Here is a 46,831-nt window from a genome sequence, read left to right as displayed (position 1 = left end):
CGGCGGCGTGGTCGGAACGCAGGCGGCGCGCATGGCCGCGGGCCTCGGTGCCGAAGTCACCGTGATCGACCGCTCGATCCCGCGCTTGCGCCAATTGGACGATCTTTTTGCCGGACGCGTGCGTACCCGCTTCTCGACCATCGAATCGGTCGAGGACGAGGTGTTCGCCGCCGACGTGGTGATCGGCGCGGTGCTGGTGCCGGGCGCCAGCGCCCCCAAGCTGGTCACGCGCGCGATGCTGAAATCGATGCGGCCGGGCGCCGTGCTGGTCGACGTCGCGATCGACCAGGGCGGCTGCTTCGAGACTTCGCACGCAACCACGCACAGCGACCCGACCTACGAGGTCGACGGCGTCGTGCACTATTGCGTCGCCAATATGCCGGGCGCGGTACCGGTGACGTCGAGCCAGGCGCTGAACAATGCGACGCTGCCGTTCGGCCTGATGCTCGCGAACAAGGGCTTTGCCGCGGTGCTGGAAAACCCGCATTTGCGCAACGGGCTGAACGTCCATCGCGGCCGCATCACCAACAAGGCGGTGGCGGAGAGCCTCGGGCTGGAGTTTGCGCCGGTGGAGACTGGGCTCGCGGCCTGAATAGGCCGTCATTGCGAGCGCAAGCGAAGCAATCCAGAATCCCTCCGCGGAAAGGGTCTGGATTGCTTCGCTGCGCTGGCAATGACGATGTGGGACAAGCTTCAGCCTGAGTTCGTCCCGACGAATGACCTCAAGCTTTCGTCAGCCTGTACTGCCCCAGATCCGGATCATGCGTCATGCGCCAATAGTCGACGAACCGCCACGGCATCGCGGAAAACACGCGGCCACTCGAATTGCGGTAGTAGGTGCTCATGCCCGGATGGGTCCAGATCATTGTCTCGTGCTCGGTGTCGACCTTTCGGACGTAGTCGTCGAGCACATCAGGGCGGACGTCGATGGCAGCGACGTCGTGCTCGATCATTTCGGCTAGGCAGGCGGCGATGTAGCGGCTCTGGCATTCCGACTGGAAGATCACGCTGCCGCCATGCGCAGGGCCGGAGTTGGGGCCGAGCATGCAGAAGAAGTTGGGGAAATCGGGCACGGTGAGGCCGAGGAACGCCGTCGGATTGTCGTTGGCCCAGGCCTGGCGCAAATTCTTGCCGTCGCGGCCGCTGATGTTGAGGCGGGCCGCCATCTCCGTCACCTTGAACCCGGTCGCGACCACGATGACATCGGCCGGGCGGTGCCTGCCGTCGGCGGTGACGATGCCGCCCCGATCGAAATGGTCGATCGCGTCGGTGACGAGTTCCACGTTCGGCCGCGTCAACGTCTTGAACCAGTTGTTGTCGAGCAGGATGCGCTTGCCGTAGGGCGGATAGGTCGGCACGCATTTTTCGATCAGGTCCGGCCGCCCCTGCAATTCCGACAGGATGAAGTCGGTCAACTCCTGGCGGTGCCGGTCGTTGCCCTTGTTGACGGCGCGCTCCGGATGCGGCCAGGCCGGGTCCTTGCGCAGGAACGGCAAGAGGCCGTCGCCATAGCGCCAGAACATGTTGAAGCGGTACCACTGCACATAGAACGGCAGATGCGCGAGCAGCCAGCGCGCGCCCTCGCTGATCGGATCGGCATAACCCTTCACCGGCCGCGCCCATTGCGCGCTGCGCTGATAGACGGCGACCGAGGCGACGCGGCCGGCGATCGACGGCACCAGCTGCATCGAGGTTGCGCCGGTGCCGATCACGGCGACATGCTTGCCGTCGAGTTTGATATCGCTCGACCACAGCGCCGAATGCAGGATCGTTCCCTTGAAGTCCTCCTCGCCTTTGAAGCGGGCGCGGGAGGGATCGTTGAGCTGGCCGATGGCGGAGACCAGCGCGGTGGATTCGAAGGTCTCCTCGCCGGTCTCGGTCTTGAGCGTCGAGATCCAGCGCAGCTTGCCTTCGTCCCAGCGCGACGAGGTCAGCTCGGTGTTGACGCGCAGATGCTTGCGGATGCCGTATTCGTCGGCGACTTTCTGGAGATATCCGAGCAGCTCCTCGCGCTGGCAAAAATAGCGCGTCCATGCATTCCCCGAGCCGAAGGAATAAGAATAGGAGTGGTTCGGCGTGTCGACGCCGCAGCCGGGATAGCGGTTGATCCACCAGGTGCCGCCGAGCTCGGCGTTCTTCTCGACGATGGTGTAGGGAATGCCGAGATGGCCGAGCGCCACGCCGAGCGCAATAGCGCAGACGCCAGCGCCGACGATCAGCACGTGCTGGTCGGCAAGCTTGTCGTCGGCAGGACGCTTGGTCCAACGTGCCTCGCGCGATACGAAGCCCATTTCCTCGCGCATCAGAGGGGCATATTCCGGCGCGACATTCTCGCCGAGACAGGCGCGCATCATCTTCAGCAGTAGCTCGTCGCCAGGGTCGGCGATGACAGGCTTCGGCGTACCATCGGCGAAGAGCTTCACCACGGCGGCGCGGATTTCGTCCTGGATCTCCTTGGGCACGCCGGCCTCGGGATCGGGGATGAGGCGGATGTCGCGCTTGGGCAAGTACGGCGCCGCGAGCCATTTCTCGTCGCCGGTCATATGCACCAGCACCATCAGGAGGCAGCGGATGTCGCCTTCCGCGATGGTCGAGGCGAGGTCGAGCGGCCTGTGCGGAGATTCGATGTTCATAGCGTGTCCTGGTCTCCGGAGGCGGTGAAGAGGCCGCGCGTCATCAGCTTGCGATAGGCGGAGATGACGTGCTCGGGCACGGCGGTGACGCCGCCGGCCGAGTAGGAGTAGCGGCGGCTGAGATAGCCGCGCGCGCCCATCAGCATGTGGACGATCGCCTCGAACTCGTCGTCGCTGAAATCCTCGATGCCGCCGGCAAGGCGCGCACGGCGGAGGATGCGGACATAGGCGACCGAGATGTTGTCGAGATGTTTCTGGTATCCGATGGGTGCGAAGAATTCGGCCTCGTTGAGGATGCGCAAAAATTCCGGCACCTCGCGGATGAAGTCGAAGAAGGCGGCGAAGCGCTCGATCTCCTGCCGCGCCGCATCCGCCGTGCCGGTGCGAGCGCGGATGAACTCGACCATGTCGAGGCCGATCTTCGGCAGCAGCTGGTCGAGCAGCTCCTGGCGGTTCTCGAAATGATTGTAGAAGGTGCCCTGCGCGACGCCGGCCTGTTCGGTGATGCGGGCGACGGAGGCCTCGGCATAGCCATGCTTGCCGACGACCTTGGTGGCGGCCTCGAAGATCTTCTGCTTGGTCCAGGCGTTGCGCTCGACGCGGTTGAGCTTTGTGATCTTCGCGGTGGCGGGGCCTTGCGTCATGCCACGGTCTCCAGTTCGGCGCGCAGCACGCGCTTGAGAATCTTTCCAGAGGGGTTGCGCGGGAGGCTGTCGCGAATGATCAGCTCTTTCGGCACCTTGAAGCTCGCGAGCCGCGCGCGACAATGCTCGGTGAGGGCAGGGAGCTCGAGCCTGGCGCCCTCGGTCAGCACGACGATCGCGACCGGCCGTTCGCCCCAGCGCCCATCGCGCAGGCCGATCACCGCGACTTCGCGCACCTCGGGCAATTCATAGATGACGCGCTCGACCTCGGAAGAGGCGATGTTCTCGCCGCCGGAGATGATCATGTCCTTCTTGCGGTCGGTCAGAAACAGGAAGCCATCCTCATCGAGATAGCCGACGTCGCCGCTGCGGAACCAGTCGCCGAAGAAGGCGGACGCCGTCTTCTCAGGATCCTTCCAGTAGCCGCGCGTGATCTTCGGTCCGCGCAAGCAGATCTCGCCGTTGACGTTCGCCGGCACGACCTTGCCGTCCTCGTCGCGGATCTCGATTTCGACGTGGGCAATCGCACGCCCCGTCGAGCCGATCTTCTCGATCTCGCGGCCGGCCTCCATGAAGGTGTCGCCGCCGACGGTCTCGGTGAGGCCATAGGCATCGATGTAGCGCGCATTGCGGAAGAGTTGCGAGAAGGCGCGGATGCGCAGCTCCGGCGTCTTCTCGCCGCCGCCGATGGCCCATCGCAGGCTGGAGACGTCGTAGCGCTCACGCGTCGGGCAGGTGAGCATCGCGCTGGTCATGACGGGTGCGAACCATGCCGCGTTGAGCTTGTCCTCGGCGATCGCCGCGAGCGTTGTCTCCGGCTCGAAATTGCGTTCGATGCGGATGAAGCCGCCATGCCAGAGCACGGCGAGGCCGGGCAGGTCGAGCGCGCCGACGTGATAGAGCGGGCCGACGACGAGCAGTCGCGTCTCGGCGCTGAGCCCCAGCGCGATCGTCTGGTCCGCCGACTTCCAGTAGAAATTATCGTAAGAGAGCATCACGCCCTTGGGACGATCGGTCGTGCCCGAGGTATACATCAGCCGCATCAGGTCGGATGGCGCGCGACCATGGATCGGCGCGGGCGGCACATCGCCTGCGAGATGCGTCATGCTCTGCTGCGCGGCGTCGTCGAGCACGACAATCCCGGTGCCCGCGGCATTCGCAGCCAATTCCTCGTCGACGATCAGAAGCCGTGCGCCGGCATTGCCGGCGATGTAGCCGACCTCCTCGCGGGAGAGGCGGAAGTTGATCGGCAAGAACACCGCGCCGAGATGGCTGGTGGCGAAGACCAGCTCCAGGAACGCCGCGCTGTTCTTCATCAGCACCGCCACGATGTCGCCGGCGCTGATGCCCTGCGCGGCGAGCCAGCCTGCCACCGTTCGGACACGCGCATCGAGAGCCGCGTAGGAGATCTCCTCGCCGCGATATTTCAGCGCGGGCCGGTCCGGCGTGCGCCGGGCATGAAAGGCGATGAAGCTCGAAAGATTGATCATTTTGCGGATCTTGGGCCGGTCACCGGCCTCGCTTCCTCCCTCGATGAATTCTGACTCGTAATTCATCTTCGGCTTGACGTCACCCCCCACCCTCTGAAATCCTTGGGAGTACGGAGACGAGACGATCTCCGACAGGGATCAGGACACGCCGACCCGACAGAGGGAGGGAAAAATGACGAGGACCCGCACGCCGGGCATCAGCCGCCGTTCAACGCTGGCGCTGATGGGCGCCGGTGCGACGAGTGTTGCCGCGCCTTGGGTGGCGCGTGCGCAAGCCAAGACCATCAAGATCGGCATGCCGACGATCCTGTCGGGCCGCGTGGCGCAGCTCGGCACGTCCTCGCGCAATGCGGTGATGCTCGAGGTCGAGAAGGTCAACGCCGCCGGCGGCTTGGCCGGCCGGCAGATCGAAATGGTGATCCGCGATTCCAAGGGCCAGCCGCAGGAAGCCGCCCGCGTCGCGCGCGAGCTCGTCAACACCGACGGCTGCGAATTGCTGCTCGACGGCGAGGCGTCCTCCGGATCGTTCGCGGTGCATGAGGTCGCGCGCGATCTCGGCGTGCTCTGCGTCCATACCTGCTCGGAAGCCTCTTCGCTGACCGCTGATCCGAAGCAGCACATCCCGAACGCGTTCCGCTGCGTGCGCCAGGGCATCCACGATTCCATCGTCGGCGGCAGCTACGCCGCCGCGATCGCCAAGGCCAAGGGCCTGAAGAAATGGGCGACCTGTTCGCCCGACTATGCCTATGGCCGCGACACCACCGGCGAGTTCACGCTGTACCTGAAACGTTTCGCGCCTGATGTGGAGATCATCAGCGAGTCCTGGCCAAAGCTGTTCCAGCCCGACTACACCGAGGTGGTGACGAAGATCCTCCAAGCCAAGCCGCAGGCGCTTTATTCCTGCCTCTGGGGCGGCGATCTCACCTCCTACATCGACCAGGCCAACATCTACGCAATGTTCAGCCAGATGGAGGTGTTCGCGGTCAACATGGCCGACTACACCGCGCTCACCGTCGTGAAGAACCTGCCCAAGGGCATCCACTCCGGCAACCGCTACATCAAGACCTTTCCGACCACGCCGGAGAACGCGGCCTGGGGCGATGCCTACAAGGCGAAGTATAACGAGTATCCGACCAACTGGTCGTGGCAGAACGCGACCGCCGTGATGTTCCTGGCCGAGGCCGCCAAGAAGGCGAACTCCGCCGACGGCAAGAAGATCGCGGAGGCATTGAAGGGCCTCACCATCAAGTGCCCGTTCGGTGCCGACGGCACCGTGACGATGCGCGGCGACGACCACACGCTGGTCGGCTACGCCATCGGCTGGGGCACCACGATCCCGCAGGAGCCGTATGTGCCGGAGGTCAAGGCCGGCGACTGGAAGACGATCTTCGAGTTGGAGGCCGAGTGGAAGAAAAGCAAGGGTTACACCTGATCTGATGTGCGGCGGAGACGGGCGACCGTCTTCGCCGTTTTCGTTTGATTTTCGCGCCGTGTCAGGCGCGCCGCAATGAAAGTGCTCCCGTGGATCTCGACGCGCTTGCCGGCTGCCTCTCCAGCTCCGCCTGCCTGGTGACGCAGACCACCAGCGGCCTCATCATCGGCATGCTGCTGTTCCTGGTTGCGGTCGGGCTGACGCTGATTTTCGGCGTGCTCAAGGTGGTCAATTTCAGCCACGGCGCCTTCTACATGTTCGGCGCCTATTTCGCGATGACCGCCTATCAGCTCACCGGGAGCTTCGCGCTCGCGATGCTGGCGGGCGCAGCCGGCACCGCCATTCTCGGATTGATCTTCGAGCGCGTCTTCATGAGCCGCGTCTATGGCGCGGACGTCTTGATGCAGCTCCTCGTCTGCTACGCCTTCGTGCTGATCTTCGACGATGTCGTGCGCCTGATCTGGGGGCCGGAATTCAAGTCGATGGGCATGCCGTCCGCGTTCCAGGTGATGCCGCTGTTCATCGCCGGCGGCGTGGTGCCGCCTTATTATCTGCTGCTGATCGGCGTTGCGCTCGTTGCGGCTGGCGTGCTCGGCATCGGGTTGTCGCGCAGCCGCATCGGCAAGGTGATCCGCGCCGCCGCGCAAAATCCCGGCATGGTGTCCGCGCTCGGCATCAACACGGGCCTGATCTATGGCGGCGTGTTCGCGCTCGGCGGCATGCTGGCGGGCCTCGCGGGTGCGCTCGCCGCGCCGGTGCGCTCGCTCACGCCCGGGATGGGATTCTCGGTGCTGATCGAATCCTTCATCGTCACCGTGATCGGCGGCATGGGCTCGATCCTGGGCGCCCTGATCGGCGCGTTGCTGCTCGGCCTGATCCGCTCGTTCGGCTCGCTCGGCTTTCCGCTGTTCACGGAAGGCCTGATGTATCTGTTCATGGTGATCGTGCTGGTCTCGAAACCCACCGGCCTGTTCGGCAAGGAGGCGGCATGACCGAGCTGGAGGCCGGACACGCGCAAGGGCTGGCACCCGTGCGCGGTGGCTCGGTGCTGCAACGCTATCGCGACGTCCTGATCGCGCTGATCGCTTTTGCCGTGCTGGCGAGCCTGCCGCTGTTGACGGGCAGCAAGGCGCTGCTCGATTTCGTCATCCGCTGCTCCGCCTACGGACTGTTCGCGACCTCGCTCAACCTCCTGGTCGGCTACACCGGCCTGACCTCGTTCGGCCATGGCATGTTCTTCGGCCTTGGCGCCTACAGCTTCGGCCTGATCATGCAGAAGCTCGGCGTGCCCATTCCGGTCGCCTTCGTTGCGACGCTGGCGATCACGGCGCTCATCGCGGCCGTGATCGGCGCGATCTGCGTGCGGCTGAAGGAGATCTATTTCGCCTTCGTCACGCTCGCCTTCCAGATGCTGATCCACTCGACCATCCTGTCCTGGGCTTCGTTCACCGGCGGTGACCAGGGCCTGCGCGGCGGCATTCCGCGACCCGTCTTTCTCGGCATCGATCTTTCCAACCACGTCCATCTCTACATCGCGAGCTGCGCGCTGTTGATCCTCGGCCTGCTCGCGATGCGCCAGATCGCGCAATCGCCGTTCGGCTACACGTTGCGGATGATCCGCGACAATGCCGCGCGCGCGAGCTTTCTCGGTATCGACGTCTGGCGCGCCAAGCTGACCGTGTTCGTGCTGGCGGCGCTGTTCGCGGCGATGGGCGGCATGGTGATGGCGCTGTTCGTCTCCGGCGCCTATCCGGAATTCGCCTATTGGACCATCTCGGGCGAGGGCATCTTCATCAACATGCTTGGCGGTGTATCGACCTTTCTGGGACCGATGGTCGGCACCGTGTTGCTCTTGCTGCTCAACGACACCGTGACGCGGTTCACCGAGTACCATGGCATCGTGCTCGGGGTAGTCATCCTGTTCTTCGCGCTGGGCCTGCGCAAGGGCCTGCTGGATTTCGTCGCCGAGTGGTTTTCGCAGCGGCGTGACGCAGGCGAGGGCCGCTAGCGATGCTGGAGATCCGCAACCTCGCAAAATCCTTCGGCGGCGTGAAGGCAACCAACGACGTCTCGCTCGACTTCCCCGACGGTTCGCTCACCGCGGTGATCGGTCCGAACGGCGCCGGCAAGAGCACCTTCTTCAACCTGATCACCGGCGCGTTGAAGCCTGACACCGGCGAGGTGCTACTCGACGGCGTCGATCTCGCCGGCCGCTCGCCGCCGGAGATCGTTCGTCACGGCATCGGTCGCGCCTTCCAGGTGGCGAGCATCTTTAAATCGCTGACGGTGCAGGAGACCATGCTGGCTGCCGTCAGCGCCGACCAGCGTTCGTCCGCGGTGCTGCACAAGCGCTTTCCGTTGGCGGAGACGCGCGACCGCGCCGAACACGTGATGGAGCTGCTGGGCCTTGCCGGCAAGCGCCATCGCACGGCCGCGACGCTGTCACATGGCGATCAAAAGCTGCTCGACATTGCGCTGGCGCTGGTGCTCGAACCGAAGGTGCTGCTGCTGGACGAGCCCACCGCCGGCATGGGCCCCGAGGAGCGCTGGCGCATGATCGACAAGGTGCGCGAGCTCTGGGAGACGCAAAAAATCACGGTCGTCTTCATCGAGCACGACATGGACATCGTCTTCAAGATTGCGCCAAAAATCGTCGTGCTCTGCTACGGCCGCATCCTCGCCACCGGCACGCCCGAGGAGATCCGCAACGACAGCGCCGTGATCGAAGCCTATCTCGGCACCGAACATGCAGGAGCGGCCGGATGAGTTCCGTCGTCATCGAGGTCGCCGATCTCGACGTCTATTATGGCACCAGCCAGATCCTGTTCGGTGTCGGCCTCTCGGTGCGGCAAGGCGAGACCATGGCACTCCTGGGCCGCAACGGGGCGGGCAAATCGACGACCATGAAGGCGATCATGGGGCTGGCGCCGCCGCGACGGGGCAAAGTGAGCCTGCGCGGTGCTCTGATCTCGGGCCGGAAGCCGCATCATATTGCGCGCGCCGGTCTTGGCTTCGTGCCGGAGGACCGCCAGATCTTTCCGGAGCATACGGTCGAGGACAATCTCGTCATCGGGAAGAAGAGGGGGCCGGAGGGCCAGGACGAATGGCCGATCAAGCGCATCTATGAGGTCTTCCCGCTGCTGGAACCGCTGCGCCATCGCATTGCCGGGCGTCTCTCAGGCGGCGAGCAGCAGATGCTGGCGATCGCGCGCACGCTGATGGGCAATCCGGCGCTGTTGCTGCTGGACGAGCCGAGCGAGGGGCTCGCGCCGATCATCGTGCAGCGGATCGGCGAGCTGTTGCGGCAGCTTCGAAGCATCGGATCGACCGTGCTGATCGCCGAGCAGAACATGCATTTCTGCCTGGGGCTCGCAAGCCACGCCACGATCATCGACAAGGGCCAGATCGTCTACGCCGCAGGAATTGACGAGTTGAAAGCCAATGAGGCGATCCGCCGGCGTTATCTGGCCCTCTGAGCCGGGCGGGCGGTGTCCGAATAGGCCCGAAGAAGAAAGCGGTTGTCCGAGGTCATTCCGGCGGAAGGAGTTTCCCCGCGGGGGACCAAAAAAGCCAATCGCTTCCATTGCTGTTTGGGGTCGAAAAGACGACATTTCAGCCACGAATTGATGGATTGGCCTGCTATGGAACGCACTGGATTTGAGCCCTTTGGCGAGCAGTTGGTATCCGCGACGGATGCCCAGCCGAAGTCGCGCGCGTCAAAGCTCCTGTTGCGGGTCGGCACCGGGCTGTTCTGGTCGCTCGTGGCCGGAATCGTGCTCGCGCGTGCAGCGTTCTTCGAACCCGGCGTTTACGACGGGTTCAGCCGTGTGGCCTCGCTCGCCAAGAGCCTGATCTTCTGAGGCCGTTTATTCCGGGTTGAGGACAGAACTTCCCTCGGCCCTGATATGTCGAAAACTTATTCCCCATTGATCTGGCGCTGCGTATAAATCTTTCTCCTCTGGGAGAGATTTGTGTCGCAGAATCAAGCATCCAGCCCGGCCGATGCCAAGCCGGCCACCGCCGCGAGCCGTATTTTCGCGCTGATTCCAGGCATCCTCCTCTGTGTCGCCGTCGCCGGTGTCTCGGCCCTGCTCGAAAGGGCGGAGCTCGGCGTCTTCGAACATCCCTATGTCGAGGCGCTGGTGATGGCGATCCTCCTCGGGATGGCCCTGCGCAGCTTCTGGAAACCCGCGCCGCGCTGGCAGGCCGGCATCGCCTTCAGCGCCAAGCAGCTCCTCGAAGTCGCGGTCATGCTGCTGGGAGCCTCGATCAGCTTCGCCGCCATCGCGGCCTCCGGCGTCGCGCTGCTGGCGTCGATCGCTGCCGTCGTTGTGATTGCGCTCTGCGTCTCCTTTGGTCTCAGCCGGATGCTGGGCCTGTCGACGCGGCTGTCGATTCTGATCGCCTGCGGCAACTCGATCTGCGGCAATTCGGCCATTGCTGCCGTGGCGCCGATCATCGGTGCCAGCAATGACGAGATCGCGTCCTCGATCTCCTTCACCGCGATCCTTGGCGTGATGATGGTGCTCGGCCTGCCGCTGCTGATTCCGCTGTTGCAATTGTCTGCCACGCAATACGGCATCCTCGCGGGCCTCACGGTCTATGCGGTGCCGCAGGTGCTGGCCGCGACGGTCCCGGCCGGGCTCGTCTCGACACAGATCGGCACGCTCGTGAAGCTGATGCGTGTGCTGATGCTCGGGCCGGTCGTGGTCGGCCTGTCGCTCGCCGCCTCGCGCTGGCAGAGCGATGCCAAGAAGACCCATGTTGGCTTCTTCCGCCTGGTGCCCTGGTTCATCCTCGGCTTTCTGGCGCTGGCGACCTTGCGTTCCCTCGAAATCGTGCCGGGGACGGTGGTTGGTCCGGTGACCAAGATCACGAGCTTTCTCACCGTGGTGTCGATGGCGGCTCTCGGTCTCGGCGTCGACGTACGCGTGCTCGCCAATGTCGGCGGGCGGGTGACGGCCGCGGTAACGCTGTCGCTGATGCTGCTGCTCGGCATCAGCATCGCACTGGTGCATTGGTTCAAGTGAGCGGCGCGCTCTCTGGACTTCCCCCGCCAGACGTTTATTGGTTTTCGCCAATGTGATCGGCTGCGGCTGATCCGATAAACAACGAGGGCGCGGCCATGACGACATTGACGGTGAAAGACCTTCTCCCTGAGGACGGAACACGCGGCACACTCGCCGGCCGCGTCTGGCTGCCGCAGGCGAACGGTCCGGCCGTGGTCGCCGTCCGTGGCGACGGCGTGTTCGACGTCACCGCAAGATTTCCGACCATCAGCGCGCTCTGCGAAGAGGACAACCCGGCCAAGGCGCTGAGCTTGACCAAGGGCGAGCGCATCGGCGATCTCGACGCCATCGTGGCCAACACGGCGCCGGACCAGCGCGATCGCCAAAAACCTTGGCTGCTTGCGCCCGTGGACCTGCAGACGCTGAAGGCTGCCGGCGTCACTTTTGCCATCTCGATGCTGGAGCGCGTGATTGAGGAGCGCGCAAAGGGCAATCCGGCCTCGGCCGAAGCGATCCGCAAGGAAGTGACGCGGCTGATCGGCGATGATTTGTCGAAGCTCAAACCGGGCTCCGACCAGGCGATGCATCTGAAGCAGGTGCTGATCGACCAGAACGCCTGGAGCCAATATCTCGAGGTTGGCATCGGTCCCGATGCCGAAGTGTTCACCAAGGCGCCGACCATGTCCTCGGTCGGCACCGGCATGGATGCCGGCCTGCATCCGAAATCGACCTGGAACAACCCGGAGCCGGAGCTCGTGCTGTTCGTGTCGAGCCGCGGCAAGATCGTCGGCGGCGCGCTCGGTAACGACGTCAATCTGCGCGACTTCGAAGGACGCTCGGCGCTGCTGCTGTCGAAGGCCAAGGACAACAACGCCTCCTGCGCGATCGGACCGCTGCTGCGCCTGTTCGACGACAGTTTTACGCTCGACGATGCGCGCAAGCTCGACATCAGCCTGAACGTGAAGGGGGCGGACGGCTTCGTTCTCGACGGCCATTCCTCGATCAGCAAGATCAGCCGTGATCCGACCGATCTGGTCGAGCAGACCATCGGCAAGGTGCATCAATATCCTGATGGCTTCGTGCTGTTCCTCGGCACGATGTTCGCGCCGGTCAAGGATCGCGATGCGCCGGGGCAGGGGTTCACCCACAAGCGCGACGACATCGTCACGATCGCAGCGCCCCAGCTCGGCAAGCTCGTCAACCGCATGCGCACCAGCGACGAGTGCGAGCCCTGGACCTTCGGCATCGGTGCGTTGATGAAGAACCTGGCGCAGCGGAAGCTGATTTAGCGCTTCACGTCTCGCAGCTGACCTCCCACGCGAACGTCTATGAGGCCGTCATGCCCGGGCTTGTCCCGGGCATCCACGTTCTTTGTCAGGCGAGGTAAGGCGTGGATGGCCGGGACAGGCCCGGCCATGACGGTTGTCCGTGGCTGGACTCACCTACAAACCTCCTTCATCTTCCCGTTGCATCGGGGGAACAAAATCGCGCTTGGCGTGTCTTAGAACCGCCTGCCGCCGCTCGGCGCGATTTCCTCTAAATAGTAAAATAATATGACTAGTCGGAACTCTTCTTCCGTGAAATAGTCCCTCCCGCCGCCTCGAAGGCCGGCCTGCGGGTGCCATGTTACCAATAGGCGCCCCGGATAACATCTTGGGAGACTCGCCTGATGATCCTCAAAGCCCTCTTTGCGGCCAGCGCCATGGCCGCCTTGCTGCTCGCGCTGCCCGCGAATGCCGCCGAGCTCACCATCGGCTTCTCGCAGATCGGATCGGAATCCGGCTGGCGCGCGGCCGAGACGTCGGTCTCCAAGCAGGAGGCCGCCAAGCGCAAGGTCAATCTCAAGATCGCCGACGCGCAGCAGAAGCAGGAGAACCAGATCAAGGCGATCCGCTCCTTCATCGCGCAGAACGTCGATGCGATCTTCCTCGCGCCCGTGGTCTCGACCGGCTGGGACTCGGTGCTGAAGGAGGCCAAGGAAGCCAAGATCCCGGTCGTGCTGCTCGATCGCGACATCGATCCGTCCGGCAAGGAGCTCTATCTCACCGCGGTCACCTCGGACAGCGTGCATGAGGGCGAGGTCGCCGGCGACTGGCTGGCCAAGACAGTCGGCGCCAAGGCCTGCAACATCGTCGAGCTGCAGGGCACCGTCGGCGCCAGCGTCGCCACCAACCGCAAGAAAGGCTTCGACACCGCCATCGCCAAGCACGCGAACCTGAAGGTGGTGCGCAGCCAGACCGGCGACTTCACCCGCGCCAAGGGCAAGGAGGTGATGGAAAGCTTCATCAAGGCCGAAGGCGGCGGCAAGAACATCTGCGCGGTCTACGCCCACAACGACGACATGATGGTGGGCGCGATTCAGGCGATGAAGGAAGCCGGCCTCAAGCCCGGCAAGGATATCCTCACCGTTTCGATCGACGCGGTCCCCGATATCTTCAAGGCGATGGTTGCCGGCGAAGCGAACGCCACGGTGGAGCTGACGCCGAACATGGCCGGCCCAGCACTGGATGCCGTCGCAGCCTTCAAGGGCAAGGGCACGGTACCGCCGAAGTGGATTCAGACCGAGTCCAAGCTCTATACTGCCGCCGATGATCCGCAGAAGATCTACGACAGCAAGAAGGGCCTCGGTTACTGAGGCGGGCGCCGCGCCGGACCGCTTCCGGTGGTCCGTCGCCCCCCTTCGAAACCGCTGCACGAACGACTAGGCTGGGTGTCCGCTTCAATGGCGGGCACCCGTGGGAGCGAATTTGCCATGCAGAACAGCCCCGATCCTGCTCTGCCCCTTCTTGAGGTGCGCGGGATCAGCAAGAGCTTCGGCGCTGTGCGCGCGCTGCAGGAGGTCGACTTCACGCTGCGCGCCGGCGAGATCCATGCGTTGCTCGGCGAGAACGGCGCCGGCAAGTCCACGCTGATCAAGGTCGTCACCGGCGTATTCCCACGCGACGCCGGCATCGTCAGGATCGGCGGTGAAGAGGTCGCGCCGCGCTCGGCCAAGGCAGCGCTGGCCGCGGGCATTGCCACCGTCTACCAGGAGGTCAATCTGCTGCCGAACCTGTCGGTGGCGCAGAATCTGTTCCTCGATCGCCAGCCAATGCGCTTCGGCATCGTGCGTGAGGGCGAGATGCGCCGCCGCGCCAAGGCGCTGCTTGCGGAGTTTGGCCTCGACATCGACGTCGCCGCGCCGCTCGGCAACTATTCGGTCGCCGTGCAGCACGTCACCGCGATCGCGCGCGCCGTCGATCTCTCCGCGCGGGTGTTGATCCTGGACGAGCCCACCGCGAGTCTCGACCGTCACGAGGTCGAGATCCTGTTCGGCATCATGCGCCAGCTCGCGAAACGCGGCATCGGCATCGTCTTCGTCAGTCACTTCCTCGACCAGGTCTACGAGATCTCCGATCGCATCACCGTGCTGCGCAACGGTCGCCTCGTCGGCGAGCGCGAGACCGCCTCGCTGCCGCGCCTCGAGCTGATCCGGCTGATGCTCGGCCGCGAGTTGGCCGAGACCACCAGCGCACGCGCATCAGTGGGCGAGCACAAGGTGCGCGAAATCTGCGCGAGTTTCGAGAATTACGGCAAGGCCGGCTATGTCGCGCCGTTCAATCTCGAGCTGCGTCATGGCGAGGTCGTCGGTCTCGCCGGCCTGCTCGGCTCGGGCCGGACCGAGACGGCGCGGCTGGTGTTCGGCGCCGAGCGCGCCGATGGCGGGAAGGCGAGGGTGGAAGGTGTGCCGGTGCGGCTGCAGTCGCCTCGCGACGGCGTACGCCACGGCTTTGGCTATTGTCCGGAGGAGCGCAAGACCGACGGCATCGTTGCCGAGCTCACGGTGCGCGAGAACATCGTGCTCGCGCTCCAGGCCAAACGCGGCCTGCATCGGCCGCTGTCGCGCCGCGAGCAGGACGAGATCGCGCGCCGCTACGTCAAGATGCTCGACATCCGTCCGCCCGATGCTGAGCGCCCCGTCGGCCTGTTGTCCGGCGGCAATCAGCAGAAGGTTCTGCTGGCGCGCTGGCTCGCGACCTCGCCGCGGCTTCTGGTGCTGGACGAGCCGACCCGCGGCATCGACGTCGGCGCGCATGCCGAGATCATCCGCCTGATCCGCGAGCTCTGCGACGACGGCTTGTCGCTGCTCGTGATCTCCTCCGAGCTCGATGAGATCGTAACCTATTCCGACCGCGTCGTGGTGCTGCGCGACCGCGCCCATGTCGAGGAGCTCGCGGGCGACGCGGTCGACGTCGGCAACATTCTCGCGGCCATTGCCGCCGATAGCGCCGCTGTTGCGCTTGAGGCCCACACATGACAGCGCTGTTGCCGCGCCGCGGCCTTGCCCAGATCCTCGCATTGATCGTCATCCTCGCGGTCGACCGTGTTGTGTCGCCGCAATTCTTCGACCTGCGCCTCCAGGACGGCCGTCTGTTCGGCAGCCTGATCGACGTGCTCAACCGCGGCACGCCGGTGGCGCTGCTGTCACTCGGCATGGTTCTGGTGATCGCGACGCGCGGCATCGATCTGTCGGTTGGCGCCGTCATGGCGATCGCGGGCGCGATCGCGGCGAGCCTCGCCGACACTCACAGTCTGGCCGTCGTGCTGGCGGCAGCGCTCGGCGCGGGCCTGATTTGCGGGCTGTGGAATGGCTTCCTTGTCGCGGTACTCGGCATGCAGCCGATCGTGGCGACGTTGATCCTGATGGTGGCGGGACGCGGCATCGCCCAGCTCATCACCGAGGGACGCATCGTGACGTTCTCCTCGCCGGATCTGGTCTGGCTCGGCAATGGCTCGGTGCTCGGCCTGCCGGTACCGGTCGTGATTGCGCTCGGCATGCTGATCCTCACCGGCGCGGTGGTACGTGGCTCGGCGCTGGGGCTCCTGATCGAGGCGACCGGCGGCAACGCGCGGGCGAGCGAGCTTGCCGGCGTCGGCACCCGTGCGATGATCCTGTCGGTCTATGTCTGGTGCGGCGTCTGCGCCGCGCTAGCTGGCGTGATCGCGGCGGCCGACATCATGGGGGCAGACGCGAACAATGCCGGCCTCTGGCTCGAGCTCGATGCGATCCTGGCCGTGGTGATCGGCGGCACCTCGTTGTTCGGCGGCCGCTTCAGCCTCGTGCTGGCCGTACTCGGCGCGCTGATCATCCAGACCATGAACACCGGCATCCTTTTGTCCGGCTATCCGCCGGAGTTCAACCTGCTGGTCAAGGCGGTAGTGGTGCTCACGGTGCTGTTGTTGCAATCGCCGAAGCTGACCGGCTTTGCCGGCATCTCTGCGCGGCTGCGGAGGACGAAGGCATGAGAGGTCTGCCGCCCGCCCTCATTACGGCGATCGTGCTGGTCGCGGGCTTCGCAGCCTGCGCGGTGCAGTTTCCCAACATCGCCTCGACCCGCGTCGTCGGCAATCTCCTCACCGACAACGCTTTCCTCGGCATCGTCGCGGCCGGCATGACCTTCGTCATCATCTCCGGCGGCATCGATCTCTCGGTCGGCTCGGTGATCGGCTTCACCACGGTCTTCGTTGCGCTCGCGATCGAGCGCTGGGGCATGCCGCCGCTGGTTGCTTTCGTCGCCGTCCTCGCACTCTCGGCGGCCTTCGGTGCGGCGATGGGCGCGGTGATCCATGTCTTTGATTTGCCACCCTTCATCGTGACGCTCGCCGGCATGTTCCTGGCGCGCGGAGCGAGCTTCCTGCTCTCCACCGAATCCATACCGATCACCGCGCCTATTTATTCGACCGTGTCGGACTTCGCCTTGCGATTGCCGGGTGGAGGGCGGTTGACGGCGATTGCGATCATCATGCTCGCGATCGTGATCGGCGGAGCCTTTCTGCTGCATCTCACCCGGTTCGGCGCCAATGTATATGCGCTCGGCGGCAGCCGGACGACCGCGAGCCTGATGGGCGTTGCGGTCGGCAAGATGACCGTGAAGATCTACATGCTGTCGAGCCTGCTCGCAGGCATCGCCGGCATTGTCTTCTCGTTCTACACCAGCGCCGGCTATTCGCTTTCCGCCGTCGGCGTCGAGCTCGACACCATCGCCGCCGTCGTGATCGGCGGCACGCTGCTCACGGGCGGGCAGGGCTCGGTGATCGGTACTTTCCTCGGCGTGCTGATCCAGGGCCTGATCCAAACCTACATCAATTTCGACGGCACGCTGTCGAGCTGGTGGACCAAGATCGCGACCGGTATCTTGCTGTTCGCCTTTATTGCCTTGCAGCAGGGACTGGTCGCGCTCGCGCGCCGGCCGCTGGCGAAGAGCGCAGGAGCCGCCACATGACATCGCGCATCGTCGTCATCCCGACACGGCGGGCTCACTCCAACCATGCGGAGGTCGCCCGCTCGATCGGCATCGACATCATCGCCGGCCGCTACGCCGAGGGCACTCGCCTGCCTGGTGATGCCGAGATGATCGCGATGTTCGGCGTGTCGCGGCCGGTGCTGCGGGAGAGCGTGAAGACCCTGGTCGCCAAGGGCCTGCTGACCACCAAGGCGCGCGTCGGCACCGTCGTACGCGAACGCGCCGCCTGGAACATGTTCGATGCCGACGTCCTGGCCTGGCATCTGGACGCCGGCATCGACAAGCGTTTCCTCAACGACCTCGCCGAGATCCGTCTCGCGGTCGAGCCGCGCGCGGCGATGCTGGCGGCCGCGCAGCGGTCGGAGGAGGACCTGGCCGAGCTTCGGCGCAGCATGGACCGCATGCGGCTCGAAGCGTCCGATTCGGTCGGCTTTGCCGATGCCGACCTCGCACTCCACGTCGCCGTGGCGCGCGCCTCCGGCAACCTGTTCATGCGCTCGATCGGTCACGTCATCGAGGCCGCGCTTCGCGCCTCGTTCCTGCTGAGTGCGCCGGTCGAATTGGAAGACCGCGACACGGTGCTGCTCTGGCACCAGAAGATCGTCGATGCCATTGCGGCCGGCGATGCGGAGGCCGCCTCTGAGGCGATGATTTTCGTCATTCACAACGGCATGCATCGCCATGAGGGCACGGTCATCGAGACCGCGCCGGCCTCCGTGGAATCTGGAGAGGGATCGTGACGGAACTCCGCATCGCCATCGTCGGCTTCGGCAAGATCGCGCGTGACCAGCATGTCGGCGCGATCGCCGCCGTGCCGGGCGCGGCACTGGCGGCGATTGCCAGCCGTAACGCCTCGCTGCCGGGACTGCCGCATTTCGCGACCATCGAGGAGCTGCTGGAAAAGGGACCGCCGATCGATGCGGTCTCGCTCTGCACACCGCCGCAGGTGCGTCGCGCGCAGGCTGCCGCGGCGCTCGCCGCCGGCAAGCATGTCATGCTGGAGAAGCCGCCGGGCATCGGTGTCGCCGAGCTCGATCCGCTTGTAGCGATGGCGGCGGAGGCAAAGCGCACGCTGTTTGCGACCTGGCATTCGCGCCATGCGCCGGCGGTCGAGCCCGCGCGGCAATGGCTCGCTGAGCGACGCATCAAGTCGGTGCACGTCAGCTGGAAGGAGGATGTTCGCGTCTGGCATCCCGGTCAGGGCTGGATCTGGGAACCAGGCGGCCTCGGCGTGTTCGATCCCGGCATCAACGCGCTGTCGATCCTGACCAAAATCCTGCCGAAGCCCGTGTTCGTCACCGCGGCCGAGTTGGCGTTTCCCGCCAATTGCCAGGCACCGATTGCGGCGAACCTGACGCTGACGGACATCGACGGCCTTGCTGTGATCGCCGAGTTCGATTTCCGCCAGACCGGACCGCAGAGCTGGGATATCCTCGTCGATACCGACCAGGGCCGGATGACTTTGTCCAGCGGTGGCGCACGGTTGGAGGTCGACGGCAAGGTGCTTGCCGAGGCGCCCGATGAGGAATATCGCGGGCTCTACCGGCGCTTCGTCGAGCTCGCGGCGACCGGCGCAAGCGACGTCGATCTGACGCCGCTTCGCCTCGTTGCCGACGCCTTCCTGCTCGGCAGGCGCACCGTCGTCGAACCGTTTGTGGATTAGACATGGCCGCATCAAAAATCACAAAAGACATCTTCGGCACACTGCCTGACGGTCGCAAGGTCGAGCGCATCGTGCTGCGCGGCGAGGGCGACTTCGAGGCGCGCATCATCACCCACGGCGCGGTGATCCAGGCGCTGATTGCGCCGGATGCGAAGGGCGGTCATGACGACGTCGTGCTCGGCCATGACGCGTTCGCCGGCTATCTCGCGGAGCGAAAGTTCCTTGGGGCCACCGTCGGCCGCTATGCCAACCGCATTGCCAAGGGGCAGTTCTCGCTCGACGGCGAGACGGTGCAACTTCCCGTCAACAACGGGCCGAACGCGCTGCACGGCGGCCTCGATGGATTCGACCGCAAGCTCTGGCAGATTGCGGAGATCGACGACGGCGCCGAGCCCGCGGTGACGCTGACCTATGTCAGTCCGCATGGCGAGGAGAATTATCCCGGCCAGCTCGATGTCCGCCTGACCTATCGCGTCACCGGCCCGACCGAATTGTCGTTGAGCATGGAGGCGCGGACCGACCGTCCCACCATCGTCAACCTGACCAACCACAGCTTCTTCAATCTGGAAAGCGCAACGTCAGGCACGCCCATTCTCGATCACAGGCTGACGGTTGCCGCCGAACATTTCCTCGCCATCGATCCCACCGCCATTCCGCTGCCCGGACCGCCGCGCGCGGTGGCCGGCACGCCGTTCGACTTCCGGGAGCCTCGGCAGGTTGGCGAGCGCATCCGGCAGAGCGATGAGCAATTGCAGAGCGGCAGGGGTTACGACCACACCTACTGCCTCGCGCGCGACGGCAAGCTCGCACTTGCTGCCCGGCTGGAGGCACCGCGCTCGGGGCGCGTCATGGAGCTGTTCACCGATCAGCCCGGCGTTCAGGTTTATTCCGGCAACTATCTCGATGGCACGATTTCGGGGAAGGGCGGCAAGCTGATCCGGCAATCGGATGCCATGTGCCTGGAGCCGCACATCTGGCCTGACGCGCCGAACCGGCCGGATTTCCCGAGCCCGCGCCTCGATCCCGGCGGAGCCTATCGGCACCACACGGTCTATCGCTTCGGTGTGAGGACGTCATGATGGAACAGGTGCCGACATCAGTTCTCTCGGACGATCCCTGCCATCTCGGCGAGGGCCCGACCTATGACGTGACCACCGATACGGCGAGGTGGTTCGACATCCGCGAAGGACGGCTGTTCGAGGCGCAACTCGGCAGCGGCAGCATCCGCGTCCATGCGCTCGGCCGGATGGCCAGCGCGCTCGGGCGCATCGATGCCGAGCGCCAGTTGATCGTCGCCGAGGACGGTCTGTATATCCGCAAGCTTGCCGACGGCGCCATGACGCTGTTCTGTCCGCTCGAGGCGGACAATCCTGCCACGCGCTCCAATGATTGCCGTGTGCACCAGTCCGGCACGTTCTGGATCGGCACCATGGGCAAGAAGGCCGAGCCGAAGGCGGGGGCGATCTACGCGCTCCATCGCGGCAAGATCTCGACGCTGTTTCCCGGCATCAGCATTCCCAATTCGATTTGCTTCTCGCCGGATGGCGCCATTGGCTATTTCACCGACACTGCGCGTGCCGTGCTCTACGCAGTCCCGCTCAATCCCGCGACCGGCCTGCCGCGCGGCGAGCCGGAGGTGCTGCTGCGCCACACCGGCATCGGCGGCCTCGATGGCTCGGTGTGCGATGCCGACGGAAACATCTGGAATGCCTGCTGGGGCGCGAGCCGTATCGATGTCTATTCTCCGCAAGGCGAGCCTCTGCGCTCACTGAGCGTGCCGGCGAAGCAGGCGAGCTGTCCCGCCTTCGTCGGTTCCGATCTGTCGCGCCTCCTTGTCACGTCAGCGTGGCAGGATATGGACGCGGCAGGGCGCGCCGCCGATCCGCAAGCCGGTTGCACGTTTCTATTGGAGGCGTCCGCGCGCGGTCGCGCGGAGCCCGACGTCAAGCTCGCATAGGAGACCGGAGGCAGCCCACGACGACGTTCTCGACGAAATAAAGAAACAGTCTGACACCCAAGGGAGTAAAACATGCTGAAACTGAAGACGACATTCCTCGCACTGGCGCTGGCCGGCGCTGCGACGATGGCCACAGGCCTCACCGCCTCCGCCCAGGACAAGGCGACCGTCGGCATCGCGATGCCTACCAAATCGTCGGCGCGCTGGATCGACGACGGCAACAACATGGTCAAGGTGCTGAAGGAGCGCGGCTACAACACCGACTTGCAATACGCCGAGGACGATATCCCGAACCAGCTCTCGCAGGTCGAGAACATGGTGACCAAGGGCGCGAAAGCCCTGGTGATCGCCGCGATCGACGGCACCACGCTGTCCGACGTGCTCAAGCAGGCCAAGGCCAAAGGCATCACCGTGATCGCCTATGACCGCCTGATCCGCGGCACGCCGAACGTCGACTATTACGCGACCTTCGACAATTTCCAGGTCGGCGTGCTCCAGGCGCAGTCGATCGAGCAGGGGCTCGGGCTGAAGGACGGCAAGGGCCCGTTCAACATCGAGCTGTTCGGCGGCTCGCCCGACGACAACAACGCCTACTTCTTCTACAACGGCGCGATGAGCGTGCTGAAGCCCTATATCGACAGCGGCAAGCTCGTCGTCGCCTCGGGCCAGATGGGCATGGACAAGGTCGCGACGCTCCGCTGGGACGGCGCCACTGCCCAGGCCCGCATGGACAATCTGCTCAGCGCCTACTACGGCAACAAGAAGATCAACGCCGTGCTCTCGCCCTATGACGGCATCTCGATCGGCATCATCTCCTCGCTGAAGGGCGTCGGCTACGGCAGCGCCGATCAGCCGATGCCGATCATTTCGGGGCAGGACGCCGAGGTGCCCTCGATCAAGGCGATGCTGCGCGGCGATCAGTACTCGACCATCTTCAAGGACACCCGCGACCTCGCCAAGGTGACCGCCGACATGGTCGACGCCGCGCTGGCCGGCAAGCAGGTCGCGGTCAACGACACCAAGACCTACGAGAACGGTGTCAAGACCGTGCCGTCCTACCTGCTCAAGCCGGTCGTGGTCTACAAGGACAATTGGGAGAAGGTGCTGGTTGAGAGCGGCTACTACAAGAAGTCGCAGTTCCAGTAGAGTTCTCGTGCCGTCGTTCCGGGGCGCCCGAAGGGCGACTCCGGAACCTCGAGATTCCGGGTTCGATGCTTCGCATCGCCCCGGAATGACGGCGGAGGGATTCACGAAAGTTTCCAAGGACACGACGCCATGACCGCCATGCTGGAGATGCGCAACGTCAGCAAGAGCTTTGCCGGCGTGCAGGCGCTGCGCGACGTCAACTTCTCGGTTCACGCCGGGCAAATCCACGCGCTCGTCGGCGAGAACGGCGCCGGAAAGTCGACGCTGATGAAGGTGCTCAGCGGGGTCTACCCGCATGGCAGCTACGAGGGCACCATCGTCTTCGACGGTGAGGAGCGGCGCTTCCGCGACATCAACGATTCCGAGGCGCTCGGCATCATCATCATCCACCAGGAGCTGGCGCTGATCCCGCTGATGTCGATCGCCGAGAACATCTTCCTGTCGCATCCGCCGTCGAAGCTCGGCGTCATCGACCGCGACGAGGTCTACCGTCGTACACGTGAGCTGCTGGCACAGGTCGGCCTGAAGGAATCCCCGGACACCCTGATCACTGATCTCGGCGTGGGCAAGCAGCAGCTGGTCGAGATCGCGAAGGCGCTGTCCAAGCGGGTGCGCATGCTGATCCTGGACGAGCCGACCGCGAGCCTCAACGAGGCCGACAGCGCCGCGCTGCTCGAACGCCTGATGGCGTTCCGCGAGCAGGGCATCGGCTCGATCCTGATCTCGCACAAGCTCAATGAGGTCGCCAAGGTCGCCGACCACATCACCGTGCTCCGCGACGGCCGCACCGTCGACAGCATCGATTGTCGCGCCGAGCCGATCCAGGAAGACCGCATCATCCGCAGCATGGTCAATCGCGACATGGCTCACCGTTTCCCGGAGCGCAGCGTGAAGATCGGCGAGCCTGTGCTCGACGTCGCGAACTGGTCAGTCTATCACCCCATCCATCCCGAGCGGCAGGTGATCAAGAACGTCAGTTTCGGCGTCAGGCGCGGCGAGGTCGTCGGCATTGCTGGCTTGATGGGCGCCGGCCGCACTGAATTCGCCATGAGCCTGTTCGGCCGTTCCTGGGGCAGCAATATCAGCGGCAGCATCCGGCTCGAAGGCAGAGACATGGTGCTGCCGAGCGTCGCGGCGGCGATCGACGCCGGCCTTGCCTACGTCACCGAGGACCGCAAGCAGCTTGGCCTGATCCTGGCCGACGACGTCCGCAAGAACATCACGCTCGCCAGCCTCGATCAGGTTGCACCCAAACGCGTGATCGACGACATCGCCGAGCTGAAGATCGCCAGCGACTATCGCACCCGCATGCGCATCCGCTGCTCCGACGTCTACCAGGAGACCGGCCAGCTCTCCGGCGGCAACCAGCAGAAGGTTGTGCTGTCGAAATGGCTGATGACCGACCCAAAGGTGCTGATCCTGGACGAGCCGACAAGGGGCATCGACGTCGGTGCCAAATACGAGATTTACTGTATCATCAACGAGCTGGCGGAAGCCGGCCGCGGCGTCGTGGTGATCTCCTCGGAGATGCCCGAGCTGCTCGGCATCTGCGACCGGATTTGCGTCATGAACGACGGCGCCTTCGTCGGCGAGTTCAAGGGTGCGGACGCGACGCAGGAAAAAATCATGCGCGCCATCATGCGCAACGAACGAAACATTGGGAACGCCGCGCCCGCGGCCGCGGAAATGGGAGGAATGCAGCCATGACCGACAAGACGGTATCGCTGCCCGAGGAGCGCCGGCACGGCAGCTTCATCAAGAACAATTTGCGCAACTACGGCATGCTGATGTCGTTGATCGCGATCATGCTGTTCTTCCAGGTCATGACCGGCGGCACGCTGTTGCAGCCGCTCAACCTGACCAACCTGGTGCTGCAGAACAGCTACATCGTCATCATGGCGCTCGGCATGCTGCTGGTCATCGTCACCGGCCATATCGACCTGTCGGTCGGCTCGGTCGCCGGCTTCGTCGGCGCGGTCGCCGCCGTGCTGATGGTGACCTACAAGATCGATTACACGCTCGCCTTCATCGCCTGCCTGTTGCTGGGGGCGGCGATCGGCGCGGCGCAGGGCTATTGGGTGGCCTTCTTCGGCATTCCATCCTTCATCGTGACCCTGGCGGGCATGCTGGTGTTCAAGGGCCTCGCGCTCGCGGTGCTGCAGGGGCAGTCGCTCGGCCCGTTCCCGGCGACCTTCCAGAAGCTGTCGTCGGGCTTCATTCCGGAACTGCTGCCCGAAGCCGGCACGCTGCATCCGACCTCCATGCTGATCGGTGCCGTGCTCGCGCTCGGGCTCGTCTATGCCAGTGCCAAGGGCCGTTCGCGCGAGCAATCGCATGGCATCGAGGTCGAGCCCTACGCGTTCTTCCTGGGGAAGAGCGTTCTGCTCGCCTGCGCCGTGCTCTATTTCACCTATCTGATCGCCTCGCATCGCGGCCTGCCGAACGTGCTGGTCATCATGACCGCGTTGATCGCGCTCTATGGCTTCGTCACCCGGCGCACCGTGATCGGCCGGCAAGTCTACGCGGTCGGCGGCAATGCGAAGGCGGCAAAACTGTCGGGCATCAAGACCGAACGGCTGACCTTCCTCACCTTCGTCAACATGGGCGTGCTGGCCGCGCTCGCCGGCCTCGTCTTCGCCGCGCGCCTCAACACCGCGACGCCGAAGGCGGGATTGGGTTTCGAGCTCGACGTCATCGCCGCCTGCTTCATCGGCGGCGCCTCGGCCTATGGCGGGGTCGGGCGCGTCGGCGGCGCCGTGGTCGGCGCCATGATCATGGGCGTGATGAACAACGGCATGTCCATCCTCGGCATCGGCATCGACTACCAGCAGGTGATCAAGGGCCTGGTGCTGCTCGGGGCGGTGTGTATCGACGTGTATAACCAGCGGCGGTAGCCGCAACGGCGCTACGGCAGCGGTGATTGCGTCGTGAACAACACCGTCGCGATCGCGACGGAAAGGGTCACCGCCGATACGGTCGCCACGGTCGACAGCACCCCCATTCGCCGCAGCGCGATGGCGAACACGATGATGATGGGGGTCGCGGTTATCAGCCCGATTTGTGCATCGCTCATTGCATCGCTCGCCATTTTGCGGAACCGCCGGATGCATCCACCCTATGACGGTGAGGCGGGCGGGACGTTGCGATAGCGCAAACCCGCCTCTGGCCAGTTGCACTATTTGTCCGGCGACAAAGTTGGAATCGCGCCGGTGGGATATCTGTTCGGCGTCTTGATGCGGAAGTCAGATGTCGGCAACGGATTGCGAACAACAGGGAACCGGCTGGGGAATCCTGGAAGATCTTCCCGGTGATCCCATGATCTGGGTGCTGATCTTCAGCGAGCTCGCCGCCTTCGGCCTGTTCCTTGGCGCTTTCGTCATCGCGCGCGCGCTTCACCCGGCGGTCTTCGCGGCCGGTCAGGCCAGTCTCGATGCGCAGCTGGCCGGAATCAACACCATCGTGCTCGTGACCAGCGGCTGGGCTGCCGCGCGCGGGGCGGCTGCTGCACGGGCGGGCGAAAGCCGGCGTGCGCGCGGCTGGCTGTTCGGCGCCATGGCGCTTGGCGTCGTCTTCATCGCGGTCAAGCTGTTCGAATATGCCGGCGAGATTGCGTTAGGAAACGGCTTGGAGACCAGCCCGTTCTTCACGCTGTACTTCCTCCTCACCGGCTTCCATCTCCTGCATGTCGGCCTCGGCATCGTGATTCTGGCCGTAGTGTCCCGGGGTGCCCGAGCGGCGGGCGTCGAGACCGGAACGGCTTTCTGGCACATGGTCGACCTGCTCTGGATCGTCATGTTTCCTATCATCTATCTGGTGCACCCGTGATTCCGGATCGTCTCGACGTCACCTGGATCGTGTTGATCGGCCTTGCGCTCGCGACCATTCTGATCCCGCCGCTGGTGTCGCGCCCCTTGTTCGCCAATGCCCTGCTGCTGACGTTCGCCGCCCTCAAGGGCCGCCGTATCGTGCTCGATTTCCTCGATCTTCGCTCAGCGCCGGCGCTTTGGCGCGGCATCGTCAGCGCCTGGGTCTTCATCGTGGTGCTGTTTGCCTGGCTCGCATCGGCCGTCGTTGCCTTGATCTGACTGGCGCTTGCGCATCGTCGCGCTGCTTGCGCTTCGTCAAAGAGTGCCCCCTGGCAATCGGCAATAAATCGCAGGATCGCATCTTTCTCAGGAATCAAACGGAAAGGATTGGCAATGGCTGAACGCCTGACCAAGTCGGCCGCTCGAAATGTCTTCTACGGCGGTTCGGCCTTCTTCTTCGCCATTTTCATAGGGCTGACGGCGCACAGCCATTACTACATGGCCACGACCTCGACCGACGCGAAGACGCTGACGTCGTCGGTCGCCCGCGGCAAGCATGTGTGGGAGAAGAACTCCTGCATCAACTGCCACACGCTGCTGGGCGAGGGCGCCTATTTCGCCCCAGAGGTCGGCAACGTCTGGGATCGCTGGGGCGGCAACGAGGATCCGGCCGCCGCGCGCGAGACGCTGAAGGCCTGGATGCAATCGCAGCCCTCGGGCGCGGAGGGCCGGCGGCAGATGCCGCAGTTCAACCTGACCGACCAGGAACTCAACGATCTCGCTGACTTCCTGCAATGGACCAGCACGATCAAGCGTCAGAGCTGGCCGCCGAACAAGGCGGGCTGAGCACAGCTTTCCTCTTTCAAGATAGAGAGAACCCGAAATGAAGTACCAAACCCAGAAAGTCGCGATGCTGTATTTCTACGGCGCGCTGACCCTCTTCCTGGCCCAGGTCGTGTTCGGCCTGCTCGCCGGGACCATCTACGTCCTACCCAATACGCTGTCGACGCTGCTGCCGTTCAACATCGTCAGGATGATCCACACCAACGCGCTGATCGTGTGGTCGCTGATCGGCTTCATGGGCGCGACCTACTATCTGCTCCCGGAAGAGACCGAGAATGAGCTCTATAGCCCGCTGCTGGCGAAGATCCAGTTCTGGATGTTCTTCGGCGCAGCCGGCGTCGCCGTGGTCGGCTATCTCTTCCACTACCACGAGGGCCGTGAGTTCCTCGAACAGCCCTTCATCATCAAGGTCGGCATCGTCGTCGTCTGCCTGATGTTCCTGTTCAACGTCACGATGACGGCGCTGAAGGGCCGCAAGACCACGGTCACCAACATCCTGTTGTTCGGCTTGTGGGGCGTTGCGATCTTCTTCCTGTTCGCCTTCTACAACCCGGCGAACCTTGCCGTCGACAAGATGTACTGGTGGTACGTCGTCCATCTCTGGGTCGAGGGCGTCTGGGAGCTGATCATGGCCTCCGTGCTCGCCTATCTCATGATCAAGCTTAACGGCATCGATCGTGAGGTCGTCGAGAAGTGGCTCTACGTCATCATCGGCCTTGCCCTGTTCTCCGGCATTCTCGGCACCGGCCATCACTTCTACTGGATCGGCGCGCCCGGTTACTGGCAGTGGATCGGCTCGCTGTTCTCCACGCTCGAAGTCGCGCCGTTCTTCACCATGGTGATCTTCACCGTGCAGATGACCTGGAAGGCCGGCCGCAAGCATCCGAACCGTGCTGCGCTGTTGTGGTCGGTCGGCTGCTCGGTGATGGCGTTCCTAGGGGCCGGCGTCTGGGGCTTCCTGCACACGCTGTCCTCGGTGAACTACTACACCCACGGCACCCAGGTCACCGCCGCGCACGGCCATCTCGCCTTCTTCGGCGCCTATGTGATGCTGAACCTGTCGGTGATGGCCTATGCGATCCCGCAGATCAAGGGACGCGCGCCCTATAACCAATGGCTCTCCATGACGAGCTTCTGGATCATGTGCACGGCCATGATGACCATGACCTTCGCGCTGACCTTCGCCGGCGTGGTCCAGGTCCATCTCCAGCGCGTGCTCGGCCAGGGCTACATGGACGTGCAGGACCAGCTCGCGATGTTCTACTGGGTCCGGCTCGGCTCCGGCGTGTTCGTCGCGATCTCCGCGCTGATGTTCGTGTGGGCCGTGCTGGTGCCGGGCCGCGAGAAGCAGGCGATCATTCCCGCCGTGCTGCAGCCGGCCGAGTAAACGAGAAAGGGCGGCCGCGGTTCGCCGCGGCCGCCTGCTTCCTGGAAAATCCGGAGAGACATCATGAAAGCTGCCCTTCACACGGTAACCTCGGCGCCCGAGCTGCCGGTCTATGTTCCATCCGGAAACGAATGCGAGCTTTTCGAGCATGCCTGGCGGCGTCGTCTGCCGGTTCTGCTCAAGGGGCCGACCGGCTGCGGCAAGACCCGCTTCGTCGCGCATATGGCGGCGCGGCTGGGCCTGCCGCTTCACACGGTTGCCTGTCACGACGATCTCACCGCCGCCGATCTCACCGGCCGCTATTTGCTCAGGGGCGGGGACACCGTGTGGACCGATGGTCCGCTGACGCGCGCCGTGCGCGAGGGCGGCATCTGCTATCTCGACGAGGTCGTGGAAGCCCGCAAGGACGTCACAGTCGTGCTGCATCCCCTGACCGACGACCGCCGCATCCTGCCGCTGGAGCGGACCGGCGAGGAGCTGGTGGCGCCGAACAGCTTCATGCTCGTGGTCTCTTACAACCCCGGCTACCAGACGCTGCTGAAGGCGCTGAAGCCATCGACGCGGCAGCGCTTCATCGCCATCGAATTCGGCTTCCTGCCGCCTGAGCAGGAGATCGCCGTCGTGTCCGCCGAAAGCGGACTGTCGCCGGAGCGCGTGCGGCCGCTGGTGGGGCTGGCTGGCCGGCTGCGCGCGCTCAAGGGCCACGATCTGGAAGAGGGTGTCTCGACCCGGCTCGTGGTCTATTGCGCGACCCTGATTGCCGCGGGCACGCCGATTGCCGATGCCGTGCTGGCCGGCATGATCGAACCGCTGACCGACGATTCCGACGTGAAGGCTGCCCTGCTGGACGTCGCACGCGCCGTCATCGGGTGAGGCCGCGCCCATGCTCGACTTCCTCGAACTGGAGGAGACGGTCGGCCGCGCCTGGCACAGGATGGTCGGCGGCACCGCGAGCTATCCGGTTCACGATGATCACGCCATTGCACTGACCGAGGTGAGAGGCCGGCTCGCGGTGATGTTCCGCGCGCTCGGCGGCGAGACTGGGGTTCAGATCGCAAGCGCGGGCGCGCGAAAATCGGGGCACCGTCTCGGCTGGCGACAGCGCATCGGCCTCGGTGACGAGCGCCTCGAGCAGCCGGGTCGCGATGCCGCGACCATTTTCCTGCCCGATCGAATCTCGATCTTTCCCGACCGCGCGTTGAACGCGGCGCTCTATCGCTGGCTTGCGGCATGGTTCGCAGCCGCACCGATCGAGACGATCACGGAAGCCGATCCGCTGCGGCGGGATCTTCTGGTGTTGCGCCGGGCAAGTGAGACGGCGGTCTGGGTGCTCACGCAATTCCCCGGCCTTGTCGCCGATTACGCTCAGCTCGCCGCGGCAACGGCCGAGGCCCGGCCTCGTCGCCCGTTGCCGCGCATTGAGCAGGAGGTCGAGCAGATCGTCTTGGCCTTGCTCGGCGCCGGCAAGGCACCTGCGGGCAGACTGTGGCCGGCGATGATGGGAACGGGCCCGCTGCCGGACAAGGCGCCGCCGGGCTATCATTCGATCCTGCCGTGCCCGCTCTGGGGGGATTGCTGGACGCGCGAGCTCTCGCCCGCACATGCCGGCGAGGACGAGTGCGCGCCGGGCGCCGAGCCCGAGGCCCAGGACAATCGCAAGCGCTTTGCCGTCCGCGAGCGTGAGGATAATGCCAACCGCCGCGATCCTTTCGTGCTCAACCGCTTCGAGAAGATCCTCGCGATGGCCGAGATGGTCAATGTCGACCGTCCGGCCGACGACAGTGAGGACGAGGATGCGCAGAAGGCGGCCGACGATCTCGAGGAGATCACGCTCAGCCGCCGCACCGGCAAGCCGGCGAGCCGGTTCAGGTTCGATCTCGATCTGCCGCCCGAGGCCCTCGATGCGTCGCGGCTGAATGCGGACCTTACCTATCCCGAATGGGATTACCGCAGCGGATCCTATCTGCCCGATCATTGCCGCGTGCTGGCCGGTGCGGCCTCCGAGCACGGTGAGAGCTGGACGCCTGACGACGCCATGCGCCGGCACATCCGCCAGGTGCGCCGCCGCTTCGAGGTGTTGCGGCCGCGCCATGAATTGATGCGCGCTCAGGCCGACGGACACGACCTCGATCTCGACGCGCTGGTGCGCGCGCGGTGCGACCTCCGCGCCGGCAGCAGCAGCGGTCTCGATCGCATCCACGTCGCGATGCGCCCGCAAGGTCACGATCTCGCCGTCACGCTGCTCGTCGACGTCTCGCTGTCCACGGACGCCTGGGTCGACGGCTATCGCGTGCTCGACGTCGAGAAGGAGGCGCTGCTGGCGCTCGCCCACGGGATTTCGGCCTGCGGCGATCACCACAGCATCCTCACTTTCACCTCGCGCCGGCGGTCCTGGGTGCGGCTCGAGACGGTCAAGGCCTTCGGCGAGCCGATGAGCGGGACGGTCGAGCGCCGCATCGGCGCGCTGAAGCCCGGCTATTACACGCGGATCGGCGCGGCGGTGCGCCACGCCGCGGCCGAGCTCGCCCGCCAGCCGCAGCGCAAGAAGCTGCTGCTCGTCCTCACCGACGGCAAGCCGAACGACGTCGACCATTACGAGGGCCGCTTCGCGCTCGAGGACACCCGCAAGTCGGTGCAAGAGGCGCGCCGGCTCGGCATCGCCGCCTTCGGCGTCACGGTGGACGCAACCGCGCAATCCTATTTCCCGACCCTGTTCGGGCGCGGCGGCTATGCCATCGTCGGCAACATCAAGCGGCTACCCGCGGCGCTGCCGGCGATCTACCGGCAGGTCGCGCACTAATCCGGTCGCGCACTCATCCGGCGCGCCCCGCGGCGCCCCGGTCCTCCGGTGAACTATTGCTCATAGCGTGAGTATATGATCGTATGGCCGGATGGACCGCGGCCAGCCAAGACCCGATCTGATCATCTTCGATTGCGACGGCGTGCTCGTCGACAGCGAGCTGTTGAGCTGCCGATGCCTGTCCGAGGTGCTGGCCGAGTTCGGCATCGCGCTCAGCCCGGAGCAGGCGCTCGAGCTCTTTCTCGGGCGCAGCACCAAGGCGATCGAGCAGCATTATCGCGATCTCGGGCAGATCGTGCCCGACGGCTTTCTGCCGCGCCTGAAGTCGCAAGTGCTGTCGACGTTCGCAGCTTCGCTTGAGCCGATTCCCGGCATTGCCGGCGTGACGTCCGACCTGTCCGTGCCGTTTTGCGTGGCCTCGTCCAGCGACCTCGACCGCGTCGCGCTCTCCCTCGACGTCACAGGCCTGAGGGCGCATTTCGGCGAGCGGCTCTACACCGCGCAGATGGTCCGGCATGGCAAGCCGGCGCCCGACCTATTTCTCCTCGCGGCAGAAAAGATGAGAGTGCAACCTGCGCGCACGCTGGTGATCGAGGACAGCGTCAGCGGCGTCAAGGCCGGCAAGGCGGCCGGCATGACCGTCTGGGGATTTGTCGGCGGCAGCCATTACCGCGGACGCGACGGGCGGGCTATATTGTCCGAGGCGGGGGCCGATCGGGTCTTCGCGCGCATGAGCGATTTCTGGGAGGCGTGAGGCCCGCATGGCCGCCGAGAACGACAAGTCGCGACTCGACGATGCCGCGCGCGCCGGCTGGCTGTATTTCATCGCCGGTCACACCCAGGACGAGATCGCAAAGATGCTGCAGGTCTCGCGCGCCTCGGCGCAGCGGCTGGTGTCGCTGTGCCTTGCCGAGCGCCTCATCACCTTCCGGCTCGAACATCCCATCGCCGCCTGCATGGAGCTTGCGGCGCGCCTGAAGGAGCGTTTCGACCTTGCTCATTGCGAGGTGGTGCCCGCTGATCCCGCCGCGCCGCAGGCCACTGCAGGCATCGCCGAACGCTGCGCCAATCTGCTCGATGCGACGCTGCGTTCGGAGACGCCGGTGATCGTCGCGCTCGGCACCGGCCGGGCGGTGCGCGCTGCGGTCGAGCGCGTCACCCCGATCGACCGGCCCAATCATCAGATCGTCTCGCTGGTCGGCACCATCTCCGCGGACGGTTCGGCGAGCTTTTACGACACCGTCGGCCGACTCGCCGACCGCACGGGCGCACGGCACTATCCGATGCCGCTGCCGTTCCTGATGTCGTCCGAGGACGAGCGCAACAAGATGGTCCGCATCGAGCCGATCGCCAAGGTGAAGGCGGTCGCGGCCAAGGCGGACTTGCGCCTCGTCGGCATCGGCCAGATGGACCAGAAGGCGCAGGTGCATGTCGACGGTTTCGTCACTCGCGACGAATTGTTCGAGATGATGCGGCTGGGTGCCATCGGCGAGATCACCGGCTGGGCCTATGATTCCAAGGGCCGCCTGCTCAAGGCCGGCACCAACAAGCGCCTCACCAGCATCCCGCCGGAAGTGCCGGCGAAGACCACGACCATCGCCGCCGCGGTCGGTGCCGCCAAGGTGCCGGCGATCGCGGCGGCGCTGAACGGCGGGCTGATCAACGGGCTGATTACCGACGAGACGACGGCAAGGGCGATTTTGGAGCGGTAGGCGGGCTTCGCACGGCAAAGGGACACGGCTCCCGCTCTCGCAAACGGGAGAGGTGAAGCAAGCCGCGGCGCTCGATCCGAACAACTACCGTCGCTTCTGCACCGCACGACCTCCCACCCCTCCCGCACCGCAGCACTCATAAGTTGCGCAAACGGCTTCGCGCCTGCTTGACAATCCTCCTCCCTTGCGTTGAACATACGCTCAACGCGTGGGCATATGCTCAAAGCGCGAGTTTGAGGGAGGTCACCGTGAAACATGTCTTGGGCGCCGTCTGCGGCGCGTCTGTTCTGTTGTTGGCCGTCCCCGCGATGGCCGAAACGACCCTGACGATCGCCACCGTCAACAATGGCGACATGATCCGCATGCAGGGGCTGACGGCCGAGTTCACCAAGAAGTACCCGGATATCGCCGTGAAGTGGGTGACGTTGGAGGAGAACGTGCTGCGTCAGCGCGTCACCACGGACATCGCCACCAAGGGCGGTCAGTTCGACGTGCTCACCATCGGCACCTATGAGGTGCCGATCTGGGCCAAGAAGGGCTGGCTGGTGCCGCTCGCCAATCTCGGCGCCGATTACGACGTCGCCGACCTCTTGCCCAGGATCAAGGACGCGGTCACCGCCGACGGCAAGCTCTATGCCGCGCCGTTCTACGGCGAGAGCTCGATGGTGATGTATCGCACCGATCTGTTCGACAAGGCCGGCCTGAAGATGCCGGAGAAGCCGACCTGGGATTTCGTAGTCGATGCCGCCAAGAAGCTCACCGACAAGAGCGCCGGCACCTATGGCATTTGCCTGCGCGGCAAGGCCGGCTGGGGCGAGAACATGGCGTTCCTCTCCGCGATGGCCAATTCCTACGGTGCGCGCTGGTTCGATGAGAAATGGGAGCCGCAGTTCAACACGCCGGAATGGAAGACGACGCTCACGACCTACGTCAATCTGATGAAGGAAGCCGGCCCTCCCGGCGCAAGCTCCAACGGCTTCAACGAGAATCTGGCGCTGTTCAACGCCGGCAAATGCGCGATGTGGATCGACGCCACGGTGGCGGCGTCCTTCGTCACCAATCCGAAGGATTCCAAGGTCGCCGACAAGGTCGGCTTTGCGCTCGCGCCCAACACCGGGCTCGGCAAGAACGCCAACTGGCTGTGGGCCTGGAATCTCGCGATCCCCGCCGGATCCAAGAAGATGGAAGCCGCCGAGAAGTTCATCGCCTGGGCGACGAGCAAGGACTACACCAAGCTCGTGGCATCGAAGGAGGGCTGGGCCAACGTGCCGCCGGGCACGCGGACCTCGCTTTACAAGAACGATGAATATCTGAAGGTCGCCCCGTTCGCCAAGCTGACGCTGGCCTCGATCGACGCGGCCGATCCGAACAAGCCGACGGTGAAGCCGGTGCCTTATGTCGGCGTGCAATACGCTGCGATCCCCGAATTCCAGGGCATCGGCACCCAGGTCGGCCAGCAATTCTCCGCCGCGCTTGCGGGCTCGATGACTGTCGATGCCGCGCTGACTGCCGCGCAGTCCGCGACCGAGCGCGAGATGAAGCGCGCCGGCTACATCAAGTGAACCCGAGCTCTTCCTCCTGAGCTCAGACTTGCGGCCATCCAGGGTCATGGATGGCCGCCTTCTTCCCGCCAGCGGAGAAGCGTTGATGGCAACCCGGCAGACGCAGACTCTTGCGCGCTCGCTCCTGACGCCGGCCGTCGGGCTGCTGTTCATCTGGATGATCGTCCCGCTGGCGCTGACGATCTATTTCTCGACGCTGCATTACAGCCTGCTCGATCCCGGCTCGGAATCATTCGTCGGGCTGGAGAACTTCCGCTACTTCCTCACCGATCCCGCCTTCCTGGCCTCGCTCCAGAACACGCTGGTGCTGGTCGGCTCGGTGCTGGCGTTGACGATCCTGCTCGGCATTCCCCTGGCGCTTTTGATGGACCAACCGGTCATCGGCCGCAATTTCGTGCGGCTGATGGTGATCGCGCCGTTCTTCGTGATGCCGACGGTGAGCGCGCTGGTCTGGAAGAACCTGCTGATGCATCCGGTGTCCGGTCTGTTCGCCTGGCTCGCCTCGCTGTTCCATCTGACGCCGATCGACTGGTTCAACGATTTGCCGCTGGTTGCCGTCATCCTGATCGTGACGTGGCAATGGTTGCCCTTCGCGACGCTGATCCTGCTCACCGCGCTGCAGTCGCTCGACGAGGAGCAGAAGGAGGCCGCCGAGATGGACGGCGCCAGCGCCGTCTCGACCTTCATCTACATCACGCTGCCGCACTTGGCGCGGCCCATCACCGTGGTGATCCTGATCGAGACGATCTTCCTGCTCACGGTCTTTGCGGAAATTTATGTCACCACGGGCGGTGGCCCGGGACTGTCAACCACCAACATCGCTTTCCTGATCTATTCGCAGGCGCTGATCCAGTTCGACGTCGGCAGCGCCTCCGCGGGCGGCCTCGTCGCGGTGGTGATCGCCAACGTCGTCGCCTTCTTCCTCGTCCGCATCGTCGGCCGCAATCTGGAGGCTTGAAGCATGGCACGGATGGCGACGACGCGGCGGGTGGTGGTATCGACAGCGGTGGCCTGGCTGTTCGGCTTCCTGATCTTCTTCCCGATTCTCTGGATGGTGCTGGCGAGCTTCAAGACCGAGCTGGAGGCCTTCGCCATCCCGCCATCCTTTCTGTTCTTCCACTGGACTACCGAAAACTATGCGACCGTGCAGGAGCGCAGCGACTATTTCCACCACGCCATGAACTCGGTCATCATCGCAGGCGGCTCGACGCTCATTGCGCTTCTGATCGCGATCCCGGCGGCCTGGTCGATGGCGTTCTCGCCGACCAAGCGCACCAAGGACATCCTGCTCTGGATGCTCTCGACCAAGATGATGCCGCCGGTCGGCGTGCTGGTGCCGATCTACCTGATCTACAAGACCTTCGGCCTGCTCGATTCCCGCATCGGCCTCGTCTTCATCCTGTGCCTCGGCAATCTGCCGATCGTGATCTGGATGCTGTTCACCTATTTCAAGGAGATCCCGCGCGACATCCTTGAAGCCGCGCGCATGGACGGCGCCACCATCGGCCGCGAGCTCGTCTACGTGCTGACGCCGATGGCGATCCCGGGGCTGGCTTCCACCATGCTGCTCAATCTGATCCTCGCCTGGAACGAGGCGTTCTGGACGCTCAACCTGTCCACCTCGAACGCGGCGCCCCTCACCACGTTCATCGCCTCCTATTCGAGCCCGGAAGGGCTGTTCTGGGCAAAGCTGTCGGCGGCCTCGACGCTGGCGATCGCGCCCATTCTCGTCCTCGGTTGGTTCAGCCAGAAGCAGCTCGTGCGCGGGCTCACCTTCGGCGCGGTGAAGTAGAGGGGCTGCCGGATCATGGGTCAGATCACACTTCAGGACGTGCAGAAATCCTTCGGCCCCGTGCACATCATCAAGGGCGCCGATCTCGAGATTGCCGATGGCTCCTTCGTGGTGTTTGTCGGTCCGTCCGGCTGCGGCAAGACCACGCTCTTGCGGCTGATCGCCGGACTCGAAGACGTCTCTGGCGGCAAGATCCTGATCGACGGCAAGAACGTCGTCGATACGCCGCCCGCCAAGCGCGGGCTGTCGATGGTGTTCCAGTCCTACGCGCTGTATCCGCATATGAGCGTGCGCGGCAATATCGGTTTCGGCCTGAAGATGGCGGGCCTCGCCAAGGACGAGATCAACCGCAAGGTCGAGGCCGCCGCCGCAACGCTTAACCTTACGCCCTATCTCGATCGCAAGCCGCGCGAGCTCTCCGGCGGCCAGCGCCAGCGCGTCGCGATTGGCCGCGCCATCGTGCGCGAGCCCAAGGCGTTCCTGTTCGACGAGCCCCTGTCCAACCTCGATGCGGCGCTGCGCGTGCAGATGCGAATCGAGGTGACGCGGCTGCAGAAGCAGCTCGGCACCACCGCGATCTACGTCACCCACGACCAGGTCGAGGCCATGACGATGGCCGACAAGATCGTCGTGCTCAACGGCGGCAAGATCGAGCAATATGGCTCGCCCCTGGAGCTCTACGAGCGGCCGGCCAATCTCTTCGTCGCCGGCTTCATAGGTTCGCCCAAGATGAATTTCGTCACGGGCGAGCTCGCGTTGCAACGTGGTGCTGCCACCATCGGCGTCCGGCCGGAGCATCTCAAGATCGACCGCGATGGCACCGGAGGCTGGCAGGGGACCATCGCGGTGGCCGAACATCTTGGCAGCGACACATTCCTCTATGTCGATGCCGGCCCGCTCGGGATGCTGACCGCACGCTATATCGGTGAATTGAGCCTGCATGCCGGCGACCATGTGTCGCTGGTGCCGGACCCCGCGCGCATTCATCGCTTCGACTCGAGCGGCAACGCGCTTCGGAACTGACAAGAAAACGGCAAGAAACGGAAAGATCACCATGTACCTGGAAAAATTCAAGCTGAACGGCAAGACCGCGTTCATCACCGGCGGCGGGCAGGGCATCGGCCTTGGTTGCGCGGAAGCGCTGGCCGAAGCCGGCGCCAGGGTCATCATCGGCGACCGCGACAGCAAGGTCGCCGACAGCGCCAAGGCCACCCTGAAGGCGAAGGGCTTTGACGTGGAGACCGCGATCATGGACGTGACCGACACCAAGCGCGTGGCGGAGGTCGCGAACGACCTCTTCGCCCGCCATGGCAAGGTCGACATCCTCGTCAACAATGCCGGCATCGCCCGCAGCGAAACCCCGGCGGAGACCGTGACCGACGAGCACTGGCTCAACGTCATCGATGTCAATCTCAACGGCACCTTCTGGTGCTGCCGCGAGTTCGGCAAGCACATGCTGAAGGCGAAAAGCGGCGCCATCGTCAATGTCGGCTCGATGTCCGGCTTCATCGTCAACAAGCCGCAGGAGCAGTGCTTCTACAATGCCTCCAAGGCGGGGGTGCATCATTTGACCAAATCGCTGGCCGCCGAATGGGGCGCGCGCGGCATCCGCGTCAATGCGGTGGCGCCGACCTATATCGAGACGCCGCTCAACGCTTTCGTGAAGAGTAACGCCAAAATGTACGACGCCTGGATCGGCGGAACCCCGATGGCGCGGATGGGGCAGGTCGAGGAGATCGCCTCGGTCGTGCTGTTCCTCTCGTCGGAGGCCGCGAGCCTGATGACCGGCAGCATCGTGCTGGTGGATGGCGGCTATACTTGCTGGTAGGCTCACCGTCAAAGCTGACGGAAAGCGACCGGGAGCGACAATGCCGCGAGCGTATATCGGCGTCGACGTGGGGACCACGAGCACGCGTGCCGGAGTGTTTGACGAGGCCGGCACGCTTTTGGCCACCGCCCGGCATCCGATCCGGATCTGGCACGAGGCCGGCGATATCGTCGAGCAATCGTCGCAGGACATCTGGGACGCCTGCGCGACATCGGTGCGGGCCGCGATGGCGGAAGCCGCCATCGCGCCCGACAGCGTCGGCGGCATCGGCTTTGACGCGACCTGTTCGCTGGTTGTCCTCGACAGGCAGGGCGAGCCGCTCACGGTCAGCGCATCCGGCGACAAGCAACGCAATGTCATCGTCTGGATGGATCATCGCGCCATCGCCGAGGCGCGGCTGATCAACGAGACCGAGGACGCCGTGCTGCGCTATGTCGGTGGCTCGATCTCGCCAGAGATGGAGATGCCGAAGCTGCTATGGCTGAAGCGGCATCTGCGCGCGAGCTTCGACGCCGCCGGCCACTTCTTCGATCTCGCGGATTATCTGACCTGGCGCGCGACCGGCTCGCTCCAGCGCTCGACCTGCACCGTCACCTGCAAATGGAACTATCTCGCCCATGATCGCGGCGGCTGGAGCGCGCAATTCTTCAAGCGCATCGGCCTGTCTGATTTCGTCAACGAGAAATACGCCCGCATCGGCACCGAGATCGTCGCCCCCGGCACGCGGCTCGGTGCGGGGCTCACCCGTATAGCTGCTGCCGAGCTCGGCCTGTCGCCGGGCATACCGGTCGGCGCTTCGCTGATCGATGCCCATGCCGGCGGCATCGGCGCGATCGGCGGCCGCGACGGATCGGGCGGGGCGAGCGATGTCAATGACCGGCTTGCCTACATCATGGGAACGTCGGCCTGCATCATGGCGACGACGACGGAGCCGTGCTTCGTTCCCGGCGTGTGGGGGCCTTATTATTCCGGCATGGTTCCTGATTTCTGGCTCAACGAGGGCGGCCAGTCGGCCGCGGGGGCGGCGATCGACCATCTGCTCAAGTCGCATCCGGGCCACACCGAGGCGAGCGCGGCGGCGCGCAGCGAGGGCCTCGACCTCATCGACTTCTTCGAGCGCCGCATCATCGCGCGCGCAGGCAGCGCCAGCCGTGCCGCGCTGCTCGCCCGCGACATCCATGTTCTCCCCGAATTCATCGGCAACCGCTCGCCCTATGCCGACCCTGATACGCGCGCGGTGATCGCGGGCCTCGATCTCGACACCGACATCGCCGCGATGGAGCGGCTGTTCGTCGCCGGCCTGTGCGGGCTCGCTTATGGGCTCGCCGAGGTGATCGAGGCTTTTGCCGCGCATGGCGTTCGCTCCAGCATCATGATCATGGGGGGCGGTGCGAGCCGCAGCCCGCTGGTGCGGCAGATCATGGCGGATACGACGGGCCTCACCGTCGCGCTGCCGCAGACCAGGGAGCCGGTGCTGCTGGGGGCTGCGATGCTGGGGGCGGTGGCCGGCGGCGCCTATGCCTCGATCGGCGAGACCATGGCAAAGATGTCGGCGCTGGGACGGAAGAGCGAGCCGACCGCGCCCGACATGGCCGCGTTTCACACCCGCAAACGGGAGGTCTATAAGCTCCTGCGCGACGTCGATCGCGGCAGCCGCGCGGCGATGGCCGACATCGCGAGAGGTTGACGGACATGCTGATTGCCTGCGGTGACGCGCTGATCGATTTCGTGCCGACGCGAAATGCGCAAGGACGCGAGGCAGTGATGCCGGCCGTCGGCGGCTCCTGTCTCAACGTTGCCATCGGCATGGCCCGGCTGGGCGCACCCACCGGATTCGTCGGCGGCATCTCGACCGATATGTTCGGGCGGATGATCGCAGATCATGCGGCGGCCTCCAACGTCGACCTCAATCTCGCCACCCGCAGTGATCACCAGACCGCGCTGGCTTTCGTCCGCATCGTCGCGGGCGAGTCGCATTACGCCTTTTACGACGCGGGCACCGCGACGCGGAACTGGACTTACCGGCGCGGGACGATTCCGTTCGCGAATGTGGAAGCCGTTCATGTCGGCTCGACCACGCTCGTCAACGACCAGGGCGCGGCGGAGACCAGCGCCCTGATCGCGGACGCGCGGGCGTCATCGACGGTCTCCTTCGATCCGAATTGCCGGCCCAATCTGGTCAAGGACAAGCCGGCTTACCTGGCGCGCATGGCCGAGTTCGCTGGCCACGCCGATCTCGTCAAGATGTCCGACGTCGACTTCGCCTATCTCTTCGGCGACGAGCCTTACGAGCAGCGGGCGAATGCGCTGCTCGGGCAGGGCACGAGCCTCGTCGTCATCACCCGCGGCAACAATGGCGCGATCGCGTGGCACGCGGGGGCAGGGCAGATCGAGGTCGCCGCGCCCAAGGTCGAAGTCGCCGACACGATCGGCGCGGGCGACAGTTTTCAGGCGGCGCTGCTCTTTGCCCTGCACAAGCAGGAGCGCATTGCCCGGAAAGCACTGAAGGACATCAATGTCGACGAGCTCCGCCGGGCGCTGTCCTTTGCCGCCAATTGCGCCGGCCTGACCTGCACCCGCCCGGGCGCCGATCCGCCCTGGAGCCGTGAGATCAATTGGAGCTGGTAGCGCCGCCTCACATCCGCGCAACGGCCTTCTCGGCGCATTTTATGAACCTGGAGATCAGCGGGCTCTGGGAGTCCCTCCGCCAGCACACCGCGATGTCGATGGAATCGGCCGCATCGCGCAGCGGCCTGAACACGATGCCGCGTGGCGCGCCGAGCTGGGCGCAGGCCGGCACGATCGCAAGACCTTCGCCGGCGAGCACCAGGCTCATCGCCGAATGCACCGTCTCCACCCGGCTCGCGATCGGCATCACGATCTGATGTCGGCGCAGCAGGGCCGCGACCGCCGAGGAGGCGGGATCTTGCTCCGGAGGCGGCAACGCGATCAGCGGACGGCCCTGCAACCGCGCCATCGGCACGGCGCCGAGACGTGCGAGCGGCGAGCGGATCGGCACTGCCAGCATAAATGGCTGCGCACCGATCCGAGCCACCTGGATCTCAGGATGGTTGATGGCCGGCATGCACAGCGCAACCGTGACGCTGCGGTCGAGCAGTCTGGCCTCGCGCGTCGATGCACTGAGCTCGGCAAAGTCGAGATCGACGCCCGGAACCGAGCGGCGCAGCTCAGGGATGAGCCGCGGCAGCATCGCATTCGCCAGGACGAACATGTAGCCGACCGAGAGCCGCCCGCGCTTGCCGGCGGCGACCGCGCGCGCGGCTTCGGCGCCGTCGACGGCCAGCGCCAGAGCTTCGCTCGCACGCGCCAGCAGCGCCTGGCCGGCCTCGGTCAGGTCCATGCCGCGGGTGCCGCGGCGGAACAGCGGCGCGCCGATCTCGGCCTCGAGCTTGCGGATCTGGACGGACAGCGGAGGCTGAGCCATCCGTAGCCGCTCGGCGGCCTTGCCGACGCTGCGTGTCTCGGCGACAGCGACGAAATAGCGGAGGCGGCGTAGATCCATTGGCATACCGAAAACGTATGGGTTGGCGACCAAAATCGTATTGGACGGCGAGTTAACAAAACTGTCATTCTCGCTGTCAATGCTTTGGGCCAACGACGGCCCGCTTCGGAGCGTGATGTGACGATGAACGGCGATCCCTGTCTGCTGTCCGCAACCGAACTGCGCGGCCTCATCGCCGAAAAGCGGATTTCCCCCGTCGACATCATCAGTGCCGTGCTCGCGCGCGCCGAGGCGCTCCAGCCCGAGCTGAACTGTTTCATCACGCTGTGTGGCGACGAGGCGATGGCGCAGGCGCGCGTCGCCGAGCGCAAAATAATGGCCGGCGAGCCGCTCGGCCTGCTCCACGGCATCCCCGTCACCGTCAAGGACATCGTCAACACCAAGGGCGTCAAGACCACCTTTGGCGCCGTTCCCTACAAGGACAATGTGCCGACCGAGGATGCCGTCGCGGTGGCGCGGCTGCGCAGCGAAGGCGCGATTCTGATCGGCAAGACCACGACGCCGGAATTCGGCAGCAAGTGCCTGACGGATTCGCCTTTGTTCGGTCGCACCCGCAATGCCTGGGACGCGTGCCGTTCCTCCGGCGGCTCCAGCGGCGGCGCGGCGGTGGCGGTGGCCAGCGGCATCGCGCCGCTCGCGATCGCGACCGACGGCGGCGGCTCGACGCGAATTCCCGCCGCCTGCAATGGCGTGGTCGGCTTGAAGCAGAGCAACGGTGTGATCCCGCACAGCCAGGCGCTGGATGTGTTCGGCAACCAGACCTATGTCACGCCGACCACGCGGACCGTCGCCGACACCGCGTTGATGATGCAGGCGATGGTAGGCGACGATGCCTGCGACCCCTGGTCGATCGGCGTTCCCGTGCCCGATTTCATCGGCACGGCCGCCCCGCGCGGCGATTTGCGCGGGCAGCGGATCCTGTACTGCCTGACGCCGCCGGGCCGTCCGGTGTCCGCCGAGGTCGCAGCCAGCTTCAAGGCGAGCCTCGACCGGCTGGCGGGGCTCGGCGCCGAGCTCGAGGAATTTTCCGGCGACGGTTTCGACATCGAGCCGATCTGGCGCGCCATCAACCACACGGTCTGGCGCACGCGCTTTGCAAAACTCGCAGCCGAGCACAAGGACGAGCTGAGCGAGGCCTTCCTCAAGCAGCTCGCGCTTGCGACCGAAGTCAGCGGCGTCGACTATCAGGAGGCGATGTTCGCGCGCACCGCGCTGTTTCGGCGCGTGCAATCGCTGCTTGCGCGCGGACACTTCCTGGCGATGCCGACGCTCACGCGCACCGCGCTGCCGATCAAGCAGGATTTGTTCGGCACCATCGAGATCGACGGAGCGCATTTCGACAGCGTCCGGCCGCATTGGTTCCCCTGGACCATGCCGTTCAACATGACCGGCCATCCCGCCGTCAGCCTGCCCTCTGGCTTCGGCCGCGACGGCCTGCCGATCGGGCTTCAGCTCGTCGGCCGCTTCCGTGCCGATGCGGAATTGCTGCGCGTCAGCGCACTGTTCGAGGCATCAAGCGACCTCCTGTCCCGCTGGCCGGCTTGAGGAGAGGGGCATGCAGCAAAGGGCTCGGGTGCAAAGGACTTGTGTGCAAAAGGCTTGCCTCAGCCGCCCGGACATGTTGATCGTGCCGCAGCTGAGCCCTGAAGCCGAGCGCGCATGAGCGTATTTGTCCTCCGACGTCTGTTGACCTTGCTGGCGACGCTGGTCGGCGCATCCCTGATCATTTTCCTGGTGCTCGATGCGCTCCCCGGCAATGCCGCGCAGATGCTGATGGGCGCCGATGCCTCGCCAGACGCAGTGCGTGCGCTCACCGTCAAGCTCGGGCTCGACCAGCCGCTGGCGGTTCGCTATCTGCAATGGATCAAGGGCCTCCTCGTCGGCGATCTCGGCAACTCCTATGTCTACGGCACGTCGGTCGCCAGCCTGATCGCGGAGCGGCTGGTGCTGACCGTTCCGCTCGCGATCATGGCGATGACGATCACGGTGACGCTGGCGCTCTCGGCCGGCATCTACACCGCCGCCAACCACAACAAGCTCGGCGACGTCGGCGTGATGTCGCTGACGCAGGTCGGCATCGCGTTGCCGAATTTCTGGTTCGCGATCCTGCTGGTTCTCCTGTTCTCGGTACGGCTGCAATGGCTCTCGGCGGGGGGATTCTCCGGCTGGGAGGAAGGCATCTGGCTCGGCGTCAAGTCGCTGCTGCTGCCGGCGATCTCGCTCGCGGTGGTGCAGGCTGCGATCCTCGCGCGTGTCACGCGCTCGGCCGTCCTCGAAGTGCTGCGCGAGGACTTCGTCCGCACCGCCCGCGCGAAGGGGCTCGGCAAGCGCGAGGTGCTTTGGAGCCACGTGCTGCGCAATGCGATGATCCCCGTCATGACGGTCATGGGGTTGCAATTCGCCAATCTGCTCGCCGGCACTATCGTGATCGAGAACGTGTTCTATCTGCCGGGCCTCGGCCGGCTGATCTTCCAGTCGATCGCCAACCGCGACCTGATCGTGGTGCGCAATTGCGTGATGCTGCTGGCGACCATGGTCGTCATCGTCAATTTCGTGGTCGACGTGCTCTATGCCTTCATCGATCCCCGCATCAAGGTCCACGACCTGTGAGCACCCCCCTGACCACTCCGATTGACGCGCCGGTCGCAACACGCCGCCTGCCGGCCAGGACCTTCTGGGGCCGCGCGCTGCGCCATCGCAGTTTCGTGCTCGGTAGTTCGCTGAGCCTGCTGGTGCTTGCCTCGGCGCTGCTCTCGCTGGTGTGGACGCCGTGGTCGCCCTACGAGATCGACATCGCCTCGAAGCTGCGGCCGCCCTCGGCGGCGCACTGGCTCGGCACCGATTCCTTCGGCCGCGACATCGTCTCGCTGCTGCTCGCCGGCGCCCGCTCCACCATCATGGTCGGCGTCATCGCCGTCAGCATCGGTCTAAGTTTCGGCGTCACGCTGGGCCTGATCGCCTCGGCCCGGCGCGGCTGGACCGAAGAGATCATCATGCGCTTCTCCGACTTCACCTTCGCCTTTCCGGCGGTGCTCTCCGCGATCATGCTCGCCGCGGTGGTGGGGCCGGGGATGGTCACCTCGATCGTCGCGATCGGCATTTTCCAGATCCCGACGCTGACCCGGCTGACGCGCGGCTCCGCCAACGCGATCTGGGCGCGCGAATTCGTGCTGGCCGCGCGCGCGGCAGGCAAGGGTGCCTTCCGCATCACCATCGAGCACGTGCTGCCGAATGTTCTGTCGATCCTGATCGTGCAGGTCACCATCCAGTTCGCGCTCGCGATCCTCGCCGAAGCCGCTTTGTCCTATCTCGGCCTCGGCACGCAGCCGCCGCAGCCGTCCTGGGGACGGATGCTGAACGATGCGCAGACGCTGCTGTTCCAGTCGCCGATGCTCGCGGTCTATCCGGGCGCTGCGATCGCGATCGCGGTGCTCGGCCTCAATCTTCTCGGTGACGGATTGCGCGACCTGCTCGATCCCAGACTGGCACGGGAGCGATGACGATGGGCGAGCAACGCGTCATGCCGCTGATCGAGGTTGAAAATCTTGGCGTCCGCCTCAATACCAGCCGCGGGCCGGCGCAGGCCGTGCGCGGCGTCAGCTTTGCCCTGAAGCGCGGCGAGACACTGGGGCTGGTCGGCGAGTCCGGCTGCGGCAAATCGGTCACGGCGATGTCCCTGATGGGGCTGCTGCCCGATAGCGCCGTGGTCTCGGGCAGCATCAAGCTCGACGGCAACGAGCTCGCGCGATTGCCGGATGCGGATTATTGCCGTCTGCGCGGCAACCGCATCAGTATGATCTTCCAGGAGCCGATGACTGCGCTCAATCCGATGCACACGATCGGGCATCAGGTCGCCGAGCCGCTGCGACGTCACAAGAAGCACTCGGCGGCGCAGGCGCGCAAGGAGGCGATCGCCTTGCTCGACCGCGTCGGGCTGCCCGATCCCGCGCGGCGCGTCGATGCCTATCCGCATCAGTTTTCTGGCGGCCAGCGCCAACGCATCACCATCGCCATGGCGCTCGCCTGCGAGCCGGATCTGTTGATCGCGGACGAGCCGACCACTGCGCTCGACGTCACCATCCAGGGCCAGATCCTCGACCTCATCGCCGATCTCGTCGAGGAGCGCGGCATGTCGATGATCCTGATCTCGCACGATCTCGGCGTCATCGCCGAGAACGTGCAGCGCATGATGGTGATGTATGGCGGCACCGTCGTCGAGAGCGGGCCGACCGACGAGGTGTTTCGCCGGATGGGGCATCCCTATACGCAGGGCCTGTTTCGCGCCCGGCCGAAGCTCGGCGCGCGCAAGGGGACGCGGCTGAAGACGATATCGGGCACCGTGCCGGAGCTCGCAGATCTGGCGGCGGGGTGCACGTTCTCCGACCGATGTCCGTTCGTGATCGATCAATGCCGCGCCGCGCTTCCGCGGATGGTCGACGTCGGACCCGGGCACTTCGTGCGTTGCATCAGGACGAATGTCTCAATGGCTGAGAACGTTGGAGCGGTGACCGCATGACCGCTGCGCCTCTTCTCGACGTGAAGGATCTCGAACAGCGCTACGCCCTGCCGCGGGAAAGCCTGTTCCGTCCGCCGGGGCAGGTGCGCGCGCTCAATGGCGTGAGCGTGCAGGTCGCCGCCGGCAAGAGCCTCGGCGTCGTCGGCGAGTCGGGCTCGGGCAAGTCGACCTTCGCGCGGCTGGTGATGGCGCTGGAGCGGCCGACGTCGGGCCAGGTCGCGCTGCTCGGCCGTGATCTCAATCGCATCTCGGCCGACGAACTGCGTCGCGCCCGGCGCGATTTCCAGATGGTGTTCCAGGACCCCTATGGATCGCTCGATCCGCGCCAGACCGTCGCCCGCATCGTCGCCGAGCCGCTCACCGTGCTGGAAGACGCCGACCGCACCACCTTTCGCGCGCGCGTCGCCGCAGTGCTGCGCCAGGTCGGCTTGCGCGATGCCGACATGGAGAAATATCCGCACGAGTTCTCCGGCGGCCAGCGGCAGCGCATCGCCATTGCACGTGCGCTGATCACCCAGCCGAAGCTCATCGTCGCCGACGAGCCGGTCTCCGCGCTCGACGTCTCCGTGCAGGCGCAGGTGCTGAACCTGATGCAGGATCTGCAGGAGCAGTTTGGCCTGAGCTACATCCTGATCAGCCATGACCTCGCCGTCGTCGACTATCTTTGCGACGAGGTCGCGGTGATGTATCTCGGCCGCATCGTCGAGCAGGGCCGGCCCGAAGACCTGTTCGAGCATTGCGCCCATCCCTATACGCGGGCGCTGCTGGAGGCGGTGCCGCGGGCGCGCGCCGGCGGCGGCCGGC

The 46,831-nt window shown here is 65.2% G+C and carries 45 protein-coding genes; 40 read left to right on the top strand and 5 right to left on the bottom strand.

Going from position 1 to position 46,831, the window contains the following annotated elements; genetic code table 11:
* Positions 1 to 592 (top strand): alanine dehydrogenase (locus XI04_RS10455; protein WP_333915222.1); only part of this gene is annotated, 592 nt, incomplete at its 5' end.
* Between the two features lie 130 nt (positions 593 to 722).
* Here the strand turns inward: XI04_RS10455 and XI04_RS10450 are convergent.
* The 3 genes from XI04_RS10450 to XI04_RS10440 are packed head-to-tail and all read right to left on the bottom strand — an operon-like array spanning position 723 to position 4,767.
* Entirely contained in the window at positions 723 to 2,633 is a 1,911-nt protein-coding gene (locus tag XI04_RS10450; protein ID WP_212476298.1) for a flavin-containing monooxygenase, read from the bottom strand.
* Positions 2,630 to 3,277 (bottom strand): TetR/AcrR family transcriptional regulator, encoded by a 648-nt coding sequence (locus tag XI04_RS10445; RefSeq protein ID WP_212476300.1) that lies wholly within the window; start codon positions 3,275 to 3,277, stop codon positions 2,630 to 2,632. Before XI04_RS10445 ends, XI04_RS10450 begins: the two co-directional genes overlap by 4 nt.
* Positions 3,274 to 4,767 carry an AMP-binding protein gene (locus XI04_RS10440; protein ID WP_212476341.1) on the bottom strand — a complete coding sequence of 498 codons (1,494 nt, stop codon included), beginning with the start codon at positions 4,765 to 4,767 and terminating at the stop codon, positions 3,274 to 3,276. The genes XI04_RS10445 and XI04_RS10440 overlap by 4 nt, the downstream gene beginning before the upstream one ends.
* A gap of 172 nt (positions 4,768 to 4,939) precedes the next feature.
* Here XI04_RS10440 and XI04_RS10435 point away from each other — a divergent pair, with 172 nt between their 5' ends.
* The 19 genes from XI04_RS10435 (at position 4,940) to mmsB (ending at position 25,152) form a co-directional block, all read left to right on the top strand.
* Positions 4,940 to 6,199, top strand: a complete 1,260-nt coding sequence (locus XI04_RS10435) for an ABC transporter substrate-binding protein (protein WP_271609977.1) — start codon at positions 4,940 to 4,942, stop codon at positions 6,197 to 6,199.
* An 89-nt stretch (positions 6,200 to 6,288) separates the two neighbouring features.
* A complete protein-coding gene (locus XI04_RS10430; RefSeq protein ID WP_271609976.1) occupies positions 6,289 to 7,191 on the top strand; it encodes a branched-chain amino acid ABC transporter permease in 903 nt (300 codons plus the stop codon).
* Positions 7,188 to 8,207: a branched-chain amino acid ABC transporter permease gene (locus tag XI04_RS10425; protein ID WP_271609975.1), complete on the top strand. Its 1,020-nt coding sequence runs from the start codon at positions 7,188 to 7,190 to the stop codon at positions 8,205 to 8,207. Before XI04_RS10430 ends, XI04_RS10425 begins: the two co-directional genes overlap by 4 nt.
* 2 nt (positions 8,208 to 8,209) lie before the next feature.
* Positions 8,210 to 8,965 (top strand): ABC transporter ATP-binding protein, encoded by a 756-nt coding sequence (locus tag XI04_RS10420; RefSeq protein ID WP_271609974.1) that lies wholly within the window; start codon positions 8,210 to 8,212, stop codon positions 8,963 to 8,965.
* Complete coding sequence (locus XI04_RS10415) at positions 8,962 to 9,675, top strand: ABC transporter ATP-binding protein (protein ID WP_028142389.1); 714 nt, start codon at positions 8,962 to 8,964, stop codon at positions 9,673 to 9,675. Before XI04_RS10420 ends, XI04_RS10415 begins: the two co-directional genes overlap by 4 nt.
* 42 nt (positions 9,676 to 9,717) lie before the next feature.
* On the top strand, positions 9,718 to 10,059 hold the full coding sequence (locus tag XI04_RS10410) for a hypothetical protein (RefSeq protein WP_244439127.1): 342 nt from the start codon (positions 9,718 to 9,720) through the stop codon (positions 10,057 to 10,059).
* 111 nt (positions 10,060 to 10,170) lie between these two features.
* The gene (locus XI04_RS10405) at positions 10,171 to 11,229 is read left to right on the top strand and encodes a YeiH family protein (protein ID WP_028142390.1); all 1,059 of its coding nucleotides are present in this window, start codon (positions 10,171 to 10,173) and stop codon (positions 11,227 to 11,229) included.
* 95 nt (positions 11,230 to 11,324) lie between these two features.
* On the top strand, positions 11,325 to 12,497 hold the full coding sequence (locus tag XI04_RS10400) for a fumarylacetoacetate hydrolase family protein (RefSeq protein ID WP_028142391.1): 1,173 nt from the start codon (positions 11,325 to 11,327) through the stop codon (positions 12,495 to 12,497).
* 380 nt (positions 12,498 to 12,877) lie between these two features.
* A complete protein-coding gene (ytfQ, locus tag XI04_RS10395) occupies positions 12,878 to 13,843 on the top strand; it encodes a galactofuranose ABC transporter, galactofuranose-binding protein YtfQ (RefSeq protein ID WP_271609972.1) in 966 nt (321 codons plus the stop codon).
* A 117-nt stretch (positions 13,844 to 13,960) separates the two neighbouring features.
* The gene (locus XI04_RS10390; RefSeq protein ID WP_271609971.1) at positions 13,961 to 15,505 is read left to right on the top strand and encodes a sugar ABC transporter ATP-binding protein; all 1,545 of its coding nucleotides are present in this window, start codon (positions 13,961 to 13,963) and stop codon (positions 15,503 to 15,505) included.
* A complete protein-coding gene (locus XI04_RS10385; RefSeq protein ID WP_038947149.1) occupies positions 15,502 to 16,494 on the top strand; it encodes an ABC transporter permease in 993 nt (330 codons plus the stop codon). Before XI04_RS10390 ends, XI04_RS10385 begins: the two co-directional genes overlap by 4 nt.
* A complete protein-coding gene (yjfF, locus tag XI04_RS10380; protein ID WP_038947150.1) occupies positions 16,491 to 17,471 on the top strand; it encodes a galactofuranose ABC transporter, permease protein YjfF in 981 nt (326 codons plus the stop codon). The genes XI04_RS10385 and yjfF overlap by 4 nt, the downstream gene beginning before the upstream one ends.
* Positions 17,468 to 18,232 carry a FadR/GntR family transcriptional regulator gene (locus tag XI04_RS10375; protein ID WP_038947151.1) on the top strand — a complete coding sequence of 255 codons (765 nt, stop codon included), beginning with the start codon at positions 17,468 to 17,470 and terminating at the stop codon, positions 18,230 to 18,232. Before yjfF ends, XI04_RS10375 begins: the two co-directional genes overlap by 4 nt.
* A complete protein-coding gene (locus XI04_RS10370) occupies positions 18,229 to 19,155 on the top strand; it encodes a Gfo/Idh/MocA family protein (RefSeq protein ID WP_271591397.1) in 927 nt (308 codons plus the stop codon). Before XI04_RS10375 ends, XI04_RS10370 begins: the two co-directional genes overlap by 4 nt.
* Before the next feature lie 2 nt (positions 19,156 to 19,157).
* The gene (locus tag XI04_RS10365) at positions 19,158 to 20,234 is read left to right on the top strand and encodes an aldose epimerase family protein (RefSeq protein WP_271609970.1); all 1,077 of its coding nucleotides are present in this window, start codon (positions 19,158 to 19,160) and stop codon (positions 20,232 to 20,234) included.
* A complete protein-coding gene (locus XI04_RS10360) occupies positions 20,234 to 21,112 on the top strand; it encodes an SMP-30/gluconolactonase/LRE family protein (protein WP_271609980.1) in 879 nt (292 codons plus the stop codon). Before XI04_RS10365 ends, XI04_RS10360 begins: the two co-directional genes overlap by 1 nt.
* A 72-nt stretch (positions 21,113 to 21,184) precedes the next feature.
* Positions 21,185 to 22,258 (top strand): multiple monosaccharide ABC transporter substrate-binding protein, encoded by a 1,074-nt coding sequence (gene chvE, locus XI04_RS10355; protein ID WP_038970571.1) that lies wholly within the window; start codon positions 21,185 to 21,187, stop codon positions 22,256 to 22,258.
* Positions 22,259 to 22,387: 129 nt separating this feature from the next.
* The gene (gene mmsA / locus XI04_RS10350) at positions 22,388 to 23,965 is read left to right on the top strand and encodes a multiple monosaccharide ABC transporter ATP-binding protein (RefSeq protein WP_152103237.1); all 1,578 of its coding nucleotides are present in this window, start codon (positions 22,388 to 22,390) and stop codon (positions 23,963 to 23,965) included.
* Positions 23,962 to 25,152 (top strand): multiple monosaccharide ABC transporter permease, encoded by a 1,191-nt coding sequence (mmsB, locus tag XI04_RS10345; RefSeq protein WP_018315912.1) that lies wholly within the window; start codon positions 23,962 to 23,964, stop codon positions 25,150 to 25,152. Before mmsA ends, mmsB begins: the two co-directional genes overlap by 4 nt.
* A gap of 11 nt (positions 25,153 to 25,163) precedes the next feature.
* On the opposite strand, the gene XI04_RS10340 is transcribed toward mmsB, so the two are convergent.
* Positions 25,164 to 25,331 carry a hypothetical protein gene (locus tag XI04_RS10340; RefSeq protein ID WP_085967637.1) on the bottom strand — a complete coding sequence of 56 codons (168 nt, stop codon included), beginning with the start codon at positions 25,329 to 25,331 and terminating at the stop codon, positions 25,164 to 25,166.
* Between the two features lie 173 nt (positions 25,332 to 25,504).
* Here XI04_RS10340 and XI04_RS10335 point away from each other — a divergent pair, with 173 nt between their 5' ends.
* The 15 genes from XI04_RS10335 (at position 25,505) to XI04_RS10265 (ending at position 40,616) form a co-directional block, all read left to right on the top strand.
* Complete coding sequence (locus XI04_RS10335; protein WP_028142401.1) at positions 25,505 to 26,083, top strand: cytochrome c oxidase subunit 3 family protein; 579 nt, start codon at positions 25,505 to 25,507, stop codon at positions 26,081 to 26,083.
* A complete protein-coding gene (locus XI04_RS10330) occupies positions 26,083 to 26,343 on the top strand; it encodes a cytochrome C oxidase subunit IV family protein (protein WP_038947885.1) in 261 nt (86 codons plus the stop codon). Before XI04_RS10335 ends, XI04_RS10330 begins: the two co-directional genes overlap by 1 nt.
* Before the next feature lie 114 nt (positions 26,344 to 26,457).
* The gene (locus tag XI04_RS10325; RefSeq protein ID WP_018315916.1) at positions 26,458 to 26,910 is read left to right on the top strand and encodes a c-type cytochrome; all 453 of its coding nucleotides are present in this window, start codon (positions 26,458 to 26,460) and stop codon (positions 26,908 to 26,910) included.
* 37 nt (positions 26,911 to 26,947) lie between these two features.
* The gene (locus XI04_RS10320) at positions 26,948 to 28,294 is read left to right on the top strand and encodes a cbb3-type cytochrome c oxidase subunit I (protein ID WP_038970565.1); all 1,347 of its coding nucleotides are present in this window, start codon (positions 26,948 to 26,950) and stop codon (positions 28,292 to 28,294) included.
* Positions 28,295 to 28,357: 63 nt separating this feature from the next.
* A complete protein-coding gene (locus tag XI04_RS10315) occupies positions 28,358 to 29,167 on the top strand; it encodes a CbbQ/NirQ/NorQ/GpvN family protein (RefSeq protein ID WP_271609969.1) in 810 nt (269 codons plus the stop codon).
* Between the two features lie 10 nt (positions 29,168 to 29,177).
* A complete protein-coding gene (locus XI04_RS10310) occupies positions 29,178 to 31,094 on the top strand; it encodes a nitric oxide reductase activation protein NorD (RefSeq protein WP_271609968.1) in 1,917 nt (638 codons plus the stop codon).
* 91 nt (positions 31,095 to 31,185) lie between these two features.
* Positions 31,186 to 31,848, top strand: a complete 663-nt coding sequence (locus XI04_RS10305; RefSeq protein WP_271609967.1) for an HAD family hydrolase — start codon at positions 31,186 to 31,188, stop codon at positions 31,846 to 31,848.
* A 7-nt stretch (positions 31,849 to 31,855) separates the two neighbouring features.
* Entirely contained in the window at positions 31,856 to 32,806 is a 951-nt protein-coding gene (locus XI04_RS10300; RefSeq protein WP_028142407.1) for a sugar-binding transcriptional regulator, read from the top strand.
* A gap of 308 nt (positions 32,807 to 33,114) precedes the next feature.
* On the top strand, positions 33,115 to 34,368 hold the full coding sequence (locus tag XI04_RS10295; RefSeq protein ID WP_244439128.1) for an ABC transporter substrate-binding protein: 1,254 nt from the start codon (positions 33,115 to 33,117) through the stop codon (positions 34,366 to 34,368).
* 85 nt (positions 34,369 to 34,453) lie between these two features.
* Positions 34,454 to 35,326 (top strand): carbohydrate ABC transporter permease, encoded by an 873-nt coding sequence (locus tag XI04_RS10290; protein ID WP_028142409.1) that lies wholly within the window; start codon positions 34,454 to 34,456, stop codon positions 35,324 to 35,326.
* A 3-nt stretch (positions 35,327 to 35,329) separates the two neighbouring features.
* Positions 35,330 to 36,160: a carbohydrate ABC transporter permease gene (locus XI04_RS10285; RefSeq protein ID WP_028142410.1), complete on the top strand. Its 831-nt coding sequence runs from the start codon at positions 35,330 to 35,332 to the stop codon at positions 36,158 to 36,160.
* Positions 36,161 to 36,175: 15 nt separating this feature from the next.
* The gene (locus XI04_RS10280) at positions 36,176 to 37,183 is read left to right on the top strand and encodes an ABC transporter ATP-binding protein (RefSeq protein WP_038947891.1); all 1,008 of its coding nucleotides are present in this window, start codon (positions 36,176 to 36,178) and stop codon (positions 37,181 to 37,183) included.
* Between the two features lie 31 nt (positions 37,184 to 37,214).
* A complete protein-coding gene (locus tag XI04_RS10275) occupies positions 37,215 to 37,988 on the top strand; it encodes an SDR family NAD(P)-dependent oxidoreductase (protein WP_028142412.1) in 774 nt (257 codons plus the stop codon).
* Between the two features lie 40 nt (positions 37,989 to 38,028).
* Positions 38,029 to 39,675, top strand: coding sequence for an FGGY-family carbohydrate kinase (locus XI04_RS10270; RefSeq protein WP_271609965.1), 1,647 nt, complete (start codon positions 38,029 to 38,031; stop codon positions 39,673 to 39,675).
* A gap of 5 nt (positions 39,676 to 39,680) precedes the next feature.
* Complete coding sequence (locus XI04_RS10265; RefSeq protein ID WP_028142414.1) at positions 39,681 to 40,616, top strand: carbohydrate kinase family protein; 936 nt, start codon at positions 39,681 to 39,683, stop codon at positions 40,614 to 40,616.
* A gap of 7 nt (positions 40,617 to 40,623) precedes the next feature.
* Here XI04_RS10265 and XI04_RS10260 read toward each other — a convergent pair whose 3' ends face one another.
* A complete protein-coding gene (locus tag XI04_RS10260; protein WP_028142415.1) occupies positions 40,624 to 41,511 on the bottom strand; it encodes a LysR family transcriptional regulator in 888 nt (295 codons plus the stop codon).
* Positions 41,512 to 41,634: 123 nt separating this feature from the next.
* Between XI04_RS10260 and XI04_RS10255 the strand changes: the two genes are divergently transcribed.
* The 5 genes from XI04_RS10255 to XI04_RS10235 form a co-directional block, all read left to right on the top strand.
* Positions 41,635 to 43,056, top strand: a complete 1,422-nt coding sequence (locus XI04_RS10255) for an amidase (RefSeq protein WP_028142416.1) — start codon at positions 41,635 to 41,637, stop codon at positions 43,054 to 43,056.
* Positions 43,057 to 43,170: 114 nt separating this feature from the next.
* The gene (locus XI04_RS10250) at positions 43,171 to 44,121 is read left to right on the top strand and encodes an ABC transporter permease (protein ID WP_028142417.1); all 951 of its coding nucleotides are present in this window, start codon (positions 43,171 to 43,173) and stop codon (positions 44,119 to 44,121) included.
* Positions 44,118 to 45,011 carry an ABC transporter permease gene (locus XI04_RS10245; RefSeq protein WP_038970558.1) on the top strand — a complete coding sequence of 298 codons (894 nt, stop codon included), beginning with the start codon at positions 44,118 to 44,120 and terminating at the stop codon, positions 45,009 to 45,011. Before XI04_RS10250 ends, XI04_RS10245 begins: the two co-directional genes overlap by 4 nt.
* Positions 45,012 to 45,013: 2 nt before the next feature.
* A complete protein-coding gene (locus tag XI04_RS10240) occupies positions 45,014 to 46,027 on the top strand; it encodes an ABC transporter ATP-binding protein (protein ID WP_271609964.1) in 1,014 nt (337 codons plus the stop codon).
* Positions 46,024 to 46,831: ATP-binding cassette domain-containing protein (locus XI04_RS10235; RefSeq protein ID WP_271623652.1), on the top strand; the 808-nt coding region annotated here is incomplete at its 3' end. The genes XI04_RS10240 and XI04_RS10235, both read left to right, overlap by 4 nt.

It is taken from the genome of Bradyrhizobium sp. CCBAU 11430, assembly GCF_028128855.1.
GTDB lineage: Bacteria > Pseudomonadota > Alphaproteobacteria > Rhizobiales > Xanthobacteraceae > Bradyrhizobium > Bradyrhizobium ottawaense.
Note: the sequence above shows the minus strand (reverse complement) of the source record. Positions and strands in the feature narration are given on the sequence as shown.

Coding starts and splice junctions, on each gene's coding strand:
- XI04_RS10340 (WP_085967637.1), bottom strand. CDS start 25,331: ATGAGCGATGCACAAATCGGGCTGATAACCGCGACCCCCATCATCATC.
- chvE (WP_038970571.1), top strand. CDS start 21,185: ATGCTGAAACTGAAGACGACATTCCTCGCACTGGCGCTGGCCGGCGCT.
- XI04_RS10310 (WP_271609968.1), top strand. CDS start 29,178: ATGCTCGACTTCCTCGAACTGGAGGAGACGGTCGGCCGCGCCTGGCAC.
- XI04_RS10240 (WP_271609964.1), top strand. CDS start 45,014: ATGGGCGAGCAACGCGTCATGCCGCTGATCGAGGTTGAAAATCTTGGC.
- XI04_RS10415 (WP_028142389.1), top strand. CDS start 8,962: ATGAGTTCCGTCGTCATCGAGGTCGCCGATCTCGACGTCTATTATGGC.
- XI04_RS10445 (WP_212476300.1), bottom strand. CDS start 3,277: ATGACGCAAGGCCCCGCCACCGCGAAGATCACAAAGCTCAACCGCGTC.
- XI04_RS10270 (WP_271609965.1), top strand. CDS start 38,029: ATGCCGCGAGCGTATATCGGCGTCGACGTGGGGACCACGAGCACGCGT.
- XI04_RS10320 (WP_038970565.1), top strand. CDS start 26,948: ATGAAGTACCAAACCCAGAAAGTCGCGATGCTGTATTTCTACGGCGCG.
- XI04_RS10250 (WP_028142417.1), top strand. CDS start 43,171: ATGAGCGTATTTGTCCTCCGACGTCTGTTGACCTTGCTGGCGACGCTG.
- XI04_RS10300 (WP_028142407.1), top strand. CDS start 31,856: ATGGCCGCCGAGAACGACAAGTCGCGACTCGACGATGCCGCGCGCGCC.
- XI04_RS10260 (WP_028142415.1), bottom strand. CDS start 41,511: ATGGATCTACGCCGCCTCCGCTATTTCGTCGCTGTCGCCGAGACACGC.
- XI04_RS10290 (WP_028142409.1), top strand. CDS start 34,454: ATGGCAACCCGGCAGACGCAGACTCTTGCGCGCTCGCTCCTGACGCCG.
- XI04_RS10325 (WP_018315916.1), top strand. CDS start 26,458: ATGGCTGAACGCCTGACCAAGTCGGCCGCTCGAAATGTCTTCTACGGC.
- XI04_RS10365 (WP_271609970.1), top strand. CDS start 19,158: ATGGCCGCATCAAAAATCACAAAAGACATCTTCGGCACACTGCCTGAC.
- XI04_RS10420 (WP_271609974.1), top strand. CDS start 8,210: ATGCTGGAGATCCGCAACCTCGCAAAATCCTTCGGCGGCGTGAAGGCA.
- XI04_RS10275 (WP_028142412.1), top strand. CDS start 37,215: ATGTACCTGGAAAAATTCAAGCTGAACGGCAAGACCGCGTTCATCACC.
- XI04_RS10435 (WP_271609977.1), top strand. CDS start 4,940: ATGACGAGGACCCGCACGCCGGGCATCAGCCGCCGTTCAACGCTGGCG.
- ytfQ (WP_271609972.1), top strand. CDS start 12,878: ATGATCCTCAAAGCCCTCTTTGCGGCCAGCGCCATGGCCGCCTTGCTG.
- XI04_RS10440 (WP_212476341.1), bottom strand. CDS start 4,767: ATGATCAATCTTTCGAGCTTCATCGCCTTTCATGCCCGGCGCACGCCG.
- XI04_RS10335 (WP_028142401.1), top strand. CDS start 25,505: ATGTCGGCAACGGATTGCGAACAACAGGGAACCGGCTGGGGAATCCTG.
- XI04_RS10265 (WP_028142414.1), top strand. CDS start 39,681: ATGCTGATTGCCTGCGGTGACGCGCTGATCGATTTCGTGCCGACGCGA.
- XI04_RS10400 (WP_028142391.1), top strand. CDS start 11,325: ATGACGACATTGACGGTGAAAGACCTTCTCCCTGAGGACGGAACACGC.
- XI04_RS10360 (WP_271609980.1), top strand. CDS start 20,234: ATGGAACAGGTGCCGACATCAGTTCTCTCGGACGATCCCTGCCATCTC.
- XI04_RS10255 (WP_028142416.1), top strand. CDS start 41,635: ATGAACGGCGATCCCTGTCTGCTGTCCGCAACCGAACTGCGCGGCCTC.
- XI04_RS10425 (WP_271609975.1), top strand. CDS start 7,188: ATGACCGAGCTGGAGGCCGGACACGCGCAAGGGCTGGCACCCGTGCGC.
- XI04_RS10305 (WP_271609967.1), top strand. CDS start 31,186: ATGGACCGCGGCCAGCCAAGACCCGATCTGATCATCTTCGATTGCGAC.
- XI04_RS10285 (WP_028142410.1), top strand. CDS start 35,330: ATGGCACGGATGGCGACGACGCGGCGGGTGGTGGTATCGACAGCGGTG.
- XI04_RS10385 (WP_038947149.1), top strand. CDS start 15,502: ATGACAGCGCTGTTGCCGCGCCGCGGCCTTGCCCAGATCCTCGCATTG.
- yjfF (WP_038947150.1), top strand. CDS start 16,491: ATGAGAGGTCTGCCGCCCGCCCTCATTACGGCGATCGTGCTGGTCGCG.
- XI04_RS10375 (WP_038947151.1), top strand. CDS start 17,468: ATGACATCGCGCATCGTCGTCATCCCGACACGGCGGGCTCACTCCAAC.
- XI04_RS10315 (WP_271609969.1), top strand. CDS start 28,358: ATGAAAGCTGCCCTTCACACGGTAACCTCGGCGCCCGAGCTGCCGGTC.
- mmsB (WP_018315912.1), top strand. CDS start 23,962: ATGACCGACAAGACGGTATCGCTGCCCGAGGAGCGCCGGCACGGCAGC.
- XI04_RS10390 (WP_271609971.1), top strand. CDS start 13,961: ATGCAGAACAGCCCCGATCCTGCTCTGCCCCTTCTTGAGGTGCGCGGG.
- mmsA (WP_152103237.1), top strand. CDS start 22,388: ATGACCGCCATGCTGGAGATGCGCAACGTCAGCAAGAGCTTTGCCGGC.
- XI04_RS10450 (WP_212476298.1), bottom strand. CDS start 2,633: ATGAACATCGAATCTCCGCACAGGCCGCTCGACCTCGCCTCGACCATC.
- XI04_RS10280 (WP_038947891.1), top strand. CDS start 36,176: ATGGGTCAGATCACACTTCAGGACGTGCAGAAATCCTTCGGCCCCGTG.
- XI04_RS10295 (WP_244439128.1), top strand. CDS start 33,115: ATGGCCGAAACGACCCTGACGATCGCCACCGTCAACAATGGCGACATG.